Source organism: Paraburkholderia flava (genome assembly GCF_004359985.1).
Classification (GTDB): Bacteria; Pseudomonadota; Gammaproteobacteria; order Burkholderiales; family Burkholderiaceae; genus Paraburkholderia; species Paraburkholderia flava.
Genome location: NZ_SMRO01000003.1, coordinates 1080581 through 1138251 on the forward strand (window position 1 = coordinate 1080581; position 57671 = coordinate 1138251).

The following is a 57671-nucleotide window of genomic DNA, read 5'->3' on the forward strand; positions in this document are numbered from 1 at the left end:
TCGAAGCCGTGCTCGCCGACGCAGAGTGGCACGAAGCCACCGCGCAGGCCGCGATGCTCGCGCTCGCGAAAGACTACGCGCCGCTGTCCGACATGCGCGCGACGAGCGACTACCGCCTCGAAGCAGCGAAGAACACGCTGTACCGCTTCTGGCTCGAAACGCGGCCGCACGATCCGCTGCCGAAGCAGGCGCTCGACGTGCGCGCAGTCGAAGCCACGAGCGCGTGACGCAGCCAAGAGATACGGAGAACCATTCGAATGAACCAGCAAGCTGAACCGTTTCTGAAGGACGCGCAGAGCCTCGAGGGCTTCACGCAGGTCCACGTGTCGCGTCCGCATGAATCCGCGCATCTGCATGTGAGCGGCCGCGCGACCTATACCGACGACATCCCGGTCCTCGCGGGCACGCTGCACGCCGCGCTCGGGCTGTCGGCGAAAGCGCATGCGCGGATCGTGTCGATGTCGCTCGACGCGGTGCGCGCGACGCCCGGCGTGATCGCCGTGCTGACTGCCGGCGATATCCCCGGCGTGAACGACGTCGCGCCGATCGTGCATGGCGACGATCCGATTCTCGCCGACGGCGAAGTGCAGTACGTCGGTCAACCGATGTTCATCGTCGTCGCGACGTCGCACGATATCGCGCGGCTTGCGGCGCGACGCGGTGAGGTCGTCTACGAGGAACTGCCCGCGATCCTCACCGCGCAGCAGGCACGTGCCGCCGATGCGCGCGTGATCCCGCCGATGAAACTCGCGCGTGGCGATGCCGGCACGAAGATCGCGCGTGCCTCACATCGCGAAGCCGGTGAAATGCTGCTCGGCGGGCAGGAGCAGTTCTATCTGGAAGGGCAGATTTCGTATGCGGTGCCGAAGGACGACGACGGCATGCACATCTGGTGCTCGACGCAGCATCCGACCGAAATGCAGCACCTCGTCGCGCACACGCTCGGCATCGCGTCGCATAACGTGCTGGTCGAATGCCGACGGATGGGCGGCGGCTTCGGCGGCAAGGAATCGCAGTCGGCGCTGTTCGCGTGCTGCGCGGCGCTCGCCGCGTGGAAGCTGCTGTGTCCGGTGAAGCTGCGGCCGGACCGCGACGACGACATGATGGTCACCGGCAAGCGCCACGATTTCCACTACACGTACGAAGTGGGCTACGACGACGCGGGCACGATCGAAGGCGTGTCGGTCGACATGACGTCGCGCTGCGGTTTCTCCGCCGATCTGTCCGGTCCGGTGATGACGCGCGCCGTCTGCCATTTCGATAACGCGTACTGGTTGCCCGACGTGTCGATCGCGGGCTTCTGCGGCAAGACGAACACGCAGTCGAACACGGCGTTTCGCGGCTTCGGCGGTCCGCAGGGCGCGTTCGCAATCGAATACATCTTCGACGACGTCGCGCGTTCGCTCGATCTCGATCCGCTCGACGTGCGGCGCCGCAACCTGTACGGCAAGACTGAGCGCAACCGGACGCCGTACGGTCAGGAGATCGAAGACAACGTGATTCACGAGCTGCTCGACGAACTCGAATCGACCAGCGACTATCGCGCGCGCCGCGCAGCCATCCGCGAATTCAATGCGAACAATGTGGTGCTGAAGAAAGGCATCGCGATCACGCCGGTCAAGTTCGGCATCGCGTTCAACGTCACGCACTTCAACCAGGCGGGCGCGCTCGTCCATATCTACACCGACGGCTCGGTGCTCGTGAATCACGGCGGCACGGAGATGGGTCAGGGCTTGAACACGAAGGTCGCGCAGGTCGTCGCGCACGAACTCGGCATTCCGTTCGCACGTGTGCGCGTCACGGCGACCGATACGAGCAAGGTCGCGAATACATCGGCGACAGCGGCATCGACGGGTTCGGATCTGAACGGCAAGGCCGCGCAGGATGCGGCGCGCCAACTGCGCGAACGGCTCGCTGCATTTGCTGCCGAGCGCTACGGCGCAGGCCAGGTCGCAGCCGGCGATGTGAGGTTCGCGAACGGTGCGGTCGGTGTCGGCGGCGCGATCCTGCCATTCGACGAAATCGTCGCGAAGGCGTATCTCGCGCGCGTGCAACTGTGGTCTGATGGTTTCTACGCGACGCCGAAACTGTACTGGGATCAGGCGACGCTGCAGGGTCGGCCGTTCTACTACTTCTCTTACGGCGCGGCGGTGTCGGAAGTCGTGATCGATACGTTGACCGGCGAGATGCGCGTGCTGCGCGCCGATGTATTGCACGACGTCGGCTCGTCGCTGAATCCGGCGCTCGACATCGGTCAGGTCGAAGGCGGTTTCATTCAGGGGATGGGCTGGCTCACCACCGAGGAACTGTGGTGGAACGCGGGCGGCAAGCTGATGACGCACGCTCCGTCCACGTACAAGATTCCGACCGTCAACGACACGCCGCCCGATTTCCGCGTGAACCTGTTCAAGAACCGCAATGCGGAGGACAGCATCCATCGGTCGAAGGCTGTAGGAGAGCCGCCGCTGCTGCTGCCGTTCTCGGTGTTCTTCGCGATCCGCGACGCGGTCGCGAGTGTCGCCGACTACAAGGTTAATCCGCCGCTGAACGCACCGGCGACGGCCGAGGAAATTCTCAAGGCGGTCGGCGCGGTGCGCCGTGCTGCTTCTTCTGCGAGCGCATCGTGATCGGGGGGCTCGACGGATGGCGTGCGCGCGCCGACACGAATGCCGTGCGCCGCATCGGCCGCCGCAACGACCCGCCGTCGCAACCGCGTGCACCGATGCACATCGTGCTGTTCGGCGCGGGGCACGTCGGTCATGCGCTGGTGACGCTGCTCGGCACGTTGCCGTGCGTCGTCCAGTGGGTCGACGAACGCGACGAGTTGTTCCCCGACGAGGTGCCGGCGAACGTGCAGGTCGAAGCGACCGACACGCCCGACGCGATCGTCGACAGCGTGCCGGCCGGCGCGTACTTCCTCGTGATGACGCACAATCACGCGCTCGATTTCGCGCTCGCTGCGCGGATCATGCGACGACGCGACTTCACGTACTTCGGGATGATCGGGTCGAAGACGAAGCGCGTGAAGTTCGAGCGCCGGTTGATCGATCGCGGTGTCGAGCCCGAACGGCTCGCGGAAATGATCTGTCCGATCGGCGTGTCCGGCATTGTCGACAAGGCGCCGCCTTCGATTGCGCTGGCTGTGTGCGCCGAGTTGCTGCAGATCCGCTCGCAGCAGGGGCAGGGCATGGCCACGACACTGCGCGGTCTCACCGCAAACGTCTGACGCACATTGCGTTGTTGTTCAGTCTCGCGCCGCCTGGCGCGTACGCCGCGTCCCTTTCGCGACGAGCTTCGCCGACACCTGCGCCATCAACCCACGCAGCCAGCCGATGTCGCTCGGCCGGTCCGGCTGCGGATGCCACAGCTGATAACACTTGATCCGTGGAAACGGAATCGGCGCATCGACGACTGCGAGCGGCAGCAGATGCGCGTAGTGCATCGCGAAGCGCCGCGTCGTCGTGAAGATCAGATCCGATTGCAGCAGCACCTGCGGCACGAGTCCGAAGTACGGCAGCGTCGTGACGACGCGGCGTTCGGCGCGTGCCTTCGCGAGACCGCTGTCGATCGCGCCGCCGCGTCCGCCGCTGTACGGCGTCGGCGCGAGGTGCGGTGCCGCGAGATAGGCCTCGCGCGTGAGCGGCGCCTGCGCGAGCGGATGATCCGCGCGCATCATGCACACGACCGTATCGGAGAACAGATCGCTGCGCGCAAAGCGCGGGTCGGGCTTCGGCCAGTTGCCGATCACGAGATCGAGTTCGCCGGCATCGAGCGCGGCGAGGTGATCGAGCGTCGGGTTCAGCGAATCGATTTCCAGATGCGCATGCGGCGCGGCCTCGCGAAACTGCGCGATCACGGTCGGCATGAAGAAGTCGTTCAGATAATCCGGCGCGGCGACGCGGAACGTGCGCCGCGAACGCAGCGGATCGAAATCGCCGTGGGGTGTCGCGACGAAATCGACTTCGCGCAGCACGCGCTGCGCGGACGGCAGCAGCGATGCGCCGTACTCGGTCGGCACCATGCCGGATTTGCCGCGCACGAGGATCGGGTCGTTCAGCGTTTCGCGCAGCTTGCGCAACGCGGTGCTGATCGCTGGCTGCGTCTGGTTCAGGCGCAGCGCCGTCTGCGTCACGCTGCGCTCGACCAGCAGCGTGCGCAATACGCGCACGAGCCAGATGTCGAGAGAGGCGGCGGTGTCGTCGTCCATGTTCAGGCGGGGCCAGGCGGGCTCATCGAAAGCGGTGCGCCGGACCGCCGGACGGACGGTGCGCGCGCGAGGTCGCGAAGTCCATAACCTTAGGCCCTTTGACGCCTGCCGGCATAGCGCGCACGGTATGGCCGGCATCAGAGGCCAGGCGAGCAGCGGTCCTGCTCAGGGCTTCGCCAGCCCCGACGGCAGCGCGCTGATCCGCTTCACTTCCTTCGATTCGAGCCAGTTCGGCGTGCGCGCGCAATAGAGCACCATCGGCAGCGCGTCTTCACCCCAGAACAGCTGGTTGTTCAGACGGAAGGTCGGCGTGCCGAATACGCCAAGCGCGATCGCATCGGCGGTATTGCGTTGCAGTTGCGCGGTCGCTTCCTCGCGTTCGATCAGTGCCGCGCCATCGGACACGCCGATGCGCTCGCACAGCAGCGCGAAGCCTTCGTCCGTCGACGGATCGCGGCCCTCGCGCCAGATGAAGCGGTAGATCTCGCGCACGCACGCGAGGTCGGCTTTCGCGGCGACCGCGAGCAGCATCGGCTTCAGCGAATCGAACGGATGCGCGGGCGGCATCTTGAACTGAATGCCCAGTTGCTCCGCGCGAAACAGCGCATGGCGATACGTGAACACGCGTTTCGCGGGGATTTCGTACGCACTACGCGTCCCCCAGTGCTCATACAGACCGTGCAGCGACACGGGCACCATGACGAACCCCAGGTTCGGCCACTTGTCCTGCTGTTCGAGCAGCAGGTAGGAGAACGGCGAGACAAAGTCGAAAAACCACAGCGGCTGTCTGGCGTCGATGCCAACGGTCATGAATGTCTCCCGGATTGCTCATGCCGGCGGTCCGGGGACCGTCGACTCTTTTTCGATCTTACGCGGTGCGCGCTGTCCGCGCAGCGATTTCGGCGCGCGGGCGTCGTCATGCCGATTGCGGAGGGACGGTGCTGCCGGCAGCGTCTCTGTCGTCGTCGCCTTCGTCAGGCGCCGACGTCTCGCGCGGCGTGCGCGACAACCGGTCGCGCACGAAGCCGATATGCTCGCGCAGCACGTAGAACTGGTCGGCGTACGCGAGCGGCATCTTCAGGCCGTTCACCGATTCCTCGATCGAGTCGAGCTTGTCGAGCAGCGTCTCGCGCTCGGTGGCCGAGGTTTCGCTGAGCGCGCCGCGCTCGATCGCGATCAACGCGCCGTACCAGCGATAGATGCGTGACTTCACCCGCCACGCGTACAGCGACGGCACGAGCCGCAGCCCCGGAATCAGCACGACGATCAGCGGCACCAGCACGACCAGCAAACGGTCTGCGAGACTCGCGAGCCAGAACGGCAGGATCCGGTACAGGAAGCTCTTGCCCGACTTGTAGTAGCGCGCGGCGTCGTCGCTGATCGGGAAGTCGTGCGCGAGCGGTGCGGGGAATTCGCCCGCGCGCTGCATCACGCCAGCTTTGCCGTGCACTTCGCGAGCGGCTTCGATCAGCAGATCGGACAGGGCGGGGTGTAGCGAATCGCGTGCGACCAGTTCGGCGGTCGGCGCGACCATGTGGATCGTCGTCGACGGCAGGTTCTTGCCGAGATCGAATGCGCCCGGCGGCAGATCGACCGACGTCAGATACGGGAAGCGCCGCGTGTACGCATCGGCCTGCGTGAAGTTGTAGAACTGGATGCCCGGTGTGCGGTACAGCTTGCCCATCACCGGCGGCTGCGCTGAGTCGCCGGTCAGGAACGCGGCGTCGATCTTGCCGGTGACGAGCGCCTGCGCAGCATCGTCGCCGGAGAGCGGCAGCAGTTTCGTCGGGCCGTCGTCGGGCACGATGCCGTTGGCCTTCAGCAACGCGAGCGCGAGTTCGCGGGTGCCGCTGCCTTCCGCGCCGATCGCGAGGCGCTTGTCCTTGAACTCGGAGAGCCGCGCGATCGTCGGACCGCGATAGAAAATCGCGAGCGGCACGTACGACACGCTGCCGAGCGACACGAGACCATTGCGCGACGCGGTCGGCGCGATGCCGTCCTGCACGAAGCCGACGTCGACATCGGCGTTCGGATCGGTGAGGCGCTTCAGGTTGTCGAGTGCGCCTTCCGACGTGAGCACGACGAGCTTCACGCGATTGCGCGCGAGGATCGTCTTGTACTTCTGCGCGGCGTTCCAGAACGTGCTGCCCTTCGGGCCGGCACTGATCGTCAGCGTGTCGGGCGGGGCCGGCTGGATCAGCCGCACGGCGAGCCAGATCGCGGCGGCACTGATCAGCACGATCGGCCCGAACGACACGGCCAGGTCGCGCCACGAGATCGCCACGAAGCGGGCGACGAGGCGCGGCCTTTTACGGGGAGAGGAGTCGGAACCCTTCGAAGGTCTCATTCGGTCGAGTGGCGAAACGCGCGCCGCCGCACAGCAGCGGACGCTTAAAAAAGCCTGCAGCGTGGGCCTGCCGCCCAATGCCGGGTGTGCTTAGGCCTGCCGCGTATGTTCGCGCCGATGGTACATGAGATGCCGGGGCCACGGCACGGCCCGATGCCGGCAGGTGGGACAAACGCGTAACAAATCGTGAGTGCGGCTGGTTGGCGGGCGCGGGCGATGCGTCGCGTCCACGTATCGGGACGGTGTCTCATCGCGCGAAGCCGCACCGGCTGTTGCTCGCGGGCCGCCGGGCCCCTGCTGCTAAACCCTTTGCGCTTCTCGCGCGGCTAGATTAAATTGTGCATCGCTGCCGCTTTCAACGTTTGCGTGGCGCGACCCGGCGAGGAGGGAGTAGAACCGGGCCCGTCGCGAAACGATGCGGCATGCCGGCCGGCGCATCGTCACGAGGAGAGGATGGGGCGGCCGCGACTTCATGCCACTCGCAACCGTGTCGCAGACCAGGTCGGCTCGCTGCCGCGCCCCACAGGCGCCGCGCGAACCCGCCTCCGGTAGTCGTAACGAAACCGCCTGTAGATGCGGTCCAAACCGAAGTACAAAAGGAGAAATCATGAAATCGGTCGATTTTCTGAAAGCGTTGGGTGGTGTCGTAGCAGTGGTCGTCGCGTGCAACACGTACGCGCAATCGAGCGATGCGGGCACGACGATGGCGCCCGCCGCAACGACGAACACGAAGGCCGTCAAGAAGGCGGATCGTCAACTGGGTCGCAAGGTGCGTGCTGCGATCAGCAAGGCGCAAGGCGTCGACGTGTCGAACATCGCTGTGCGTTCGCGCGGCGGTGCTGTCACGCTGACGGGCTCGGTGCCCGATCAAGGCCAGATCGACAAGGCCGGCGATGCAGCGAAGGGCGTCGCGGGCGTGACGTCCGTGGCGAACAAGCTGTCGGTTCAGCAGCAATAAGCCACACGTCGTAGCGTTTGTGTCGTCCGGCTGCGTGCCGGCGATGCAGCGCATACGAAGTGCATGAGAACGGGCCCCGGCATATCGCCGGGGCCCGTTCTGTTTTAGCGGCTGGCGACGCCCGTAGTGCAAGCCTGTGCGAATGCATCGCGCACGTGGCCGATGACACACAAATTTCCTGGCTTCAGGCGTACTGTGTAGACGTGCAACGGGAGCAGACGCCATGGAACGGACGCTGGAGCGCTATACCGATTTGCCGATCGGCTCACGGGCCGCCTTCGAACTGGTGTGCGCACGGCATGGTTTCGCGCCCGCGCATTTCGACGTGACCGCCGGCGCCGATCCGGACGATGCCGCGCATCGTCCGCTGGTCACGATCCGGCGCGGCCGCTGGGCGCAGTCGTATATCGCCGACGAGGCGGGTCACTGGGTGCGGGAGTTCGAGACCGATCTGAACTGCCGGTTTTTCAAGTAGACGTTATTTCAGCGCTTATTGCTGCATTCACGCGAGCACCAGCCGCACGCCGACGAGCGTCAGCGTCGCAGCGAGGATATTGCGCAACAGCGCGTCCGGTGCACGCGACGACAGCATGCTGCCCACCGCAATACCCGGCAGTGAACCGGTCAGCAGCGACAGCAGCATCGACCAGTCGATCGAACCCAGCAGCCAGTGCCCCGCGCCTGCGAGCAGCGTGAGCGGCACCGCGTGCGCGACGTCGGAGCCGACGATGCGCGTCGTGCGTAGCGTCGGGTAAAGCAGCAACAGCACCGTCACGCCGATCGCGCCCGCTCCCACCGACGTGAGCGAGACCAGCACGCCGAGCACCGCACCGGTGAGCATTGTCAGCGCGAGCGTGCGTCCCTGGTTCGGTGCGCGTTCGCGCCGCGCGGCCAGCCGTGCGAGCTGCGGCCGGAAGATCAGCGCGATCGAGGTGACGAGCAACGCCGCGCCGAGCACGACCTGGATCAGGCGACTCGCGCCCGGCGTATCCATCCCGTAGCGATGCAGCATCAGCAGCGTGATCGTCGCGGCGGGCACGCTGCCGGCCGCGAGCCGAGCCGTGACCTGCCAGTCGACTGAACCCTTCAGCCCATGCACGAGCGTGCCGGTCGCTTTCGTCGCGGCCGCGTACAACAGGTCCGTGCCGACCGCGGTGGCCGGATGCACGTGGAACAGCAGCACGAGGATCGGTGTCATCAGCGAGCCGCCGCCGACACCCGTCAGTCCGACCAGGAAGCCGACAGCGAGGCCGGAGAGCGAGTACAGCGGATCGATGTGGGGAAGAACCATTGCGCGGACCGCGGACGGTCGTAGGGAAACGGGTTGCAAGGCGCGGCGGGAAGGTCGGTGCGATAAGGCGCTCGACGGGTCCGGCCTGGCGGCGAAAGAGCGCTATTGTCGCAAAACCGGGGCCATCGTGTATGCCGGTGTTCTGGACTCGCCGGACGACGGCTTACAATCGGGCTTCGCCTCTCCGTTCGAAGACCCCTCCGCCCAACCGGTAAAACAATGAATCCCGGCGTCGTCTACGCGTTTCTCGCTTTTACCCTGTGGGGCCTCTTCCCGATCTACTTCAAGGCGCTGCACCAGATCTCCCCGCTCGAGATGCTGTCGCACCGGATGATCTGGTCGATGCTGTTCCTGTTCGTCGTGCTCACCGTGCGGCTGCAGTGGCGCTGGCTCGGACCGGTGCTGCGCGACCGTCGGCTCCTCGCGCGCTTCGCCGCAAGCGCGGTGCTGCTGTCGACCAACTGGGGTATCTATATCTGGGCGGTGAATGCTGGCCATATCGTCGAGGCGAGTCTCGGCTACTTCATCAATCCGTTGATCAACGTGCTGTTCGGGCTCGCGTTTCTCGGCGAGCGGTTGCGTCGTCTGCAGTGGGTGTCGGTGGCGATCGCGACCGGCGGTGTCGTGTGGCTCTCGTGGCAGGGCGGCCATCTGCCGTGGATCAGTTTGGCGCTCGCGCTGTCGTTCGGCGGTTATGGGCTGCTGCGCAAGACCGCGCAGCTGGGCGCGCTCGAAGGGCTCACGCTCGAAACGGTGATGCTGTTTCCGCTCGCGCTGCTATACCTCGGCTGGCTGGCGGCGCACGGCGATAGCGGCTTTGTCGCGGCGTCGCCGGGCGTGCGGTTTCTGCTTGCGCTTGCGGGACCGATTACCGCCGTGCCGCTGCTGCTGTTCGCCGCAGGCGCGCGACGCATTCCGCTGTCGATGCTAGGCGTGCTCTTGTACGTGACGCCGACGCTGCAATTGCTGATCGGCGTGCTGATCTACTCGGAGCCGTTCGGCACGGGGCGGATGATCGGTTACGGCGCGATCTGGATCGCGCTCGCGGTGTATTCGCTCGAAGGGATCTGGCGGGCGAAGAAAACCGCGCGCGCGTGAACGTCAGATCGCGCGACGGATCTCGACGACGCCAAACGCCGCAAGCGCGACACCGGCCGCACGGTCGATCAGCGTCCGCACGCGGCTACCGACCGCATGCCGCGCGAGCGACACCACCGTCACGAGAAAACACCACCACGCGATCGATCCGCAGAACACGCCCGCGACCGTCGTCAACGCGACGCTCGATGAAAACGGTCCGCGCGGTGCCAGCGTCGCAAACAGCGCGGCGAACATGATGACCGTCTGCGGGTTGGTGAGCGTCAGCAGAAACGCGCCGCCGTACGCGCGCAACGCGCCCGCGCGGCCGATCTTCGCGAGCGCGGCACCTTCGGTTTCGCTATCGGCGGCGGGTGCCTTCTGCAGCAATGCGCGCACGCCGAGGTACAGCAGGAACAGACCAGCAGCGAGATGCAGCGGCCGGTCGAACGCCAGCATGAAGTGCGACACGCCGACGAGTCCGAGCGCCGCGACGAGTCCATAGAACGCGTCGCCGCTCGCGATCCCGAAGCCGATCGCGAGACCCGCGCGCGGGCCGGCCGTCAGCGTGCGACGGATGCACAGCATCCCCATTGCACCGATCGGTGCGGCTACCGCGAGACCCACGCCCGCTGCCGTGAGAAAAAGACCTGTGCTGGACATCGGTTCGGGCTCCCTGCTGGATTTGTTTTCGACTGACTGGATGGACGCGACGCGGCTCGATGCAACGCGACGCATCAGCATAGCGGCGTCGAATTCCGGCGGCAATGCGTTCGACAGATTGCACGTACGTCGCGACGACACCTCAATCGCGACCATCGCTCGGCGCCCAAAAAAACACTTCGTCGCGCCGCTCGCTCCGCAATCCTCACACCAATCGACGCTCCCCCAGCGTCCCTGGCGGCAAACCAGTTGAAGCGGAATCGCAAGGGACGCGTCAAGGTAGACCCGGGGTTAGATAATTGGGTCACCTTAATCATCATTGTTCCAGTTGGTTTAATAGTGGAGTGACGCGGTAATGGACCGGTTTCAGGAAATGCAGGTGTTCGTGCGGATCGCCGAGCGGCAAAGTTTTACGCAGGCCGCCGAGGATCTGCAGATCCCGCGTGCGACGGTAACGAACCTGCTGAAGCGAATGGAACGACGTCTTGGCACGCGACTGCTCGAACGCACGACGCGCACCGTGCGGCTCACGTCCGACGGCGATGCGTACTACCGACGCTGCGTCCGCCTGATCGCCGATCTCGAGGAAGCCGAGGGCGCGTTTCGTCACGCGGCACCGAAGGGTCTGCTGCGCGTGAATCTGCAGGGGACGCTCGCGCGACACTTCGTGATGCCGGCACTGCCCGAGTTTCTCGATCTCTATCCGGACATCGAACTGCACGTCGGTGAGGACGATCGTCTGGTCGACCTCGTGCGCGAAGGGATCGATTGCGTGTTGCGCGCGGGACATCTGCCGGACTCGTCGCTGGTCGCGGTGCGGGTCGCGCTGATGGAACAGGTGACGGTCGCGAGCCCTGTGTACCTGAAACGCTTCGGCGTGCCGGACAGTCTCGATACGTTGTCCGAACATCGTGCGGTGAACTACGTATCGAGCGCGACGGGCAAGCCCATGCCGCTCGAATTCGTCGTCGAAGGACGCGTGACCGAGATCGCGATGCACGGCACGATCTCGGTCACCGGCGCCGATCTGCACACCGGCGGCTCGGTCGCGGGGATCGGTCTCGTGCAGGTGCCGCGTTACCGGATCGCAAGCGAACTCGGCGACGGTCGACTCGTCGTCGTGCTTCCCGAGTTTCCTCCGCCGCCGATGCCGGTGTCCGTGTTGTATCCGCACAGCCGGCAACTGTCGTTAAGGGTTCGTGCGTTCGTGCAATGGATGCGCGACGCGTTTACGACGGCGACATCCGCTGGATGGACGATGCAGGATACGTCGTCGATGCCGCCCGCGAAACGTGCACCGCGCAGATAGTGCATTGATCGGTTAGCAGGTTTTAATGCTATACGCATGACAGTGCGCGACGTAATAGCTTCGTAATAAAAAATAATGCGGTAAGGATCTAAAGTCATCGACGGGCGCGTCGATAATTGGGCGTAAGAATTGTTCGTAACATTAGGCGACCGGGCTGGAGTGGGGACGGGACGAACACGAGAACAGGCAGGACAGCAAACGGGCAGTACACCGCAGTAAAAAAAACGTCGAACGACGTGCGGAAACGAGACCGCGCACGGAGCGACGAACAACAACACCGGATCGGACGGACGTCGCTTGAGCCAGGCGACGCAACAGCGGATGTCGAAATCGAGGAAAGCGCGGCGCGACGGCCAGCGCTTCGTTTTTCATGTGAGCATCGACGATCGCGCGGCGACATGCCGTGCGGTTGCGCGCATGGATGCGGTGCATCGCGCCGCCTCGTTCTGCACCACGACCATCGCGGCCATCGACTGTTACCTCCTCTCTTCATCCCGCCTGCGACGCAAACCGCAGCACACCTCATCGCAGTACCCGCTCCATCGCTGGTTCATCGGCGGAGCGCGGCATTCGACAATCCAGCAGCGACTTTCCTTGGGGACTACATGAAGCTTCGCATCCTTTGCAACGCGGCGGCGCTGGCGGCAGCGATCGCCGCCATCACGGCGACGCCCGCGCATGCCGCGCTCGGCGGCGCACCCACGTGGCCGGCGTCGGCAGTATCGAACGCGTCGAGCGCATCGAACGCATCCAGCAACGCAGGCACCATCGCCGTGCGACGCATGAGCGCGGTTGCCGTCGCGTACACGGTCAACTCGACGACGCTCGCGACCGGCACCGTCGTGCGCGAGTACGTCGGCCAGAACGGCAGCGTGTTCGCGATCGCGTGGCAAGGACCGCGGATGCCGCAACTCGGTACGTTGCTCGGCACGTACTTCCCCAGCTATGTGCAGTCGCTCGACGAAAATCGTTCTGCGCAGGGCAGCGGCATCAGTTCGGCGGTCGTGCAGCGCACCGATCTCGTCGTGCAGAGCGGCGGTCACATGGGCAACTTCTCGGGCCGCGCATGGTTGCCGGCCGTGTTGCCGAATGGCGTGACGACAGACGATATCCAATGATCGGGGGAAACATGAAACGCAAGTTTGTCTGGATGGCCGCGGCAGCGGGATTGTGTGCGGCGCTCGTCGCGTGCGGCGGCGGGGGCGGCAGTTCGTCGACGAGCACGACGAACAATGGTGGGACGAATACGGCGGGCACGAATACGCCGGCTACAACGACGACCACGACCAGCACGCTGGCTCCGCCGTTCGCGGATGCGACTGCGGTGCCGGTGTCGAGCAACGCAACGAACGCAGTGCCGATTCTTGTTTCGGCTGCGTTCGGGAGTAACAGCGTTCGCAATTTTCCGATGGTGAGCGTGACGGTTTGCACGGCGAATACGAATGCAGCGACGAACTGCTCGACGATTCCCAATGTGCTGCTTGATACGGGTTCATTCGGTCTGCGTTTGTTCGCGTCGGCGTTTCCTTCGGCGGCAGCGGTCACTGCGCTTGGCACTATCAACGTCGGCGGCGGTACGGCAGCGGAATGTGCCGGCTTCGGCTCCGGCGATACGTGGGGCACCGTGCGTGCTGCTGACGTGAAGATGTCGGGCGAGATCGCGCAGAACGTATCGATCCAGGTGATCAACGACACCGCGAACCTCAGTGCGACCATGCCAATCCTCTGCACGACCGGCAAGAGCATCACCGCCGTGTCGCAGCTCGGCGCAAACGGCATTCTGGGCATCGGTAACGCGCTGAACGACTGCGGCTCCGCGTGTGCGACGCAGGCTCTCTCCGGTGCGTACTACTCGTGCACGGGTGCGACGTGTACGTCGGTGGCAGTGCAGACCGCGCAGCAGGTCGCAAACCCGGTTGCCCGGTTCCCGACCGACAACAACGGCGTGATCGTCGAGATGGCGCAGGTCGCGGACACCGGAGCATCGACCGGAACCGGCACGCTCGTGTTCGGCATCGACACGCAGTCGAACAACGCACTGGCCGGCACGTCCGCGACGATCTTGCCGACCAACGACGCCGGCAACGTGACTGCAGTGTTCAACGGACGCACGTACACGAATCAGGCATTCATGGACACGGGATCGAACGGCCTGTTCTTCGCCGACTCGTCGCTACCGACGAACTCGAGCAGCTTTTTCATTCCGGCGAGCGCGACCGGTTTGACCGCGACGCTGGTCGGGGCCAACTCGGCCACCGCGCTCGTGGAGTTCAACGTGGGCAATGCGAACACGCTGTTCGCTTCGGGCAACTTCGCGTTCAACAACCTCGCGGCGACGGGTGCCGGCAGCGTCGATCTCGGCATTCCGTTTTACTACGGACGGCACGTGTATCACGGGATCGTCGGCAAATTGTCGACGGGCGGCGGTACCGGTCCGTACGTCGCCTATACGTCGAGCTGATGTGTCGTGACTGCCGCCGCGTCGCTTGATGACGCGGCGGCAGTGCTCTCTTTTTTCCAGCGCGCCGCTCTCTTGCGGCGCGTTTGCGTTTACGGCCCTCTGCGCTAGCGACCCGCGCACCGCGTTCTGAAACATCGACGTCGACCACGCTCCTCGATCGACTGGCCCCAAGCCGTCGACGCATGACGCGTGCAATAACGACGATAAAAAATCCCATCCTTTTTATCGATTAATGCGATACGGATTTAACAATTCGAATCGCATTTAATTGCCTGATCAATTCGCACAAATCATCCCATTTAGATGAATTTCTTGACCTCCGCAAATTCACGCGACTAAACTAAATAACGAATCGCTAATGCATTGATTTTCAAGATAATGTTTAGCGAATCAACGAAACATTCGTGTGTTATTCGTTTAGCGTAATTACTAAAACGACTAAACAGCATAAGAGCGGAGACGATAGTGAAGATAATCAGGGAGATTATCGTCGCGATATCTGCTGCCAGCATTCTTGCTGGTTGCGGAGGCGACGTGCATAACAGCGGCAATGCAAATGCGGTGATGACGCCGTCGCCCGGCGGCAGCATGACGAACACGCCTTCACCCATTACGGGCGGCAATGCGGGCGCATCCACCACGCCTACCTCGCCCACTATTACGCCGACGCAAACGCCCGTCGTGATGCAGTTGACGAAGTACGTCGACGAGCGCATCGGCACCAGCAACGGCGGCGCGACGTCGCTGCTCGCCGGACTGCCGTCTGGCATGGTTCAGTGGGGACCGGACACAGCGAAGGTCGGACCCAACAGCACATGGACCACGACCGGTTACTTCGACGGCGCGACGTCCATCAACGATTTCAGTCTGACCCACCTGAGCGGCACGGGCTGCGGCGACGGCGGCGGCGGACTGCCGGTCATGCCCGGCACAACGAGCGCGAGTTCCGGCGCATTCAGCAAGACGAACGAAACGACGAGGCCCGGCTACTACAGCGTGAAGCTGGACAACGGCATCCTGACGGAGCTGACGGCGACGCTGCGCAGCGGCCTCGGTCGCTTCACGTGGCCTGCGGGTCAAGCGCCGCAACTGACGCTGAACGCGCAATCGCATAACTACTCGTACGGCGGCAAGGTGGCGTGGGACAAGACGAACGCACCGACAGTCGTGTCGGGATCGTTCATGGGCGGCGGTTTCTGCAACGACGGCCAGCAGTACACAGTCTATTTCTACGCGACGTTCGATCAGCCGTTCACCGCTAGCGTCAAGAGCTCAAAAGCTACGCTGACGTTCAAGCCGGTCGCCAACAAGCCGCTGGTCGTCAACATGCGGGTCGGTCTTTCGTATGTGAGCATCCCGAACGCACAGGCCAACCTGGAGAAGGAGCAGGCCGACGCAAAAACCGGCAACCTCGTCACGTTCGACGCAGCCGCGGCGAACGCCGATGCCGCATGGAACACCCGCCTGAACACGATCCAGGTGAGCGGCGGCAGCGCCGACGACACGACCAAGTTCTACACCGCGCTGTATCACGCATCGCTTGCGCCGTCGGTGATCAGCGACGCGAACGGCGACTACCCCGTGTTCGGCAGCACGACCGGTCTCGACCAGAACGGCAAGCCCGCGCACGTCGGCAAGAACAGCGCGGGCCAGGATCAGGTGCAGTACTCGACGTTCTCGAGCTGGGACACCTATCGATCATTGATGCCGCTGCTTGCCATCATCGATCCGCGCGGCACGAGCGACATGATGCAGTCGCTGGTGAATGACGGCGTCGGGTGCGGGAACGCGTTTCCGCAGTGGATCGAAGGCACGAACTTCAGCAATGTGATGCCCGCCGATACCGTGTCGACCATCATCGCGCAGAGCTATCTGTACGGTGCGACCGATTTCGATAAGGCCAGCGCGCTGAAAATCATGCTCAACGACGAGACCAATCCGTCGGCGCAATGCGTGGGCATCGCGGTGCTGCCGGGACTCGACGACTACATGAGACTCGGCTATCTGCCGGACGACACGGGAATCGTCGTCGATTCGAGCCACAACAACGGCACCTCGTCGACCACGCTCGAATACGCAACCACCGACTTCGCCGTCTCACGCTTCGCGCAGGCGCTGGGCGATTCGACCAACGCAGCGATGCTGCTCGTGCGCTCGGCGAACTGGACCAGGCTGATGAAGGCGAATGCGACCCAGGTGAACGGCGTGTCGGCTACGCAGTTGCAGCCGCGCAATCAGGACGGCAGTTGGCCCGCGTACACGTCGAGCGATCCCGTCGAAGGCACCGCCGAGGAATACACATGGATGGTGCCGTTCAACATCGCCGGCCTGTTCAGCACGCTGGGCGGCGATCAGGCGGTGATCAGCCGGCTCACCGCATTCGAGCCGCAACTCGTGATGACCAACGAGCCGATGTTCGCGACGCCGTGGCTCTACAACTGGACGAGTCGTCCGGACAAGACGCAGGCGATCGTCGCGAATATCGCCGCGACGCAGTACCTGAACAGCCCGTCCGGCATTCCGGGTAACGACGACGAAGGCGCGACGTCCGGCTGGTTCGTGTGGGCCGCGCTCGGGCTCTATCCGATGATCCCGGGCACACCGGGCTTCACGGTCGCGAGTCCGCATTTCACGAGCGAGGTCATCTACTTCGGCAACGGCAAGACGCTGACGATCACCGCGAACACGCCGCAAACCTACATTCAGTCGATGAAGGTCAACAACGCTGCGTACAACAGCACGTGGCTGCCGTTCGATACCGTGAAAAACGGCGCGACGATCGACTTCAATCTGGGCGCGACCGCTCCGGTTCCCGTGTGGGGTGCGTACCCGTCGGCGCAACCGGTGCCGCCTTCTCCGGGAGGGGCGTAGGGCTCGCGTATCGACAGCATTTGCCATGACGTGCAGTCCATCGCAGCAAGAACCGAAGGAGCGTGACATGCAATCCGAACAGCGTCGTAAATTTCTCTTGTATAGCGCCGCGTTAACCGGCAACAGTGTGCTGGCGGCGTGTGGCGATGGGGTCGGTAGTCGCGCGACGGATGTATCGTCGGCAGGTGAGGCTGGGCAGACGTCGGGAACACCTGGAACGCCAGGCACGTCGCCGGGCGGGACCAGCGTCCCTGCCACGTCGCCGACGAACCTTGCCGCATCGAACGAGATCGCCGGACCGTGGACCTTCATCGCCGCATCGGATAGCCCGGCGCTCACCGGCGCGCAACTCGCGAGCGCGAGCGGTGCGACCGGCATGTCGGCCGCGGTGGTGCCGGGCACCGCGCTCACCAGCATGATCGCGAACGGCAAGTACCCCGATCCGTTCTACGGCAAGATCGTCACCGACACGATCCCCGACACGCTGAAGGACACCGACTACTGGTATCGCACGACGTTCGCGACGCCGCCGCTGCGCGCGGGCCAACGTCTGTGGCTGCGCTTCGACGGCGTGAACTACCTGTCGACGATCTGGCTCAACGGCGCGCAGGTCGGCACGCTCGAAGGCGCGTTCAAGCACGGCTACTTCGACGTCACGAAACTCGTCGCAGCCGCGGGCGGCACCGCCTACCTGGCGGTGCGTGCGATCAAGCTCGATTACTCGGAAGGGCCGTTGAAGCCGAGCTATTCGAGCGGCGTCACGCGCGGCGGCCGCAACGGTGGTCCGACCGGCGTCACGCTGAAAAACGGCCCGACATTCTTCTGTACGTCGGGATGGGACTGGCTGCCGACGATCCCCGATCGCAATCTCGGCATCTGGCAGCCGGTGTCGTGGTTCACGACGGGCGCGGTGCGGATCGCGGATCTGCGCGTCGACAGCACGCTGTCCGACGATCTCGGCAGCGCTGCGCTGCAACTCGATCTGTCGCTCGACAACCGCTCCGGCACGGCGCTTACGGCGACCGTCACCGGCAAGATCGGCGGCGATATTTCGTTTAGCCACGACATCACGATTCCCGCTTCCGATCAACCGACAACAATCACACTGACCTCCGCCGACATCGCCGCGCTATCGATGTCGAATCCGAAGCTATGGTGGCCGAACGGCTATGGCGCGCCGAACCTGTACGCGGTGTCGGTATCGATCGCGCTGCAGGGTGTGGTGTCGGACACGCGCACTGTGAACATCGGATTGCGACGCATCGGCTACTCGCGCAGCATCGGCTTCGGCGCGCAGCTAAGCATTACGGTCAACAATCTGCCGATTCTCGTGATGGGCGGCAACTGGGGGCTCGACGACGCGCTCAAGCGCATTCCGCGCGAGCGGTTGTTCGATCAGGTGCGACTGCATCGCGATGCGAACCTGAACCTGATTCGCAACTGGAACGGGCAGAGCACGAGCCGCGATTTCTTCGATGCGTGCGACACGTACGGCATTCTCGTGTGGCAGGACTTCTTCTTTTCGACCGAAGGACCGGCGCCGGTCAACACGACGCGCGACCTCGACAACATTCGCGACGTGATCGTCCATTCGCGCAATCATCCGTCGATCCTGCTGTGGTGCGGCGGTAACGAGGGCTCGCCGCCGGCGGCGCTCGTCAGTGGGCTCGACTCGCTCGTGAAGGAACTCGATCCGAAGCGCCTGAGCCTGACGAGTTCCGCAGGCGATACCGGCAGCGGCGCAGTGAACGGCTATTCGTCCGGCGGACCGTACAACTGGGCGACACCGAAAGCGGCGTTCGGTCGTGGCTATGGTGCGTCGAGCACGGCGTTTCACAACGAGGTCGGCTCGCATTCGATCCCGACACTCGAATTCGTTCAGGCGATGTTGCCGTCGACGTCATGGGAATGCCCCGACGATTTCTGGGCGGACCGCGACATCAACGGCAACGGCGCGTTTCTCGCAGGGGATCAGGGCGGCGCGGGCTACATCGCGGCGACGGCTGCGCGCTACGGCGCGATCGTCAATCTCGCCGACTTCGTGCGCAAAGCGCAGATGATGAACTACGAGTGCATCAAGTCGATCTACGAAGCGAACGCCGCCGTGATGATCGGCCCGGCCAGCGGCAAGGTCACGTCGCCGGCGACCGGCGTGATCATGTGGATGACGAACCCCGCGCAACCGAGCTTCGTCTGGCAGATGTACAGCCACGATCTCGAACAGCATTCGTCGTTCTTCGCGGTTCAGCACGGCTGTCGCCGCGTCAACGCGATTCTCGACGCGAATACGTTCGACGTGAAAATCGCCAACCATACGGCGAAGTCCGTGTCGGGCAGCCTCGAGATGCGCGTGTACAACCTGGACAGCACGCTCGCCGGCAAGGCGGTCACGCAGAACGTCGTGAGCGTGGCGGCCTCGTCGTATCAGCTTGCGGCGAACTTGGGCACGCAGATCGCGGCCGCGACGTCCGACGTGTGCATCGTGACACTCGCGTTGCGTGATGCGAGCGGCGCGAGCGTTGCAGATAACTTCTACTGGTATCAGAAGAACGGTCAGGACGCGACCTACACGTCGCTCGACACGATGACGGCTGCGGCCGTTGCGATCAGCGCATCGAGCGCGGAGTTCGACGATTTCACCACGCGTATCACCGCAGTCGTGCAGAACACCGGCAGCACGATCGCGCTGATGACGCACCTGCAGCTGTTCAACCAGTCGAGCGGCCTGCGCATCCTGCCCGCGCTTTTCAGCGATAACTATCTCAATCTGCTGCCCGGCGCATCGACGCAGATCACGATCGATGTGCCGCACGCGAAGGGGCAGCCGGTTTCCGGTGCGGCGCTGCGTGTCGACGGATGGAAGCTCGATCGCGTGAAATCGAAGCTCGGGCTCGGTGGGGTGCCGGTGATTTTCAATGAGAACGCGCTTGCGGTGACGGGGCCGGTTGCGACGTTTGGCAAGTGCTAGGCCCACGAAGCGCGCTGCATTGAGTACGTGTCAACGCCCGTAGCGCAGCACGATGCTCGTCGCCGCGAGCACGTGATCCTTCAGCGCAGCGAGCAGCGCGTCGCGCGTGAGTCCGGCGGGCAGCGCATCGGGTGCGAGGTCGAGCGCGTAGGCCTGCACGACATAGTGATGCGCGATCTCGCCGACGGGCGGGCAGGGACCGTAGTAGCCGGGCTGTCCGGTGCGGTTCACGCCGCCGACGCTGCCTGCCGGCATCGGGCCGCCTTCCGCGAGCGAATCGACCGATGCAGGGATGCCGTACTGCACCCAGTGGACGATGCCGAGTCCCTTCGCGCCATCGGGATCGAAGATCGACACTGTGTAGCTGCGCGTGCCTGCGGGTGCATGCCGCCATTGCAGCGCAGGCGATACGTTGCCGCCGCCGCAATCGCGTGCGCTCGCGGCATGAGTCGCGGCGAGTGTCGCACCGTCGGTCAGGCCGGGTGAGGTGAGGACGAAGGCGTCGGCCGCGTGGGCGATCGGGGCGTGCAGCGCGAATGCGGTGGCGACGGCAGCGAAAGCCGCACGGCCGTGGGTACGGAACGCAATGGGTTGGGTCATCGTGGAGTCTCCGTCGATGGCGTGTCGAAACGTGGAAGAACGATGAGAACGAGGTGGCAGGCTGGATTATTCCGCCACGTACCGCCGCCTGATTCACGACAAAACTTTCGGCAGGTGGGTATCCTTTCGGCACGCCCCCTTTGCGACATCCGGAGAAATCATGACCGAGCCCGATTCCGTTCACCACGCCGCTGCACAAGGTTACACCGCGACGTCGGCGGCCGACCACTACGTGCGCGGCCGTCCGGACTATCCGCCGGCCGTCGCCGACTGGCTGCGCGACACGATCGGTCTTGTGTCGGGACGCACCGTCGTCGATCTCGGCGCGGGCACCGGCAAGTTCACCCCACGCCTCATCGAGACCGGCGCGACCGTGATCGCCGTCGAACCCGTCGACGCGATGCGCGCGAAGCTCGTCGAAGCGTTGCCGCAAGTCGACGCACGTGCGGGCACCGCGACATCGATCCCGCTCGCGGATGCATCGGTCGATGCGATCGTCTGCGCGCAAGCGTTCCACTGGTTCGCGACGCATGCCGCGCTTGCCGAAATCCATCGCGTGCTGAAGCCGGGTGGACGGCTCGGGCTCGTGTGGAATCTGCGCGATGCGCGCGTCGACTGGGTGGCGAAGCTGGACGCGATCGTGAATCGCGCGGAAGGCGACACGCCGCGTTACTACACCGGCGCATGGCGCAACGCGTTTCCGCATCCAGGCTTCGGGCCGCTGCAGGAAGCGCATTTCTCGATCGGCCACACGGGTTCGCCGGAGCAGGTGATCGTCGCGCGTGTGCGCTCGACGAGTTTCATCGCGGCATTGCCCGCAGACCAACGCGCACAGATCGACGAAGAAGTGCGCGCGCTGATCGCGGCCGAACCGTCACTCGCGGGTCAGGACACGGTGACGGTGCCGTACGAGACGGCCGCGTTCTGCGTAGTGAAGGAAGGGGCGTAACGAGGCGATTAGAGGCCGGGCCGGAACGCGGTGAAAATCAGCCGCAGACCGAGCGCGGCAACCGCCGTCGCGGCCACACGATCCACCCATGCTTTCGACGCGAGGTACAGTTCGCGCGGCCGGCGGCTCGAGAAGCACAGTGCGACGATCGTGTACCAGCCGGCCTCGATCGCGAACACGGCGGGCGGCAGCACGAAGTAGCACCACATCGGCGGATGATGCGGCAACAGCGCGGCGAAGATGCTGCCGTAGAAGATCGATGTCTTCGGGTTGCTCAACTGCGTGCTCAGACCGAGCCACAGCGACTTCCGCAGATTGCCGCTTCCGTCGCCGCCGATCCGGTCGACTGCGAGCGGCACGGTGGCGCCGCGCCACATCCGCACGGCGATGTAGACAAGATAGAGACCGCCGGCGATTTTCAGCCCCGCGTACAGCCAGCCCACCGCTTCCAGCAGCGTGTACAGGCCGATCAGCGCCACGCACGCAAAGCAGACTCCGCCGATTCCCATGCCGACCGCGCTCGCGAGTCCATCGCGTCGCGAGACGCCGATCGCATTGCGCGCGACGACGATGAAGCTGGGACCGGGACTCATGGCGCCGAGCATCAGCGCGGCGAGGATGGCGACGATGGCCGTGGAGGCATTCACAGGTGTTCTCCGTTTTGATGAAGCTCATGAAGAGCAGAAGACAGATGCCCGTGAACTTAACATGCTTGCGGGGGTAGGGGACGTGTTCCCCTACCCCCGCAATGTGTTACCAGTGTGAGGTTCGCGTCAGGCCCGCACGGTCCGTTCGTTGCGACCCGCTGCGGCCGGAATCGAGTGAGTGGGTCTCGCTTGAGCGACGGCCGGCAGCAACTCGCCGCGCACCAGCATCGCGAAGGTCTTCACCGCAAGCACGCCGATCACGATGTTCGCCGCGATGAAGAGCGCCGGTGCGATCCATTCGACCGGACCGGTCGCGCCGCGCTCGACCATCCGCATTGCGAGTGTCGGCAGCGCAGCGACGCCGAAGCTGAATGCCCAGTACGACGGTGCAAATGCCTGTTCACGGATCCACGGCAGCAGACGCAGCAGCACCAGCGCCTGATAGATCCCATAGCCGAGCAGCAGTTGAGCGAACAGATCCGGTGCGCCGCTCGTCAGTGCGAGGTAGGTGACACCACCGACGACCGGCGGTGCGAGCTGGATGCCGAGCGTCGGACGCAGTGCTGCGGGCAGCGGGTCGTGCACGGCGGCGCGGTGCATGATCATCGATTCGAGCGCGAGCCACGACAGCACGCCGGCACCGAAGAACAGTGCGCCGAGGTGCGGCCAGCCGAACGTGGCCGACGTGGTGCCCGCGACGAAGCCCGATGCGACAGCCGGCAGGTAGACCGCAGGCGTCACGGTTTCGGGCTGACGGCCGCCTTGCCACAGCCGGCCGTGCAGCAGCACGCCGACCGCGAGTTGCGCGACGCCGGCCACCGCGAACAGCGCGACGGCGGCAGGACGCGACCAGGGCAGCAGCACGCCCGCAGCCAGCATGCTGGACACCGGGCCGAGCGCCGCGAACGACGACTGCACCGGATGCCGCCATTCGGCCAGCGCGGCGGCCGGCGTGCGCAGCCACTTTTGCGCATAGGCGACGAGGATCACGACCCAGACTGCGAGCGCGGCGAGCGACAGAAAATCGGCGGCCACGCCGGGCAGATGCCAGATCCGGACGGCGACGCGCCACGCGTTGGCCAGCGCGAGCATACCGACTGCGATACCGAAGAAGGAGACCGGAACCGGTCCGCGTTGCGTGTTCATTTTGACGACCTCCGAAGGAGACGGCTTCGTTCTGCGGGAGTTGGAGCGAAGCGCGTTCGATGGAGGAATCGTAGAGGGCGGCGTCTGCGCGGAGAACGCTCGCTGGGATCAACTAATGGCGCGTGCGTCTCAAACGGCCGGAGCCTATTAAACGCGGCTCCGGACGGTACTTTTTCACATGGATGTAATCATTCTGCAGACGAAGCCGCGACCGCCGCCGACGGCGCTCCGCCGGCAAGCAGACACAGCCCGACGAGGTCGCGGAACGTCGCCGCGCCTTGCGCGACGCTGCCGACTGCTTCGCCGGACGGATTCTCCGTCGGTCCGCCGATGCCGAGGATCAGCGCCGCCGACGGCGCGCGTTCATGCACACGCCGCAACAGATTGCGCAGATACAGAGGCGCTTCGGCTGCGTCTAGCGTGAGCACGCAGACCACGGCCGCATCGCCGGGTGCGCTCGGGCTCGCATTTGCACTGCCTGCGCCGGTGGCACCGCCCGCGCTCTTGCGGAACTGCTCGTAGCTCGCGGTGACCGGTGCCATGCCGTAACGCGTGAGCAACTGCACGACGATCGCGACCGCGATTTCGTCGAATGCGCCGCGCCCCGCGACGCACAGCACCGTCTTGCCGCGCGCGGGTGCGATCAGCGTTGCGAGATCGACGACGCGTTCGGGTGATGCGCTCGATACAGTGCTCAACGACGTCGCGCCCGTATGCAGCGCGCCGACCATTTCTGCTCGCAGACGTTCGTCCGGCACGCCGTCGATGTCCTCCATGTTCTCGACGATATCGAGCAGATGATCGTTCATCCGCGCCAACTGCTCCGGCGAGAACACCCCGCGCAGCGTGTCGTTGCGCGCGAGACGCAGACCTTCGCGTGCGACGTCGTCGTAGTAGTCGATCAGCGGCAGATCGCGCAGCAGACGTTCGGCCTGATCGATCGCTTCGTGTGGATCGTCGGCGAGCAGGCGCTGGTAGAAGGTCTGCGCCGGCGTGAGCGCGGGCTGATCGCCGAGCAGCACCGCGATGAACTTCAGACGATCCGCGTAACGGCCGAGCGTGACGAGACACAGCGTGAGCGGCGTCGACAGCACGAGGCCGACCGGCCCCCACAGCCAGCTCCAGAAAATCGCCGCGACCACGACCGCGAGCGGCGACAGTCCCGAGCGATGCCCGTACAGCAGCGGCTCCACCACCTGACCGGCAACCACATCGACGACGACGAACAGGATCAGCGTGCAGACGCCCATCGTCCATTGCGGCTGGATCGCGGCGGCGAGAATCGTCGCGAGGATCGCGGCGATCCACGTGCCGATGTACGGCACGAAACGCAGCAGCGCCGTCAGCACGCCGAACAGCAGCGCACCCGGCACGCCGATGATCGCCAGGCCGATCGAAATCACCGCACCCGTGCCGAAATTCACGCCAAGCTGCGCGAGGAAATAGCGGCTCAGGCGGGTCGCGGCATCGTTGATCGCGGTGGTGGTGCGATGCAGATCGCTTGAACCGAAGAGCCGGATCAATCGATCGCGTAGATCCTCGCGCTGCAGCAGGATGAAGATCGTCACGACGAGCACGATGAACATCGTCTCGAGCGGCCCGACGACCGGCGAGAACACCCGCTGCGTCAGCTGCAGCGGCGACGGCATCGGCTCGTGCACCTCGACCGGCATCGGCGTGGCTGCGCTTGCGCGTTGCGAGCGACCGGCTTCGTGCGGCGGCCGTGTGGGCGCGACACGCTGCAGCGCGGAAGCCGCGCGGGTCAGCAGGGCGTCGGCGCGTCCGACGGTTTTTTCCTGCACCGTCTCCACCTTTTCTTCGATCGCCTCCTGGTATTGCGGCAGCGAGCTCGCGAGCTGCGCGATCTGCGCGCCGATCAGCGTGCTGATCGCGAGCAGCGCGACGAGCGCGGTCAGCACCGCGACGAAGATCGACGGCCACTGGCCGAAGCGCAACCGCCGCAACACGCCGACCAGCGGCGCGAGCAAAAAGCTGAGCAATACCGCAAGCGTGATCGGCATCAGCACCGCGCGGCCGAAGTACAACCCGCACACGACGACGACCGTCGTGATGACGGTCGTCAGTCCGTGGATGCCCGGTGTGCCTGCGGGAAAAACGCGGGTCGGGGTGGACGGTCTTTGTGGAGCCATGGGAACGACCTGATAAAAACAGCAACCTGGTGAGGCCTGGCCGGGCGTGGCGACTACCTAATGGCTTTCACGGCGTGATTCGGACGCCGTGATATCGCATCAAGCGTTGCGAAAGCAGTCGCAAAAAACGCGCCCGGCGGGGGCGTGCGCACGGATGCGGATCCGTGCGGATTTCGTGACGTTATCAAAAAACGCCGGACCTACGCAGATCCGTTCAGAAGGAAGCGTTAGACGCAGGCCTGGATTGCCGCTGCCGCGAGCGCAGCGGCGCGCGTCCGGGCGCTTCCCATCAATGCGGGCGAGTCGAGCCCATGACGCATCGTCGCGAGACCGATCACGTACGACGCGATCAACGCCGCGCGCATTTCCGCGTCGCGGCCGCGCAGCAGTTTCGCGAGCGGCTTGATGAACTCCGCATGAAAACGCTCGGACACGATCGCCGCGACCGACGGATTGCCCGCCGCGCGCAGCAGCACGCGCAACGCGTCGAAGCTGTCGTCATCGGGATCGGTGTCGTCGAAGATCTGCGCGACCAGATGCGCGCCGAGATCGTCGAGATGCGCGGACAGATGCTCCTCCACGCGAAAGCCACCGTGAACCGCAGCCGCGAAGAGTTTTTCCTTCGCGCCGAAGTAGCGGTTGACGAGCGCGGCATCCACGCCTGCATCGCCGGCGATGTCGCGGGTGCCGACGTTTTCGTAGCTGTGCTGCGAAAAGCGCGCACGCGCGGCCGCGAGAATCCGCTCGCGCGTCTGTTCGGCGTTACGCGTAGTGGGCGCGGCGTCGCGTCTGGAAGAGGTCACGATTCGTTTCCCGCACGGTGAGAAAGGCAGATTTTGTCATCAACCGTTGACATTGGCAAGTTGCGCGCGGTACGCTTTGTCATCAATTGATGACTTAAGGCCCGAAATGAACGCAAAACTGGAACAGCAGGACGAATCGCGCAGACTCGACGGCAAGGTCGCCGTCATCACCGGCGGCAGCAGCGGCATCGGCCTGGCGACCGCGCAGCTGTTTCGCCGGCACGGCGCACGAGTCGTGCTCGCGGGACGTAACGAAGGCGCCTTGCATGCTGCGCAGCGCGCGGTGGGCGGCGACACGCTTGCAGTGCGCGCGGACGTGTCGCGGGTAGCGGACCTTCGCATGCTGATGGAAACCACGGCGAACGCGTTCGGCAAGATCGACGTGCTGTTCGCCAACGCGGGCCTGTCCGAATGTCCCGATGTGCTCGACACCGATGAATCGTTCTTCGACCATCTGATGGCCGTCAACGTGAAGGGCGTGTTCTACGCATTCACGCAGGCATTCGAGCATCTTGCCGACGGTGCATCGGTGGTGTTCACGAGTTCGGTTGCGCAGCAGCGCGGCCGTCCCGGCGATGCGTTGTACGCGGCCAGCAAGGCGGCGGTGCGCAGTCTCGCGCGCACGCTCGCGGCCGATGAACGCGTGCTCGCGCGTCGCGTGCGCATCAACGCGGTGAGCCCCGGCGCGATCCGCACGCCGCTCACGCGCGCCGCGACCGACGACGCCGACGTCCGCGCATGGGTCGAAGCGCAGGTCCCGATGGGCCGGTGGGGCGAAGCCGACGAAGTCGCGCGCGCGGTGCTGTTCCTCGCATCGGACGACGCGTCGTACCTGACCGGCGGCGAGATTGCCGTCGACGGTGGTCTCGGCCAGATCTAGGAGCGCGCGATGAACGACGAACAGATGACGGGCCGCAATGCGTTGCTCGACGGTAAGGATGTAGCGATTGTCGGCGGCGGTCCCGGCGGACTGACGCTTGCGCGACTGTTGCAACGGCGCGGCGCACGGGTACGCGTGTACGAACGCGATGCGTCGCCGGTCGCGCGGCAGCAGGGCGGCTGCCTTGATCTGCACGAGCAGTCGGGACAACTCGCGTTACGCGAGGCCGGCTTGATGGAGCGCTTTCACGGTATCGCGCGGCGTGAAGGGCAGCACGCGAAAATTTTCGACCGCGACGGGATCGAGCGCTTCGAACTGCGCGCGGAAGACGAAGCGCAGTCGTGTCCCGAGATCGATCGAGGTGAACTGCGCACGCTGTTGCTCGACTCGCTGGAGGCGGGCACCGTGCAATGGGACTGTCACCTGACCGAGGTCGTCCGGTGCGACAGACCGGGCGAACATCGGCTCGTGTTCGCGAGCGGCGACAGTGTCCGCGCGGACCTCGTCGTCGGCTGCGACGGCACGGGATCGAAAGTGCGTCCGCTCGTCACGTCGGTGAAGCCGGCTTACGGTGGCGTGACGTTCATCGAAACCTGCGTGAGCGAACCCGACGTGCGCTATCCGGCGCTATCGGCACGCGTCGGGCCGGGCAGCATCATGGTGGTCGGCGACAATCGCGGGCTGCTTGCGCAGCGCAATGGCGATGGACGCATCCGCGTGTATGTCGCGCTGCGCGTGCCAGAAGCATGGCCAGCCGAAAGCGGCATCGATTTCGCGAAACCCGCCGCGACACGCGAACGACTACTCGATTGTTTTGCCGGATGGTCTCCGGATGCGCTGGACCTGCTGCGTCTGTCGGATGACGTGTTCATGCATCGGCCGCTGTACACGGTGCCCGCGAACGCATGGTGGAGCGAGTGGAACGACGCGCGCGCGGGCGTGACGCTGCTCGGTGACGCCGCGCACGTGATGCCGCCATTCACCGGTCAGGGCGCGAATCTCGCGATGCTCGATGCCGTCGAACTCGCACGTGCGCTGACCGCCGGAACCCATACATCGCTGACCGATGCGCTGCGCGCATACGAGCACGCGATGTTCGAGCGGATGACCCCGGCAATCGACGAAACGCTCGCATCGCAGGATCTGGTGATCTCCGCCGACGCGCCGCAAGGGCTGATCGCGGCAATCAAGGAGCGGATGCGTGGTTAGCGTCGGCTTCGTGTCTGCCGGTCTGGATTCCGGCTCGTCGCTACAGGTGAAAACACGGTACGTTGTGGTTCGGAAAAGGCGGGATGCGCGTTGCGTCAGGCGCTACATTTTTGACATACTTTATCGATACCGCTCGATATAAAATCCCCGCTGTGTCGCGCCGCTTCCTCACCTTTACGTCCATAACCGCGCGACCGGAGAGATGCATGGAACCTGCCGCATTGCGATTCTCGACCGATTCGGGCGAACTTGACCTCGATCTCGTCTACACGTTTCTGCGCGAGGAAACGCCGTGGGCGAAAGGTCTTCCGCGCGCGACGTTCGAGCGTTCAATCGAAAACTCGCTGTGCTTCGGCGCGTATATCGGCGAAGCGCAGATCGGCTTCGCACGCGTCGTTACCGATCGCGCGACGTTCGCGTATCTATGCGACGTGTTCGTGCTGCCGGCGCATCGTTCGCGCGGCTATGCGAAGGCGTTGATGAAGTATGTTGTCGAGTGCGATGCGTTGCAGGGGCTGCGGCGTTTCATGCTCGTCACCAGCGATGCGCATCACGTGTATCGTCCGTTCGGATTCGATGCTCCGGCGAATCCCGAGCGGATCATGGAGCGGCACAATCCTGTGGTCTACGCGAAGGCGTAAGCGCATACCGCCGCTCAATCGACGGTCGAAAGAACCCGCGCAGCCTCATCCCGAGCGCGCTCGCCCTTCCTCGCATTCGCGACATTGCTCCGATAGATCAACCCAAGCGCAACCGCGAGCAGCGCCATTGCCGCATACCGTCGCGTGCCGAGTTCGATCACGGCATTGCCAAGCCAGCCGAAGTTATCGATCAGCAGGCTCATCAGCAACTGCCCGCTGATCACGGCCACGGTGGCCGCAGCCACACCGACGCGCGGCATCGCGAACACGATCACGAGCATGTAGACCACGCCGAAGAACGCACCGGTGATCTGCCAGCGCGGCGCGGTGAACAGCGTCAACGCGTGCGGCGTTTCGAAAAAGAAAGCGATCACGAACGTAACCAGCGTGCCGAGCGTGAACGTAAGCCACGCGCTTTCGAGCACACCCACTTCGCTCCCCAGGCGGCCATTGATCGCGGACTGCGCACACAGCACCGCGCCGGCCGCGACCACGAGAATCAGCATTGCAATAAACACGACGACTCCTTCAGTGAATCAGCCACAGCGCCGCGAGGATCGCGACGAGTGCGCCCACGCGATAACGATCGACCGCTCGACGCGTACTGCCGAGCCACCCTTGATGATCGATGATGAGACTCGCCGCGACCTGACCGAACAGGATGCCGACCATCGTCAGACCGACGCCGATATGCGGCGTCGCGAGCGTGAGCGCGATCACGTAGATCGGGCCGAGCAGACCGCCTGTGAGCATCCAGCGCGGCTGAGAAAACAGCGCGCCGAGTTTCGCGCGATTGAAGACGAGCCCGAACGTCAGCAGCAACGAACCGACGCCGAAAATGCCAAGCGTTGCCCAGCCTTGACCGACTTCCTGTCCGAGCGGACCGAGCAACCCCGCCTCGACCGCCAGCCCCATGCCCGCCAGCACCACCAGCGGCAGCAGTAAAAGATTCATCGCCAGCTCCAGAAAACAAAATCGTAGATCGATGCTGGAAACGGATCAATCTGGCAGAATCGGAAATCACTAATGCTTTTTCGGCAAGATCATGCAGATCAAGGCATTGCGGCTGTTCGTCCACGTCGCCACGACGGGAAGTTTTATCGCGACCGCGCGTCACTTCGGCGTGCCGGGGTCGTCGGTGTCGCGGCACATCGCCGCGCTCGAAGCGGACATCGGGCAGCGGCTGCTGTTCCGGCACACGCGCGCGGTCCGTCTCACCGATGCAGGCGAGCGCTACTACGTGCAGGTCCGCGAAGCGCTGGAGCTACTCGATGCGGCAACCGAGGCCGCCGCCGACAAAGGCGCCGCGCCGCGTGGATTGCTGCGGGTCAACGCGCCGGTCGCGCTGGGCCGGCGGCACATCGCGCCGTTGCTCGCGGAGTTTCAACGCAAACATCGCGAGCTGTCCGTCGAACTGATGCTGACGGACGCGTTCGTCGATCCGGTGCAGGAAGGCGCGGACGTCACCGTGCGAATCGGTACGCTCGCCGATTCGAGTCTCGTCGCGCGAACGCTTGGGGCGCAGCGTTACATCGTGTGTGCGAGTCCGGGGTATCTGAAGCGGGCAAAGAAACTGTCGCAGCCCGATGATCTGCTGAAGCACAACTGCCTCGTCTACAAAGGGCATATGGGCGTGCAGCGCTGGTATTTTCGGCGCCCTGATGAAGCGCATTACCAGCCGTTCGAGATCAGCGGCGATCTTCGCAGCAACAACGCCGAGGTGCTGGTCGCGGCCGCGCTGGCGGGTCAGGGTGTCGTGCTGTTTCCGAGCTGGCTGTATGACGCCGATGCGTTCAAGGCCCGCAAACTCGTCGCGTTGCTGCCCGACTGGCTCGCATCCGTCGAACCCGAACCGGCGGAAATGCATCTGGTGTTTTCGGAGAGCCGCCTGCGTTCGCGCAAGGTGCAGTTGCTGTCGGACTTTCTCGTCGAGCGGATTGGCAGTCCGCCGTATTGGGAAATCTGAGGCCCGTGGCGAACGACCCTGCACGCGAGCGTGACGGATAGTCGATTCCGCGTGCGCGACTGTATCGATAACGTAGGGCCATTCGCTGACGCATCCCGATGCCCACGTATCGAAGCGCCGCAGCGGACAACCAACAGCGGGCTGCATGCGGCCCGCTGTTCACGTGTGTCGTCGCTCACGGAGAACACCATGCTCGAGAATCTGCTGGACGCTGCCCGAAAGCAGGACCCGCAACACAGTCTGGACCCGCTGCCCGCATTGATCGCTGCAGCGAGCCAGCTATACGACACGGCACAGCGGGCAGGGGATGCGCAGGCTGCGGATCTCAACGCGGTGAAAGCGCAGATTCTCGGCGTCGTCGATTCGATCGAAGCGGGGGCCGGCGGCTCCGCGCAGCAAGTGCGTAACGTCATCGACCCCTACCTCAAACTCGCGGCCGACGCGGGGTACAACCTCGCCAACGCGGACGTACGGTTGAAATTCGCTTACTTCGTGATCGAGATCGTCAAGGAAGGTTTTGCAGAGAAGAAAGCGGGTGGCCGATAAGCTTCGATGCAGGGCACTTGCTCAAACCTTCGGTGCATCGACCGTCGTCAGATGGAACTGACGACGCACGACGAAACCCATCCGCTGATAGATCGCAATCGCGCCTTCGTTCGACCCGATCACGTGCAGGAACGGTGTTTCGCCGCGCGCGCAGATCGATGCGATCAGCAGCCTCATCAAACCGACTGCGTGGCCCTGGCCGCGAAACGCCGGGTCCACGCAGACCGCGCTGATTTCCGTAAAGCCATCGAGCTTCATGCGTTCGCCGGCCATCGCCGCGAGCTTGCCTTGCTTGCGTACGCCGATGTAGTCGCCGAGTTCGATCGTGCGCGGGCCGAACGGACCGGGCTGCGTCGCAGCGGTCAGTGCGAGCATGTCGGGCACGTCGCGCTCGACGAGCTTCACGTGTTCCCATGCGATCTGTTCGGACTCGCGTTCCCAGACCATTTGCAGCAGCGACGCTTTTCGGGTGATCGAGAACCCGGAAGGCAGCGTGACTTCGTTCAGCGTGTTCAACGTGGCCGGACCCTGTTCGGCGATCAGTGGACGCAACGCGTCGAACGAGGCTTCGCTCAGATCGGCGAGCGCGGCAAACGGACCTACTGAAGCCAGCAATCGCACCGCGCGATCGTTGCGTACGGCGAAGCGTTGCTGCCGGCCGGTCAGTGCGTTCCAGACGGCCTTGTCGAGCGGATGCTCGTTGGCGACGTCTGTTTCTGCTGCGGGGGCTGATAGTGTGGACATGGCGTGCTCCTGTATCGAAGATGAGTTCATGCAACGTGGCCGAGGATCGTGGTCGCGAACATCACGATCGCGACGAAGCCGGCGAGAAACGCGAGCGTCCGCACCACCGGAATGCCGATGGCGTACACGCAGTAGTGAACGAGCCGCGCGAAGAAATAGAGCTTCACTGCGAAGATCGTGGAGGGTGTGCTGATGCCGATCATCGCGGCGACAAGCACCAGTGGCGCGAAGACGACGAGGTTCTCGATCGCGTTCGTGTGAGCGCGTTGTGCGCGCTGCGCCCACGCGGGATCGGCGGGAAGCGACGGATCGGGATTGCCCATCGTGCGCAGCATGCCGCGCGTCACGATTCTCGCGAGCATGTAGGGAATCCACATCGCGGCCGTCGCCAGCGTGACGAGCGTCAGCCAATAGAGTTCGGGTGTGAGTTTCATCGGTAGATGTCCGGTGGGTTGAAGGGCGGCTCGTGCATCGGCAGGGCCGTATTGCTTCGCAGTCTAGACTCGGTATGGGCGACGGGCTATAGTCGCAAATGACATTATTAGAGTCGTTTGCGACAGGTGTTTACCCATGAAGCTGGCTATTCTCGCGCTCGACGGCGTATTCGACACAGGCCTCACGGTACTACTGGACGCCCTTTCCACGGCCAACGAACTGGCCGCCGCGCAGGGCTTCGCGTCGCCGCCGTTCGACGTGACGCTCGTCGGCATGCGCAGACGCATTCGCACCGCGCTAGGTTTCACTACGGTCGCCGAACCGGTGACGAGCGTTCATCAGCCGGACTGGGTCGTGGTCCCGGCGATCAACACGAAGCAGGCGGAGCGTCTGATCCAGGCGTTGGAGGGGCGCGACGTACGCGACGCGATCGAACACCTGCGCACGTGGCATGCGAACGGCGCGGGTATCGCGGGCGCGTGTATCGGTAGTTTTATTGTCGCGGAGTCGGGGCTGCTCGACGGCGGCGAGGCGACGACGACGTGGTCGCTTGCGCCGCTGTTTCGTCAACGCTACCCGAGCATCAAGCTCGACGATTCGCGGATGCTCGTCGCGTCGGAGCGCATCGTGACGGCGGGCGCGATGATGGGCCATCTCGATCTCGCGCTGTGGCTGCTGCGCCAGGGCAGCCCGGAGCTCGCTTCGTTGGTTGCGCGCTTTATGCTGATCGACAAGCGTACGTCGCAGGCTGCTTACATCATTCCTGATCATCTTGCGCATGCGGATCCGTTGATCGCGCGATTCGAGAGATGGGCGCGTGACAATCTTTCTTTGGGGTTTTCGTTGCAGCAGGCGGCGAGTGCGCTGGCTGTCGGTACGCGGACGTTGCAGCGACGTACCGAGGCCGTGCTCGGTAAATCGCCGCTCGCGTTTTTTCAGGATCTGCGGATTGAGCGGGCGCAGCATCTTGTGTCGATGGGTTATGACCTTGAGAAAATTGCTGGCGAAGTGGGGTATGCCGATTCGGCTACGTTGCGGACATTGTTGCGGCGGAGGCTTGGGCGTGGGGTAAGGGAGTTGCGGGCGGAGATGCGGTGAGGGTGTGGCGGAAGGGTGGTGTTGTTTTGTCGAGAGGAGTAAGAAAGCTGGGCGCTTACTGCTGCCATAGCGCCGGAGTAAGTGCGGCTGGCGCCACGGTTGTGTGGCTACGCGACGAAGTTTGTACGACAGCTCTATGCGTGGCAGCCGTGTAGCGGCTCCCGGCCACTTTCGGTCGTTCGACTCGAGTGTGCAGATCGTCGACAATTCGGGGTGCGTCCGCGATAACTAATAGGAAAGTAAATTGAACAAAACGACTATAAGGACACGTGTTGCTCAGGGGGTGTTGGTACTCGTGTGTGGGCTGCACGGGATCAATTGCATCGCAGATAACACTGGAGAGAATGCACCTACCATTTCGAGGGGCGAAGACGGGGTGGACCGGGTGTCCCGAGTTAATCATTCCGTGAATAGGCTCACGGGCGATGAATCGATGTGGGGAGTGATCGGAAAGCCTTCCGAAGCAATCTTGAATCTCGTCAATGCAAGTCCGTTAATGGTCTCGGAATTAATCGACTATCAAGAAGCGGTTAATTCACATATGGCGTTGCCATTTGGAAATCTCAAGGAGTGGAGCGGCGCAACGATGCTAGCGTTCCCAAGGGACCTCAAGCAAATTGTGATTAGCTCAGACGTGGTCGCCGTGTCGCCAGCTGAAACTGTGGGCGACCTGAGCTATGGCCTTGGCTTCTTTCGAGACTATGACGATGATCGGCAGCTAATTGAAACGTCAATCAGCAAACTCTCACCCAGCGATCCGAAATATCGAATAGTGTCTGCTCTGGCTGGCGTTACGATAGTGTCTAGGGCAGAGGTCAACAACTATGTCATCCAGCAACAAATCATTGCCAAGACTGGTGCGACGACCAAGCAGCCGGTGACAATCAAACTGGAAAATGACCAAAATGCCAAAGGTATGCTGCAATTCGCGTTAGACAATGCTTACGCCGCTGACCGAGCGATAGGCATGCCGCCTGACACGATCAAACTGGAGCAAGCTGCATACGGTGTCACGAAGCTAATACCTATACCCAACTTCTCGGCTCGATAGCCTCAGGCAGCATTCTCGGCCCGGTGCCGAGGAGAGACGATGTGAATTGCGCGAGGCCTATGCACTATTCCGCAAAGACTGGGCGTCTCTTATGGCGCGTGTTAGATGCCTCATGTGACTCGGCTACGGGCGGACGCATCAAAAGGAATCTACAGCGTGGGTGCGAACCTCGGCCGGTCGTAACAATATTGATGTACCCCGCCTAGCCACTTGCGATGCAGCCCCACGGACTCACTCGACTTTCGATGCGCGCCGTTGCGACAACCATGGCGGCGCTGCAGCTGCGCGTAACGAACACGCGACCGCTCGTTTCTCAAAGGCTTATCTCAAAGACGTAGCTCACTGACAGCAACAGATACGCTTCACTAATCAGCGCCCGAAAAAGCTCGCACGACACCGCACAAACAAGCCCAGCCGGGCACCACGGCACATGCGCTTGCCGACCCAATTCCAAACCCCCACCCCCCATCCAGACAAACCCTGATTGCTGCGCCGATTTGGCCGCTGCTATCGTGGACCGTCTTTGTGGAAGCGCTTCCATTTTCGAGATCGCTTCGACGCTCAATCACGTCATCCAAAGCAGCACGCGATGACCTCCCCACGACTTCGCTCAGGAGCACCCGTGGCACACGACGCAACCGCTACGCCTGTCGGCACGCTCGCCGACCCCTTCACCCCGCCCGCCGACTCCACCCTCTGGCGCAAAGACTTCCTGCTCGGCGCAGCCACCGCGTCCTACCAGATCGAAGGCGCGATCCACGAAGACGGCCGCCTGCCTTCGATCTGGGACACGTTCTCCGCAACGCCCGGCAAGACGCTCGCCGGCGACACCGGCGCGGTCGCGTGCGATCACTACCACCGCTGGCAAGGCGACTTCGATCTGCTGACGCAACTCAACTTCGAGGCCTACCGTCTTTCGACTGCATGGCCGCGCGTAATGGACGAAGCAGGGAAGCCGAACGCGAAGGGCCTCGACTTCTACAAGCGTCTGCTTGATCGTCTGAAAGAGAAAGGGCTGAAGACGTACGTGACGCTGTATCACTGGGACCTGCCGCAGCATCTGGAAGATCGCGGCGGTTGGTTGAATCGCGACACCGCGTACCGCTTCGCCGATTACGCGGACCTGATGAGCCGCGAACTGTCGGGCCGAGTCGATGCATGGATGACGTTGAACGAGCCATGGTGCTCCGCGTATCTCGGCTATGCCGAAGGCCGTCACGCGCCGGGTCTCACGGACGGCCGCTATGCGACGCAGGCGATGCATCATCTGCTGCTCGCGCACGGCCTCGCGATGCCGGTGCTGCGCGCGAACGATCCGCAGTCGCAGAAGGGCATCGTCGCGAACGTCGGTCGCGGCACCGCGAATTCGTCGAGTGCGGCCGATCAACGCGCCGCTCATCTGTTCGAGGTGCAGCACAACGCGTGGATTCTCGATCCGTTGTTGAAGGGCGAGTATCCGGAAGACCTGTTCGAACTGTGGCCCGGCACCGAGCCGCTGGTACTGCCCGGCGATCTGCGCACGATCGCCGCGCCGCTCGATTTCCTCGGCATCAACTACTACTTCCGCACGAACGTCGCGAGCGACGGTGCGCATGGTTTCACCGAAGTGCCGCTCGAAGGCGTCGAGCGCACGCAGATGGGTTGGGAAGTGAACCCGGACGGTCTGCGCGATCTGCTGACCGGTTTCAATAAGACCTACGACAACCTGCCGCCGATCTACATCACCGAAAACGGCATGGCATCCGACGATGCGGTCGTCAACGGTCGAGTCGACGACACGCAGCGCATCGCGTTCCTGAAACGCCACCTCGCGGCCGTCGATGCAGCCGTGAAAGCCGGCGTCGACATTCGCGGCTATTTCGTGTGGTCGCTGCTGGACAACTTCGAGTGGTCATACGGCTATGAACGTCGCTTCGGTGTCGTCCATGTCGACTACGATACGCAGAAGCGTACGATCAAGCACAGCGCCGAGCTGATCGCGAAGTTCCTCGCGGAGCGCCGCGCGCGTTCCTGAGTTCCCGCATAAGCCACCCGCAGCCACCCGCAGTTGGCATATCGATCTGATAATCCGGCGTACACGCCTGGAGGAGACGGAATGAACGGTAGAAGAACAATCGTCCGCGCGATGGTCGCGGCACTCGCGTTGTACGGCGTCGTCGCGCATGCCGATCCGTTGAAGGCCACCGTGATCCATTGGTGGACCTCGGGCGGCGAATCGGCGGCGATCCGTCAGTTCGCCGATGCGTACAACAAGGCCGGTGGCCAGTGGGTCGACAACGCGATCGCGGGCGCCGACCAGGCGCGTGCGACGGCGATCAACCGCATCGTCGGTAACGATCCGCCTACCGCCGCGCAGTTCAACACATCGAAGCAGTTTCACGACCTGATCGATCAGGGCCTGCTGAACAACATCGATTCGGTCGCAGCGAAAGAGAACTGGAACGCGATCTTCCCGCAATCGATCCTCGACAGCATCAAGTCGAACGGCCACTTCTACGCGGCGCCGGTCGACATCCACATGCAGAGCTGGTTCTTCTATTCGAAGCCGGCGTTCCAGAAGGCGGGCATCACGCACGAACCGCAAAGCTTCGACGAACTGCTCGCCGATCTCGACAAGCTGAAAGCGGCGGGTTTGATTCCGCTCGCGCTCGGCGGTCAGGCGTGGCAAGAAAAGATCACATTCGACGCGGTGTTCGCGAATGTCGGCGGCACGGATCTGTACCTGAAGGTGTATCGCGATCGCGACGCGAACGCGGTGAAGTCGGCAGCGTTCAAGAACGTGCTGACGACCTTCAAGCGTCTGCATAACTACGTCGATCCGGGTTCGCCGGGCCGCAACTGGAACGACGCGACGGCGCTCGTCATCTCAGGCAAGGCCGGCGTGCAGATCATGGGCGACTGGGCGAAGGGCGAGTTCTCGGCGGCGCATCAGGTGGCGGGCAAGGACTTCGGCTGCTTCCCGGGCTTCGGTCCGCATTCGCCGTACATGGTCGCGGGCGATGTGTTCGTGTTCCCGAAGACCGACAACGCGAACGCAGTGAAGGCGCAGCAACTGCTCGCGACGGTGATGACGTCGCCGGCCGCGCAGGTCGCGTTCAGCGCACGCAAGGGTTCGATTCCGATCCGGCCCGACGTCGATGCGAGCAGCCTCGATATCTGCGCGAAGGAAGGCATGGAGATCATGAAGGACAAGTCGCGTCAGCTGCCTAATCCGGAGATGCTGATTCCGCCGGACCTGCAAGGCGCGTTGACCGATGTGATCACGAACTTCTGGAACAAGAACCAGTCGGTCGATGACGCGCAAAAGGCTTTCGCCAGCGCGTTGAAGAGCTGAGCGGCGCGATGTCGACTGCTTCGCTTCCGTTGTCGCGCCCACCTGGCCGACGCAAACCGCGTGGAAGGCGCGTGTCGTGGGCCGCGTGGGGCGCGTTGTTGCCGATGGTGGCGACCGTGTTGTTCGCGTACCTCGGCACGATGCTGTGGACCGCGCGCGTATCGATGAGCTTCTCGCGCACGTTTCCGTCCGGCGGTTTCGCGGGCGTCACGCAATACGTGCGGCTGTTCCAGAACGACCGCTGGATCGTGTCGCTGCAGAACATCGTCGTGTACGGCGCGTGCTTTATCGTCGCGTGCATCGTGATCGGGCTGCTGCTCGCGATCTTCATCGATCAGCGCGTCGTTGCCGAAGGCGCGCTGCGCACGGTGTTCCTGTATCCGTACGCGATGTCGTTCGTCGCGACGGGTCTCGTGTGGCAGTGGATTCTCAATCCCGAACTCGGCGTGCAGCAGGTGCTGCACCGGCTCGGCTTCGAGCATGCGCGCTTCGACTGGATCGTCAGTCAGGACTTCGCGATCTACACGCTTGTGATCGCGACCGTGTGGCAGGCGTCCGGTCTCGTGATGGCGCTGCTGCTCGCGGGTCTGCGCGGCGTCGACGACGAGCTGTGGAAAGCCGCGCGTATCGATGGCATTCCGCGTTGGCGCGTCTACGTGAGCATCGTCATCCCGATGCTCGGGCCGTCGATGTCCACCGCGTTCGTGCTGCTGTTCGTGATGGTCGTGAAGCTGTACGACGCGGTCGTCGCGATGACGCAGGGCGGTCCCGGCACCGCGAGCGAAGTGCCCGCGAAGTTCATCATGGATTACCTGTTCGGCCGCGCGAACATCGGCCTCGCGTCGGCGGCATCGATGGTGCTGCTGGCAACCGTACTCGCGATTCTCGCGCCGATTTTTTATGTCCGCAGCCGCGCGGCGTTGCGTAGGGAGGTTTGATGAGCGCCGCACCGCCTTCATCGGCGTCTTCTTCATCGTTGACACAGGACGCACCGCGCGAGCGTGCAGAGGGCCGGCGCCGTCCGCGCCGACGTTCGCATTTCACACCCGCACGTGCCGGTGTGTACGGCTTCCTGCTGATCGCCGCGCTGTTCTTCCTGCTGCCGCTTTACGTGATGCTCGTCACGTCGGTCAAACCGATGGCGGAGATCCGGCTCGGCAATCTGCTCGCGCTGCCCGTGCATTTCACGTTCGCACCATGGCGCGATGCGTGGGCGTCGGCGTGTACGGGGCTCGACTGCAACGGCATTCGCGTCGGCTTCTGGAACTCGGTGCGTATCGTCGTGCCGAGCACGATCGTGTCGATCATGATCGGCGCGGTGAACGGCTACGCACTGTCGTTCTGGCGACCGCGCGGCGCAGCGCTGCTGTTCGCCGTGCTGTTGATGGGCGCGTTCATTCCAGTGCAGGTGATGGTGTACCCGCTCGTCCGGCTGCTCGCGAGCGTGCATCTGTTCAGCTCGCTGCCGGGCATCGTGCTGATTCACACGATCTTCGGGATGCCGGTGATGACGCTGCTGTTCCGCAACTACTACGCGGCGATTCCGCTCGAACTGTTCAAGGCCGCGCGCATCGACGGCGGCGGCTTCTGGCGGATTTTTCTGCAACTGATGCTGCCGATGTCGACGCCGATCATCGTCGTCGCGCTGATCATGCAGGTCACCGGAATCTGGAACGACTTCATTCTCGGCCTCGTCTTCGCCGGCACGAACAACCTGCCGATGACCGTGCAGCTGAACAACATCATCAACACGACGACCGGCGAGCGTCTGTACAACGTCAACATGGCGGCGACCATTCTCACGTCGATGGTGCCGCTCGCGATCTACTTCATTTCGGGGCGCTGGTTCGTACGCGGCATCGCTTCGGGCGCAGTCAAGGGATAGGTATGAGCAACGTAGCGAACCAGGCGAACTCAGCGAATGTCGCGGTCCGCAATCTGAAAATCCAGCTCGGTGCGAATACCGTGATCGACGCGCTCGATCTCGACGTGCAGGCCGGCGAATTCGTCGTGCTGCTCGGGCCGTCGGGTTGCGGCAAGTCGACGCTGCTGCACAGCATCGCCGGGCTGATCGACGTGACGGACGGCAGCATCGAGATCGGTGGCGAGGACATGACGTGGGCCGATCCGAAGGACCGGGGCATCGCGCTGGTGTTCCAGTCGTATGCGCTGTACCCGACGATGAGCGTCGAGCGCAATCTGTCGTTCGCGCTACGCATCAACGGCACGCCGAAAGCGGAGATCGAGCGGCGCGTGAATCGCGCGTCGGAGATGCTGCAGCTTGGGCCGTTGCTGCGTCGCAAGCCGGCGCAGCTGTCGGGTGGTCAGCGGCAGCGTGTTGCGATCGGCCGCGCGATCGTGCGCGAGGCCGACGTGTTCCTGTTCGACGAGCCGCTGTCGAATCTCGACGCGAAGCTGCGCACCGAACTGCGCCGCGAACTGAAGCAACTGCATCAGCGGCTTGGCGCGACGATGATCTACGTGACGCACGACCAGGTCGAAGCGATGACGCTCGCGACACGCATGGCCGTGATGCGCGGCGGCGTGATCCAGCAGTTCGGCACGCCCGCCGAAGTCTATGCGCGGCCCGACAACCTGTTCGTCGCGACGTTCCTCGGCTCGCCGGCGATGAATCTGCTGCATGGCCGATTGCAACGCGACGGTGCGCGCGTGCGCTTCGTCACGCCGCAACTCGATCTCGACGTGTCCGCGTATCGCTTCGTGCGCGAGCCGACAGCGGCGGACGTGCCGTGCGTGCTCGGCGTGCGGGCGGAGGACGTGCGGATCGGTTCGCGTAGTGCGGAGAACAGCGCGGAGAACGGTGCGACGAACGGTCACGCGAACGGACAACCAGCAAGCCAAACGCAAGCCACCGTAACACTCGTCGAGCCCATGGGTAATCATCGGGTACTCTGGCTCGATTATCATGGCGTGCAGATTGCGTCGATCGATCAGGACAAGACGCCGGTCGCCGAAGGCGATACGGTCGCGTTCACGTTCGGCGACGCGCATATTTCGCTGTTCGACGAAGCGAGCGGCGCGCGCCTGTAGCGCGTCGTCCGGCGGCGGGCAGCCTACCGGGGGGAGACGGTGTGGCAACGCTGAAAGACGTGGCGCAGCGCGCGGGGGTCGGGCTTTCTACAGCCTCGCGCGCGATTTCCGGCAAGGGCCCGGTGTCGGCCGACGCCGCCGCACGTGTGCAGGCCGCGATCGCCGAACTGAACTTCCGGCCTTCATCAATCGGCCGCGCGATGGCGACGCGCTCGCTCGGCATCATCGGCATCTTCGTGCCGACCTTCTTCGGCTCGTACTACGGCACCATCCTCAAGCAGACCGATACCGAACTGCGCGACGTGAACAGGCATGTGGTCGTCGCGACCGGCTGCGGCGAGTCGTCGCCGCGCGAACAGGCGATCGAGGCGGTGCGTTTTCTGATCGACCGCGACTGCGACGGCGTCGTCGTGATCAGCCACGATCTGCACGACGAAGACCTGATCATGCTGCACGCGCTGCATCCGAAGATGGTGTTCCTGAATCGCGGCTTCGATCAGCTTCCGGAAGCGTCGTTCTGCGCGGACCACTGGCGCGGCGGCGAACTAGCCGCACGCACGCTGCTCGACGCAGGGCATCGCGAGATCGCGGTGATCGCCGGGCCGTTCACTTCATCGGACAACCTGATCCGTCTCGACGGTTTCTTCGCGGAACTCGAACGTGCAGGCATCGCGCGCGGCGACGTGACGACGATCGAATCGGACTTCTCGCAGGAAGGCGGCTATCGCGCGATGGAGTCGCTGCTCGTGCTGAACCGGCCGTTCACCGGCGTCTTCTGCGCGAACGATTCGATGGCGGTGAGCGCGCTGTCGTGTCTGCAGCGCGCGGGGCTGTCGGTGCCCGGCGATGTGTCGGTGATCGGCTACGACGACGATTACTCGACGCCATACACGGCGCCCGCACTGACGTCGGTCCACATTCCGACTGCCGAACTCACGAGCAACGCGGTGCGCTGGTTGTTGAACCAGTGCTACGGGACGAAGAGCGAGATCGTGAGGGAGTTTCCGGTGACGGTGACGATGCGGGATTCGGTGGGTGCGCCGCGTGCGGGTGGGGCGGCTACGGTTGGGGCGCGAGAGGGGAGGCGTCGCGAGACGTAGTGTTTTGCTTCGCGGCGCTTGAGGCGCGCCCGGAGAAACGTCGCAAGACCTCGCATTTTGCTTCGTGGTGCTTCGATTGCAACGGGCGTCGGATATGTGCGGACGCCATACGGCCCTCGCATGCCAGCGCGCCGCTGTCCGTTTTGTATCGACGAGAAAAACGCACGCTCCCGCGCGTGTCAATGCCCCGCCGCTGAATCCGCCACCTCAGTCGCCGTATCGACCCGCTTGCCGCGCGCGATGTCGTCGCCCGCATCGTGCGCGAGGCGACGCGTGACCAGCACCGACGCGAACGAACACAAGCCCACCACAAAGAACGCCGGCCAGAAATCCGACCACGTGAGTGTCGGGTGCCCATGCATTGAGCGTGTGATGTCCAGCACGATCCCCGCGATCGTCACGCCCAGGCCGAGCGAGATCTGCTGCACGACGCTGCCGAGGCTCGTCGCGCGGCCGACATCGCGGCTCTCGATCTGCGCGTAGGTCATCGAGTTGAGGCTCGTGAACTGCAGCGCCGGGAAGAACCCGCCGAGCAGCACGACCACCCAGATGATCCACACCGGCGTGCCCGGAAAGAACAGGCCACACGCAGCGATCGCGATGCCCGAGAACACCGCGTTATAGATCAGCACCGTGCGAAAACCGAAGCGGCGCAGCACCGTCGCCGCGAGCGTGCGCATGAAGATGCCGCCGAACGCCGACGCGCAGGTGATCAGCCCGGACTCGAACGCGCTCATCCCGTGGCCTTCCTGCAGCACGAGCGGCAACAGGAACGGCACGGCGCCGAGGCCGATCCGGAACAGCGAGCCGCCGAGCACGCTCGCCTGGAACGTCGGCACGCGGAAGAAGCGCAGGTCGAGCAGCGGCTGCCGCGCGCGCCGCGCGTACAGCACGTAGAGGCCGAGCATCACGAGACCGATGACGGTCATCGCGTACGCGTCGCCGACCGGCATCAGCTCGCCGTCGACGAGCGACAGCCCCAGCATGAACAGCGACGCGCCGCCCGCGGACAGCACGAAGCCGGTCCAGTCGAGCGGACCGGGAGAGGGCTCGCGCGTGTTCTGGATGTGCTTGTTGGTGAGCCAGATACCGAGGATGCCGATCGGGATGTTGATGAAGAAGATCAGCCGCCAGTGCAGGTACGTCGTGATGAAGCCGCCGAGCAGCGGGCCGGCCGCCGGGCCGAGCAGCGCGGGCAGGCTCAGGTAGTTCATCGCGCGGATGAAGTCGGCTTTCTCCACCGAGCGGAAGATGATGATCCGCCCGACCGGCACCATCATCGCGCCGCCGACGCCCTGGATGAAGCGCGCGACGGTGAACGTGGCAAGCGAGGTGGACGCCGCGCACAGCAGCGAGCCGGCGACGAAGATGCCAATGGCGGTACGGAATATGGTGCGTGCGCCGAAGCGGTCGGCGAACCAGCCGCACACGGGAATGAAGACGCCGAGCCCGAGCACGTAGCTCGTCACCGCAATCTTCAGCGTGACCGGATCGTGCGCGAAAGCACGCGCCATCGCGGGCAATGCCGTCACGATCACGTTGGCATCCACGCTCTCCATGAACATCGCGCACGCGACGATCAATGGGGCGATGAGTGCCTTCGGTGGAGGCTGCATGGACGACGGGAGGTCACGGATGACGCGAAAGGGGAGCCGTGATTATTACATCGATGACAACGTTTGAGCAGATTCTCTGCGGGTATTTAATTGGGAAATCGGGTGCGGGGCGCGCGGAAAGGCCTGCGCACAAGCCCTAAAAAAATCGCGGCGCCCACGCGAGGCGCCGCTTCGTACGCGGAAAGAGAAGCGCGGGATCAGGTCCCCGACACCTTCAGCAGTACCGGCTGATTGAGATACACATTCGGGAACATCTTCTTCAGCGAGCCGACCTTCGGCAGATCGTTGATCGCGATGTACGGATAATCCGGATGCAGCGCGAGGAAGTTCTGGTGATAGTTCTCGGCTGGATAAAAGCCCTTGTACGCCTCGACGCGCGTGACGACTGGCGATGCGTATACGTGCGCCGAGTTCAGCTGCGCGATGTAGGCCTCGGCCACGTGACGCTGGTCTGCATCCATCGGAAAGATCGCCGAGCGGTACTGCGTGCCGTGGTCCGGGCCCTGGTAGTCGAGTTCGGTCGGGTTGTGCGCAACCGAGAAAAAGATCTGCAGCAGCCGGCCGTACGTGATCTGCGTCGGGTCGTAGACGATCCGCACCGATTCCGCGTGGCCCGTGTCGCCTTCGCTGACGGTTTCATATTGCGCGGTGCCGGCCGCGCCGCCGGTGTAGCCCGACGCGACCTGCGTGACGCCGCGCACGTGCTGGAACACGCCCTGCACGCCCCAGAAGCAGCCGCCCGCGAACACGGCGGTTTCGCTGTGGTTCGTGGGCGTGGCGGCTTTTTCGTCGACGGTGGGGGCGGGGATTTTCGTGACGTCCTCGCCGGACTGCGCGACGCCGTGCCACGCCAGCGCGCCGAACGCGACGGCAACAGCCGCCGCGATGCGCGCCGCCGGGGAACGCAGCCCGCGCCGGGCTGTGGAGACAAAAGATGGGTTCATGATCGCCGCTCCTTGAAGGGCAGGTTGAGTCGTATGTGTGGTTTAAACGTATGTCTGTCGATCAGCCGAACGTGAACGCGTACGCCTGCACACCCGGATCGAGAAACTCGATCTCGAACGTGTGGTCGGCGACGTCGCCGGTTTGCCGGACCAGTTGATACAGCCGCTGTTCGTGGATCGTGCCGCTGCCGTCGGCGGCGACGTCGGTGCCGTGCGATGCGCCCGGCGCCGCACCGTCGATGCTCACGCGGAACCGCACCGGCTTACCGTCCGCACTGGGTCCGAGCACGAGGTGCAGATCGCGCGCATGAAACCGGTAGACGATGCGGCCGTTCGCGTGTTCGAGCGTCGCGTGTTCGGCGCCGACCTTCCACGTGCCGGCGAGGCCCCAGTCGTTGACGGCCGGCTGCGTCGGTGCCGTGTACGCGTGCGCCTTGTCTTCTTCGGCACCGCCCGGCGACGCGAAGTTCTCCGCGCGCTCGTAGCCGATGTAGGTTTCCGGCGACTGCATGTCGGCGTTATCGGCGGCGGCCTGCACGCCCTGTGCTGCGCTGCTGCCGAGTCCGGTCGCGATCGACTCCGCGCCCTTATGACCCGCTTCGGCGAGCAGTTGCTGCAGCACTTTCTCCGAGTGCGCGTAGTCGCCTTCGCCGAAGTGGTGATAGCGGATGCGCCCTTGTGCGTCGATGAAATAGTGCGCCGGCCAGTACTGGTTGCCGAACGCGCGCCAGATTGCGTAGCCGTTATCGATTGCGACCGGGTAGTCGATGCCGAGGTCGTGGGTTGCCTGCTTCACGTTGTCGATGTTGCGCTCGAACGCGAACTCCGGTGCATGCACGCCGATCACGACGAGCCCCTGATCGCGGTACTTGCTCGCCCACGCCTTCACGTACGGCAGCGAGCGCAGGCAGTTGATGCACGAGTACGTCCAGAAGTCGACCAGCACGACCTTGCCGCGCAGCGCCTGCGCCGTCAGCGGCGGCGAATTGAGCCACTGCACTGCGCCGTTCAGCGAGGGCAGTGCGCCTTCGACCGGCAACGGCGCCGGCGCGCCGGCCTGCGGAGGCACGGCGGCGCGCATCATTGCACCGGCGGGCGCGTCGTCGACGACGCTTTGCGACGCGCCTGCGGCGGCAGCGGGACTGGCCTGCATCGCGGGACCGTCGGCGGTCACGGCAGGCGTCGAGTCGTGCGTAGGGCCTGCGTTCGGCGAGAGCTTATCGACCAGACGCTGTTCGATACCGCCGGTCGCCACCGTCGACAGACGCGTGAGCACACCGGTATCGAGCCCGAGCGAAATCGCGACGACCCCGAGCAGCATCGCCGCGCCGATGCCGCGACGAATCCATTCGCCCGCGCCGAGCGAGCGCTTCATCGCGGTGAACACGCGTCCGCCGATCAGCAGCGCGACCGCCAGCGACGTCGCCGCACCGGCCGCATACGCGACCAGCAGCAGTGTCGTGCCGACGCTCGCGCCGCGCAGCGCAGCGCCGGTCAGCACGAGACCGAGGATCGGGCCCGCGCACGGCGCCCACAGCAGCCCCGTCGCGATCCCGAGCAGGAACGACGACTTCGCGCTCACCTGACCGTCCGCCTGCGCAAACTCAGTGAGACGCCCACCGACGCGAACCAGCGGACCCATCAACCGATCGGCGAAGCGCGGCAGCAGCAGCGTGAGGCCGAACACCGCGAGCAGCACGATCGCGATCCAGCGGCCGTACTGGTTCGCCTGAGTGACCCAGCCGCCGCCGACCGCCGCGAGCGTCGCGACGAGCGCGAACGTCAGCGCCATCCCCGCGAGCAGAGGCAGACTGCTGCGCATGAACGGCTGATCCGCGCGCGAAAAGACGAACGGCAGGACCGGCAGGATGCACGGGCTCAGGATCGTGAGAATGCCGCCGAGGTAGGCGAGGACGATGAGTAACATGATCGTTTGGATCGAAGGTGGGCTGGGTAAGTGTTCAGGTCGCGGCCGGCGTGAAGTTCATCGCGTAGCCGTTCATGCAGTAGCGCAGGCCAGTCGGGCGCGGGCCGTCGTCGAACACGTGGCCGAGGTGGCCGCCGCAACGGCTGCAGTGCACCTCCGTCCGCACGACGCCGAACGAACGGTCTTCGCGGGTCGCGACCGCGTGATCGAGCGGCGTCCAGAAGCTCGGCCAGCCGGTGTGGCTGTCGAACTTCGTGTGCGACGAGAACACGTCGAGGCGGCAACCTGCACACGCGAACGTGCCCGCGCGATGTTCGTCGTTCAGCGGGCTCGTGTACGGGCGCTCGGTGCCTTCGCGGCGCAGGATTTCATATTGCACGGGCGTCAGCAGGTGGCGCCATTCGTCGTCGGTGTGGACGACGGTGAAATGGTCGACGGCTTTCATCGCGCCTGCGGCGTCCGGTTCGGCGGCCGATGCCGTGTCCGTCCACGGCAAGCCAGGCACACGCCCGCGAAAGAGGGTCAACACCGCGGCAGCGGCTGTGCCGCCTGCCAGCAGAAACAGTCTCCGGCCTTGCATGATGCGCTCCTGATGAAACCCAAAAGGTGATGGAGGCATCCTAAGCCCGCTCCCGTGTCGAAGTCCTCACGGAAAGTTAAATTAAATGTGATACTCCGGCGCGCCGGAATTCTGCACAATGACAGCCTGTTCCGCCCCTGCCACTCTTCGCCACCCGCCCTCTGCTCATGGATCAACCGAAGCGAGTACTGATCGTCGAAGACGACGTCGATATCGCCGACGTCCTGAGTCTCCATCTGCGCGACGAACGCTATGAAGTCGTCCATTGCGCGGACGGCAACGAAGGCCTGCGGCTGCTCGAACAGGGCGGCTGGGATGCGCTGATCCTCGATCTGATGCTGCCGGGCGTCGATGGCCTCGAAATCTGCCGACGGGCCCGCGCGATGGCGCGCTACACGCCGATCATCATCACCAGCGCGCGATCGAGCGAAGTCCACCGTATTCTCGGTCTCGAAGTCGGCGCCGACGATTACCTCGCGAAGCCGTTTTCCGTACTCGAACTGGTCGCGCGCGTGAAGGCACTGCTGCGGCGCGTCGATGCGCTCGCGAAAGACGTGCGGATCGACGCCGGCACGCTGCAGGTCGGCAAGCTCGGCATCGATCCACTCACACGCGAAGCAACCGTCGACGGACGCAGCATCGAACTCACGCCGCGCGAATTCGACCTGCTGTACTACTTCGCGCGTCATCCGGGCAAGGTGTTCTCGCGGATGGATCTGCTGAATGCCGTGTGGGGCTACAGCCACGAAGGCTACGAGCACACCGTCAATACGCACATCAACCGGCTGCGCGCGAAGATCGAGGCCGACCCCGCGCAACCCGCGTGCATCCTCACTGTCTGGGGCCACGGCTACAAGCTCGCCGCGCCGAAGGATGCGCCGTGAAACTCACGCTGACCCAGCGGCTGTCGATCGTGTTCGCGGTGCTATTGCTCGCGTGCTGCGGCGCGTCCGCGTGGTTGCAGATTCGCGCGAGCGATCTGCACGAGAAAGAGGTCGTGCAGGAACTGTCGCGTGGACTCGCGCAACACATCGCGCAGTCGTCGCCGCTGATGGGCGCCGATGGTCTGCGGCCCGACGCGGTGCGGCATCTGTTCAGTCAACTGATGGTGGTGAATCCGAGCGTCGAGGTGTATCTGCTCGACAGCGATGGCCGCGTGAAGGGCGACGATGCGCCGCCCGGACATCTGAAGCGCGACCGCGTCGATCTCGACCCGCTGCGTCGTTTTATCGCGGGCGAGCCGCTGCCGATTCTCGGCGACGACCCGCGCAGCGTCGACGCGCGCAAGGTGTTCAGCGCGGCGCCGCTGCGGATGGATGGCGACACGCCCGCTGGCTACATCTACGTCGTGCTGCTCGGCGAAGCACACGATGCGCTCGCGGCGCATGTCGCGGCGAGTTCGGTATTGCGGACGACGTTGTGGTCGATGGCGCTCGTTGCGTTGCTTGGGTTGGTCGCGGGGCTGGTGGCGTTCCGGTTGATCACGCGGCCGTTGCGCAAGCTTACCGATGCGATGCGCGATTTCGATGCGCATGGTGAGCCGCGTGTGCCGGAGGTGGTTACGGCTGTCACCCCTGGTAGTGAGCGTGAACGTAGCGACCGCGACGAAATCGCGGTGCTCGAAGCGGCGTTTGCGCAGATGGCGGAGCGGATCGGCGAACAGTGGCGTGCGCTGACGCGGCAGGATCAGCAGCGACGCGAACTCGTCGCGAATATTTCTCACGATCTGCGTACGCCGCTGACTTCGCTGCATGGGTATCTGGAGACGCTGTCGCTGAAATCGGATTCGCTCGGCGAAGCCGAACGCAAACGCTATCTGGCGATTGCGCTCGCACAGAGCGTGAAGGTCGGCGCGCTCGCGCAGGCGTTGTTCGAACTCGCGCGGCTCGAGCATGGGTTCGTGCAGCCAGCGCTCGAAGATTTCTCGCTCGTCGATGTCGTGCAGGACGTGCTGCAAAAGTTTGAGCTGACTGCGGAGGCGCGGCGCGTGCATCTGCGTGCCGATGTGCCGCAGCGCGTGCCTAACGTGACCGCCGATCTTGGGATGATCGAGCGCGTGCTGACCAATCTGCTCGACAACGCGATTCGTCATACGCCCGAAGAGGGTGTCGTCGAGGTCGAGCTTGTGGGGCGTGACGGCAAGGTGTCGGTGACGGTCAGCGACACGGGACCTGGGATTCCGGAAGCGATGCGTGAGGGGCTGTTTCAGCGGCCATTCACTGCGGCGGGTTCGCATCGGGGTGGCGGGCTTGGGTTGCTGGTCGTGCAGCGGATGCTGCAGTTGAATCGTAGTGAGGTTCGGCTGGTTGAAGAGGCGGGGAAGGGGACGGTGTTCAGGTTTGAACTGGCGGCGGCTGTCGCGCCTTCTTCGCCTGCGCTACCGAACGGTTCATCCAACGGCCGCTGAATTGCGCCATTGCGCGCCTCCCACTATCGATAGCAATTTTTATTGTTTCCCTGCGTCCATCGCGATCGATACGGTATACGCGACCCATATCGATTCACCCGCGAACCCGCAAGGAACACGTCATGACGACCGGACACGCCGGCGCCGATCAACTGCAATTTGCCTACTGGGTGCCGAACGTCAGCGGCGGCCTGGTGGTCAGCAAGATCGAGCAGCGCACCAGCTGGGACATCGACTACAACCGCCGGCTCGCGCAGACCGCCGAGCGCAACGGTTTCTCGTACGCACTGTCGCAGATTCGTTTCACCGCAGGTTATGGCGCCGAATATCAGCATGAGTCGGTGGCGATCAGTCACGCGCTGCTCGCCGCGACCGAGCGTCTGAAGGTAATTGCCGCGATCTTGCCGGGACCGTGGCACCCGGCGGTGGTCGCGAAGCAGCTCGCGACGATCGATCAGTTGACCGGTGGACGCGTCGCGATCAACGTCGTCAGCGGCTGGTTCAAGGGCGAGTTCACCGCGCTCGGCGAGCCGTGGCTCGAACATGATGAGCGCTATCGACGGTCGGAGGAATTCATCCGCGTGGTGAGAGGCATCTGGACTGAGGATGATTTCACGTTCAAGGGCGACTTCTACCGCATCAACCACTACACGCTGAAACCGAAGCCGCTACAGCAACCGCATCCGGAGATATTCCAGGGCGGCAATTCGGCGGCCGCGCGACGGATGGCCGCCGCCGTGTCGGACTGGTATTTCATGAACGGCAATTCGCTCGACAACCATCGCGCGCAGATCGACGAGATCCGCGCGGCTGCAGCGGCGCAGGGACGCACGGTGCGCTTCGGCGTCAACGCGTTCATCATCGCGCGCGATACTGAAGAGGAAGCGCAGCAGGTGCTGCGCGACATCATCCGGCATGCGGATACCGAGGCCGTGAACGCATTCGGCGATGCGGTGAAGCAGGCGGGCCGCGCGTCGCCGGAAGCGAAGGGCATGTGGGCGGAATCGAAGTTCGAAGACCTCGTGCAGTACAACGACGGGTTCAAGACCGGGCTGATCGGTACGCCCGAACAGATCGCGCGCAAGATCGTCGCGTTGAAGGCGATCGGCGTGGATCTGGTGCTGGGTGGTTTTCTGCACTTCATCGAAGAGGTCGAATACTTCGGGCAGCGCGTGCTGCCGCTTGTGCGTGAGCTTGAAGAGGCGGGAGTGGCCGCGACGGTTTGAGGCGGCGCGGTTGGGGGCTCGATTCACTGGACCGGGACAGGGCTTGCACGAAGTCGGCGTCCCGGTCTTTGATCTGCTGCGGATCGAAGAGCGGCGGTTGCTCCTGAGTTCACAGCGAAGTCGGCGATCGCATCGGTGACGCGGTTAGCGGTCAGGGAGCGACAGTGGTCGCTCCTGCGTCTATAGCGAAGTCGATAACCGCGTCTATGAACGGGCTGCGGATCAAGATCAACCCTCACCGCTCCCGCGTCCACAACACCGCGTGCGACCCCGAGTACCCCACGACCTGCCCGCGATTGTCGATCCCGCGCGCGACGCTCTGCGTATCGCCGGCGAGTGCACCCAGGTCGGTGATCCGCCCGTCTGCGAACATAACCGCGTGCACGTCCCCGCTCGCGGTCGACGAGTAGCCGATCACCTCGCCGCGCTCATTGATCCCATAGGCAGCGCTCGTCGTGCCGCCGCGCAGCGTCCCCAGGTCGATCACCTTGCCTTTTTCGAACAGCACTGCATGCGTGTTCCCGTTCGCGGCCGTCGACGAACCGACGATCTGACCGCGCTCGTTGATCGCATAGGCCGCGCTTGCGTTGCCGCCGGGCAGCGTGCCCAGGTCGTGCATCACGCCGCGTTCGTACAGAAACGCGTGCTCGTTGTTGTTACTCACCGTCGACCAGCCGACCACCTCGCCACGATCGTTGACCGCATTCGCCGCGCTGTAGGCTCCGCCGGGGAGGGTGCCGAGATCGGTCATCACGCCGTTGTCGAAGAGGAACGCACGCGACGCGCGGCTGGCGTTGAACGACCAGCCGACGATCTGTCCGCGATCATTGATCCAGTTGGCCGCGCTGTTGTCGCCGCCGGGCAGCAGGCCGAGATCGGTGACCGTCCCGTTGTCGAACAGCGCGGCGTGCGGATAGCCGGTCGAGATGAACGAGTAGCCGACCGCCTGACCGCGATTGTTGATCGAGTACGCGGCCGCGCTTTTGTCGCCGCCGGGGAGCGTGCCGAGGTCGGTCACCTTGCCGTCCTCGAATAGGGCGGCGTGCTGCGATCCGTTCGCGACGGTTGAAATACCGACCACCTGACCGCGTCCGTTGATAGCAGCCCCCTGACTGGCACCGCCACCCGGCAGCGTACCGAGAGTCGTGATGGTGAAATGCTGCGCGAAGCTTTGCGCCGCGACCGGCTGCGATGCTGCGATCGCGAGCAGCGTGACGACGATCGATGCGCAGCGAGCGCGATGCACACGGTGCGTTGATGTAGAGATGGATTGCATGGTGATCCCCTTTCCTGGGACAGGATGTCTGGGACATGCACTGGGTCGCAACCGGCAACCTCGCCGCAAGCGAGTCGAGTGCGTTTTGATGAGGGCGTGGCCGACAAAAGAGGCGGTGCAGCCTTACCTCACGTGCTGCGATGAGCCGGGCGACGGCGAGAAGCGAGGCGTGAGCGCACGGCGGCACGTCTCGCGTTTCGATGCAGGTGTCGAAACTCACTCAGCTTTGAACTGACCACGTCGGAAGTATCCCGCTTTCCGGTGACGCTGCCGAGTCAACTTTAAACGCCTGATTCACCCGGGTTCGAACTGTCTTCGTCCACCCATCCCTGGGATTGCCGGCGTTTCGGCATCCTCCACAACGCGTTCCCGTGCCTGTGCGCGGCGCCTCCCGCACGCTCACCATTCGTATTTTTGCAAGGAACAATTGCTCTCGGCCCGATTGTTGCGTGCCAGGTGCCCTCGCATAATTCACCTGCCCCAACAATCTTGTTATAAATAAGGATGCCGAAATGAAATTCCACGCAAACAAGCTCACCAAACCTTTACTGTCGCTGCTTACGGTGGCCCTGCTGTCCGTGGTCGCGCCACTTGCGCAAGCCGGCGGCGATATCGCTTTTAGCGGCGATCAGATCTATCCGGAAAGCGTGGCATGGTCGAACAGCCAGCATGCGTTCCTGGTTAGCTCTATCGTTCACGGTCAGATCGGCAAGGTGACCATGAACGGTACCTACACCCCCTTTATCACCGACCCGAAACTGATCTCCAGCCTGGGTGTACTCGCGGATGAAAAGCGAAACACGTTGTGGGTGGCTGTCGCCGATCCGGGCAAGTCTGTTCGCAGCACGCCCGAAACAGCAGGCAAACTGGCGGCAGTCGCCGCCTACAACCTGACCACCGGCGAGCCGCGCGGCTATTACGACCTCGGTCACCTGAGCCCCGGTGCTCATCTGGCCAACGATCTGACGCTGGACGCCGAGGGCAACCTCTACGTCACCGACAGCTTCTCGCCGATCATCTATCGCGTCGACACGGCGGGCAACGCGTCAATCTTTGCGAGGAACGACGCATTCGAAGGGAAGGACTTCAACCTCAACGGCATCGTCTATCTCCCGGATGGTCACCTGCTGGTCGACAAAGACAATAGCGGCGAACTGTTTCGCATCGACGTAAAAGACCCGGGCAAGATCGAGCGCGTGCAACTGCCGGCGCCGTTCAAGGGCGCGGACGGACTGCGTCTGGTGGACTCGAAGCATCTGATGCTGGTGCAAAACCTGGGCACCGATCAGACGATCGAACTGGTTTCTCAAGACGGCTGGAAGTCGGCCACTATCGAGCGTAAGGAGCACGCTCACCAGTCGATGCCGACTGCGGCGGTCAAGGTCGGCAAGGATGTGTACGTGTTGAACTCGCGCATCGACAACCTGTTCGACAAGGACGCCGCGAGGGTGAACGACTTCAGTCTGCAGAAGTTCTGATATCGGCCGATGAACGCACGCGGACCCAGGCCCGGAAACAGAGGGACGCGTGCGTCAAAATTTTTCCGGTGGGAACAGGCTCGCGACCCAGTCGATAAACACTCTGACCTTCTGCGCGAGATGTCGATTGACCGGATAGGCAATGTGCACCGGGATGCGGTCGCCGCGCCATTCGGGAAAGAGACCCTGCAGCGCCCCGGACTCGATATACGGCTGGATCATGAACGCGTATGTCGTCAGCACACCCAGGCCGGCTAAACCTGCGACGAGCGCAGCGCTCGAGTCGTTGACCGAAAGTTGATATTTGCCCTTCAATTCAAACTGTTCTTCACCTTGTCTGAGCGAAAAAACAAAATCGCGCCCCGAATGCGTCGACGTCATCTTGATGAGCCGATGATTCGCCGCGAGCTCGGAAGGATGCAGCGGCGTGCCGTGCGTCTGCAGGTATTGGGGCGATGCACAGGTTGCAAGGGAAAGCGTTCCCAATGATCTGGCGATCAACGAGTCGCTTAGCAGCGGCCCGATCCGCACGACGCAATCGACGCTTTCGGCAAGCAGATCCGCTGTCCGGTTTCCAACGGTCATATCGATCTGGATGTCGGGGTAGAGCGCATAAAACTCAGGAAGCCGCGGAATGACTCGGTTAAACGCAACCGAACCTGCGAGCTCCACCCGGATTCTTCCCTCCGGCGCCTTCGATGCACTCATCACACTCGACTCAAGCGCACCGACTTCGTCCAGCACGCGGACCGCGCCTTCGTAATACGCGATACCTTCCTGCGTCAACGTGAGACGCCGGGTCGTGCGATGGAGCAGCTTGACCTTGAGATCTTTCTCCAGCGTCTGCACCAGCCGTGTGACGGTCGACGCCGGCACGTTCATCAGATCTGCCGCTCGCGCGAACGTGCCGGCATTAACGACGTTGACCAGCGTATGCATCGCGGTGAATTTATCCATTTCCTGCCTGTAGACGGGGTAATCGATTCCGGCAACGCAAGACGAAATCCTGGTGCGTATTCAGCCTCGGAGCACTCGAGCAGCGCCATCATAAGCAACAAGCGCTGAGACGGGCAACAAGGACTAAAGGCGCAAAGGCCAATACTCAGGAGCCTTTGACCTTGCCGGGCTTTGCTTTCCCCAGGTTAGGCGTTACCCAGCCGCCCTGCATTGCATCCACGATCTGCCGCCAAAGAAAATCCGCGGCAGGAGAGAGCCGCCGGCCGATCCGTCGCATTACCTGAGCGCTGAAATCCCGCGCGATGGGATGATCGATCTCGACGGCGACGAGTTCGCCCGCGTTGAGATATTGCTTGGCGGCATCGGTGGACATGAACGCGATGCCCAAGCCAGCCGCTGCGATCGACTGCGCTGCTGAAAAGAGGTCGCACCGGTAGAACGGCGTGACATTCAATCCTTCCGCGCGAATGATGGCGTTCAGATACTGCTGCACACCGAAGTGCTCCGGCATAAAAATGAGCCGCTGGTCGCACAGCTGCGCGAAGCGGACCTTTCCCATTCGAGCGAGGGCATGACCCGGACTGACCATCGCGCAGAATTTTCCCGCACGGAAGGTCCTCGTCTGAATCATCGGGTCGTGCCCGCCGGCTATGGTCAGGCCTAGATCGACCTCGTCGTTGCGCACCATGGAAAACGCCTGCGACGTCCCGCCATTGTGGAGTTCGACCACGATGTCCGGAAACCGAAGGCTAAACGGTTTCAGCACAGCGGAGACAAGCAGATCGACGCGGCCTTCGCTCACGCAGATCCTGACACGTCCGCGTCGCAGGCTTTTGAAATCCTGCAGCTGAGCCAGCATATCCGCGTCGCGTCGCGAGCCTTCGCGAAAGTGTTCGACCAGGATGGCCCCGATTTCGCTGAGTACCACACGACGTCCATTGCGCTCGAGCATCGCGACGCCGTGGGTTCGTTCGAGCTGGGCAATCTGCCGGCTGATTACCGAAGGATTGATGCCGAGCGCTTCTGCCGCTACGCGTACCCCGCCATGTCTGTCTACTTCGTGAAGGTAACGCAGGCTCTTGCCGTTGAGCAGGGTATTTTCGGTCTCCGGGCCTTGCTTCATGGTGGGCGGTCTGTTGACATTGAAGTCAACATAATAGACCAATGTACGTCATTGATTGCCAGACCTCGGAGCGGAATACTTCGTCTCACTGAATTGCTTGAGGTCGCCATGATCTATGAAATGAGAACCTATACGTTCAAGCCGGTTAGCGTTCCGGAATGGCTGGCGCTCTATCGTGCCGAGGCGCTTGAGGTTCAGAACGAATACCTGGGCGACCTGGTCGGTTTCTTTACGACGGAGTTCGGCAACGTCAACCAGGTCGTCCATATCTGGCGCTTTGCGGGCCTTGACGATCGCGCCCGGCGACGCGATCAGATGGCAACCGATCCGCGCTGGCAGGCATTCGTGACCAAGGTGAAAAACCTGGGCCTGCTGGTTTCGATGGAATCGAAGATTCTGAAGCCGACGGATTTTTCCCCGCTGCGCTAGCAAGCCGTTGGCTCGGCACGTGCGGTCGGATCATCCTGCGATCGCGCTCTGCCGTTTGCATCAGATAGCTTTTTTTTCACCGCACGGTGTGCCTTTGCGTGCATTCGATGCCCTCGAGCTTTGCGGTGCCAACGCAGCGTTACACGTCACTCGAACAGCTCGAGCGTATAACTCTCCGAATCGACGAACACGCGCGCATGTGGCTTGCGCGCGACGATCTCACTCTGCACGATTGCGGTCGGATCGTACGTCCCAACACCGCGCGTAACGAGCCACACGCGACGATGACTGTCGCAGGCCGCGCGTATCGTCGGACGGTCGGCGTCGATCGGGCTCGGCACGCCGAGATTGCCCGCGCGATACGGCCGCGCGAGGCCCGGTGCAGGGAAATCGGCGGGAATCACCTGCATCGGCGGGAACGACGGCTGATTGCGTGCGTAGAACTGCAGCGGCGGCTGCGCCTCGCCGGCATCGACGATCACCAGATCGCCGGGCTGCGCCTGCGTAGCGATCGCGGCAGTCAGCGCACGCCAGTCCTCGCTCGGATGGCGATAGAACTTGACGATCTGCATCCCGCTCAACGCGACGATCGCGCCCACGACCGCAAGCGTCGCCATGCGCCGCCCAGGCCGCGCGTGCAGATCACGTGCGTGGTGCAACGCCACCACGATGCCGAGTGCGGCGAGCGCGACGAACTCCGGTCCCATCCACGCGAACAGCCGGTCCATGAAAATCGGCCGCACGAGACAACTGATCAGCACGACGATTGCGAACGGCAACACGAGCACGCACGCCAGATGCACCGCAAGCGAACGCTGCGCGCGCCACACCGCACGCAAACCCAGCGCGGCAAACGCGGCCAGCGGCACGAACGCCCATTTGCCGCCGGCGGCCAGCGTCCACGCAGCGGGGAAATCGAGCCAGTTCAGCCGGATCCAGAAGTTCGACGCGACGTTACGGCTCTGGAACAGCAGGAACGGCAGATACGGCGACCACAGCGCGACCGCGACCGCACCGGTGACGCCGAACAGCAGCAGACGCGGTACGACGCGACCACGGTCGATCAACAGCGTCGTCGCAAGCCCGACCCACACTGCGAACACGATGAACATCGCGGTGTTGTGCAGCCACAGCGTGAGCGCGGCGCTCAACGTCAGGCCGATCGCGGCAGGCGCAATGCGTGGCGTCTTCTGAAAATCGAGCGGA

General features: G+C 63.9%; 54 protein-coding genes (2 of these 54 running past the window's edge). 32 read left to right on the plus strand and 22 right to left on the minus strand.

The window, feature by feature from the left end; genetic code table 11:
- The 3 genes in view from xdhA to xdhC are tightly spaced (at most 44 nt apart) and all read left to right on the plus strand, a layout consistent with a single transcriptional unit that may run on beyond the window.
- Positions 1–227: the final stretch of a xanthine dehydrogenase small subunit gene (gene xdhA, locus E1748_RS27375; protein WP_133650372.1), read on the plus strand. 1285 nt of this gene lie to the left of the window's left edge; 227 of the gene's 1512 nt are visible here — the last part of the coding sequence; its start codon lies off the left edge, out of view; the stop codon is at positions 225–227.
- Positions 228–257: 30 nt separating this feature from the next.
- Entirely contained in the window at positions 258–2627 is a 2370-nt protein-coding gene (gene xdhB, locus E1748_RS27380; RefSeq protein ID WP_133650373.1) for a xanthine dehydrogenase molybdopterin binding subunit, read from the plus strand.
- Between the two features lie 44 nt (positions 2628–2671).
- Positions 2672–3226, plus strand: a complete 555-nt coding sequence (gene xdhC, locus E1748_RS27385; RefSeq protein WP_240766841.1) for a xanthine dehydrogenase accessory protein XdhC — start codon at positions 2672–2674, stop codon at positions 3224–3226.
- 18 nt (positions 3227–3244) lie between these two features.
- Here xdhC and E1748_RS27390 read toward each other — a convergent pair whose 3' ends face one another.
- The 3 genes from E1748_RS27390 to E1748_RS27400 form a co-directional block, all read right to left on the minus strand.
- Complete coding sequence (locus E1748_RS27390) at positions 3245–4207, minus strand: LysR substrate-binding domain-containing protein (RefSeq protein WP_133650374.1); 963 nt, start codon at positions 4205–4207, stop codon at positions 3245–3247.
- Between the two features lie 165 nt (positions 4208–4372).
- Entirely contained in the window at positions 4373–5017 is a 645-nt protein-coding gene (locus E1748_RS27395) for a 2-hydroxychromene-2-carboxylate isomerase (protein ID WP_133650375.1), read from the minus strand.
- A 106-nt stretch (positions 5018–5123) separates the two neighbouring features.
- Positions 5124–6554 (minus strand): TAXI family TRAP transporter solute-binding subunit, encoded by a 1431-nt coding sequence (locus E1748_RS27400; RefSeq protein WP_133650376.1) that lies wholly within the window; start codon positions 6552–6554, stop codon positions 5124–5126.
- A gap of 607 nt (positions 6555–7161) precedes the next feature.
- On the opposite strand from E1748_RS27400, the gene E1748_RS27405 reads away from it, so the two are divergent.
- Together E1748_RS27405 and E1748_RS27410 are read left to right on the plus strand one after the other, a co-directional pair.
- Positions 7162–7512, plus strand: a complete 351-nt coding sequence (locus E1748_RS27405; RefSeq protein WP_133650377.1) for a BON domain-containing protein — start codon at positions 7162–7164, stop codon at positions 7510–7512.
- Positions 7513–7735: 223 nt separating this feature from the next.
- Complete coding sequence (locus E1748_RS27410; protein ID WP_133650378.1) at positions 7736–7987, plus strand: hypothetical protein; 252 nt, start codon at positions 7736–7738, stop codon at positions 7985–7987.
- A gap of 27 nt (positions 7988–8014) precedes the next feature.
- On the opposite strand, the gene E1748_RS27415 is transcribed toward E1748_RS27410, so the two are convergent.
- Positions 8015–8803, minus strand: a complete 789-nt coding sequence (locus E1748_RS27415; protein WP_133650379.1) for a sulfite exporter TauE/SafE family protein — start codon at positions 8801–8803, stop codon at positions 8015–8017.
- 219 nt (positions 8804–9022) lie between these two features.
- Between E1748_RS27415 and rarD the strand changes: the two genes are divergently transcribed.
- Entirely contained in the window at positions 9023–9901 is an 879-nt protein-coding gene (gene rarD / locus E1748_RS27420; RefSeq protein WP_133650380.1) for an EamA family transporter RarD, read from the plus strand.
- Between the two features lie 3 nt (positions 9902–9904).
- On the opposite strand, the gene E1748_RS27425 is transcribed toward rarD, so the two are convergent.
- Positions 9905–10543 carry a LysE family translocator gene (locus tag E1748_RS27425; protein ID WP_133650381.1) on the minus strand — a complete coding sequence of 213 codons (639 nt, stop codon included), beginning with the start codon at positions 10541–10543 and terminating at the stop codon, positions 9905–9907.
- On the opposite strand from E1748_RS27425, the gene E1748_RS27430 reads away from it, so the two are divergent.
- The 7 genes from E1748_RS27430 to E1748_RS27460 all read left to right on the plus strand — a co-directional run bounded on the left by E1748_RS27430 (position 10533) and on the right by E1748_RS27460 (position 20152).
- Complete coding sequence (locus tag E1748_RS27430) at positions 10533–10796, plus strand: hypothetical protein (RefSeq protein WP_133650382.1); 264 nt, start codon at positions 10533–10535, stop codon at positions 10794–10796. The genes E1748_RS27425 and E1748_RS27430 overlap by 11 nt on opposite strands.
- A 102-nt stretch (positions 10797–10898) precedes the next feature.
- Positions 10899–11852 (plus strand): LysR family transcriptional regulator, encoded by a 954-nt coding sequence (locus tag E1748_RS27435; protein WP_133650383.1) that lies wholly within the window; start codon positions 10899–10901, stop codon positions 11850–11852.
- A 297-nt stretch (positions 11853–12149) separates the two neighbouring features.
- On the plus strand, positions 12150–12461 hold the full coding sequence (locus E1748_RS27440) for a hypothetical protein (protein ID WP_133650384.1): 312 nt from the start codon (positions 12150–12152) through the stop codon (positions 12459–12461).
- Positions 12458–12970 (plus strand): DUF2844 domain-containing protein, encoded by a 513-nt coding sequence (locus E1748_RS27445; RefSeq protein ID WP_133650385.1) that lies wholly within the window; start codon positions 12458–12460, stop codon positions 12968–12970. The genes E1748_RS27440 and E1748_RS27445 overlap by 4 nt, the downstream gene beginning before the upstream one ends.
- Before the next feature lie 11 nt (positions 12971–12981).
- Entirely contained in the window at positions 12982–14313 is a 1332-nt protein-coding gene (locus E1748_RS27450) for a DUF3443 domain-containing protein (RefSeq protein ID WP_133650386.1), read from the plus strand.
- Positions 14314–14778: 465 nt separating this feature from the next.
- The gene (locus E1748_RS27455; protein ID WP_133650387.1) at positions 14779–17184 is read left to right on the plus strand and encodes a GH92 family glycosyl hydrolase; all 2406 of its coding nucleotides are present in this window, start codon (positions 14779–14781) and stop codon (positions 17182–17184) included.
- Positions 17185–17251: 67 nt separating this feature from the next.
- Entirely contained in the window at positions 17252–20152 is a 2901-nt protein-coding gene (locus tag E1748_RS27460) for a glycoside hydrolase family 2 protein (protein ID WP_133650388.1), read from the plus strand.
- Positions 20153–20182: 30 nt separating this feature from the next.
- On the opposite strand, the gene E1748_RS27465 is transcribed toward E1748_RS27460, so the two are convergent.
- Entirely contained in the window at positions 20183–20752 is a 570-nt protein-coding gene (locus E1748_RS27465) for a YbhB/YbcL family Raf kinase inhibitor-like protein (protein ID WP_133650389.1), read from the minus strand.
- A gap of 160 nt (positions 20753–20912) precedes the next feature.
- Here E1748_RS27465 and E1748_RS27470 point away from each other — a divergent pair, with 160 nt between their 5' ends.
- On the plus strand, positions 20913–21701 hold the full coding sequence (locus tag E1748_RS27470) for a class I SAM-dependent methyltransferase (protein ID WP_133650390.1): 789 nt from the start codon (positions 20913–20915) through the stop codon (positions 21699–21701).
- Positions 21702–21709: 8 nt separating this feature from the next.
- On the opposite strand, the gene E1748_RS27475 is transcribed toward E1748_RS27470, so the two are convergent.
- The 4 genes from E1748_RS27475 to E1748_RS27490 form a co-directional block, all read right to left on the minus strand.
- Positions 21710–22348 (minus strand): LysE family translocator, encoded by a 639-nt coding sequence (locus tag E1748_RS27475; RefSeq protein WP_133650391.1) that lies wholly within the window; start codon positions 22346–22348, stop codon positions 21710–21712.
- Positions 22349–22474: 126 nt separating this feature from the next.
- Positions 22475–23494, minus strand: coding sequence for a dicarboxylate transporter/tellurite-resistance protein TehA (tehA, locus tag E1748_RS27480; protein ID WP_133650392.1), 1020 nt, complete (start codon positions 23492–23494; stop codon positions 22475–22477).
- A gap of 188 nt (positions 23495–23682) precedes the next feature.
- Complete coding sequence (locus tag E1748_RS27485) at positions 23683–25644, minus strand: AI-2E family transporter (RefSeq protein WP_133650393.1); 1962 nt, start codon at positions 25642–25644, stop codon at positions 23683–23685.
- 227 nt (positions 25645–25871) lie between these two features.
- Positions 25872–26447 carry a TetR/AcrR family transcriptional regulator gene (locus E1748_RS27490; protein WP_166653640.1) on the minus strand — a complete coding sequence of 192 codons (576 nt, stop codon included), beginning with the start codon at positions 26445–26447 and terminating at the stop codon, positions 25872–25874.
- Between the two features lie 106 nt (positions 26448–26553).
- On the opposite strand from E1748_RS27490, the gene E1748_RS27495 reads away from it, so the two are divergent.
- From E1748_RS27495 to E1748_RS27505, 3 genes are all read left to right on the plus strand, one after another.
- Positions 26554–27327, plus strand: a complete 774-nt coding sequence (locus E1748_RS27495) for an SDR family NAD(P)-dependent oxidoreductase (protein WP_133650395.1) — start codon at positions 26554–26556, stop codon at positions 27325–27327.
- 9 nt (positions 27328–27336) lie between these two features.
- Complete coding sequence (locus E1748_RS27500; protein WP_205965302.1) at positions 27337–28536, plus strand: FAD-dependent oxidoreductase; 1200 nt, start codon at positions 27337–27339, stop codon at positions 28534–28536.
- A gap of 206 nt (positions 28537–28742) precedes the next feature.
- The gene (locus E1748_RS27505) at positions 28743–29177 is read left to right on the plus strand and encodes a GNAT family N-acetyltransferase (RefSeq protein ID WP_133650396.1); all 435 of its coding nucleotides are present in this window, start codon (positions 28743–28745) and stop codon (positions 29175–29177) included.
- A gap of 14 nt (positions 29178–29191) precedes the next feature.
- On the opposite strand, the gene E1748_RS27510 is transcribed toward E1748_RS27505, so the two are convergent.
- Together E1748_RS27510 and E1748_RS27515 are read right to left on the minus strand one after the other, a co-directional pair.
- Positions 29192–29695: a DMT family transporter gene (locus E1748_RS27510; RefSeq protein WP_205965303.1), complete on the minus strand. Its 504-nt coding sequence runs from the start codon at positions 29693–29695 to the stop codon at positions 29192–29194.
- Between the two features lie 10 nt (positions 29696–29705).
- Positions 29706–30131 carry a DMT family transporter gene (locus E1748_RS27515; RefSeq protein ID WP_133650397.1) on the minus strand — a complete coding sequence of 142 codons (426 nt, stop codon included), beginning with the start codon at positions 30129–30131 and terminating at the stop codon, positions 29706–29708.
- 91 nt (positions 30132–30222) lie between these two features.
- Between E1748_RS27515 and E1748_RS27520 the strand changes: the two genes are divergently transcribed.
- Positions 30223–31143, plus strand: a complete 921-nt coding sequence (locus tag E1748_RS27520; RefSeq protein ID WP_133650398.1) for a LysR family transcriptional regulator — start codon at positions 30223–30225, stop codon at positions 31141–31143.
- A gap of 189 nt (positions 31144–31332) precedes the next feature.
- Complete coding sequence (locus tag E1748_RS27525) at positions 31333–31689, plus strand: hypothetical protein (RefSeq protein ID WP_133650399.1); 357 nt, start codon at positions 31333–31335, stop codon at positions 31687–31689.
- 21 nt (positions 31690–31710) lie between these two features.
- Here the strand turns inward: E1748_RS27525 and E1748_RS27530 are convergent, their stop codons facing one another.
- Entirely contained in the window at positions 31711–32433 is a 723-nt protein-coding gene (locus E1748_RS27530) for a GNAT family N-acetyltransferase (protein ID WP_133650400.1), read from the minus strand.
- 26 nt (positions 32434–32459) lie between these two features.
- Complete coding sequence (locus tag E1748_RS27535) at positions 32460–32867, minus strand: MAPEG family protein (protein ID WP_133650401.1); 408 nt, start codon at positions 32865–32867, stop codon at positions 32460–32462.
- Between the two features lie 136 nt (positions 32868–33003).
- Between E1748_RS27535 and E1748_RS27540 the strand changes: the two genes are divergently transcribed.
- The 8 genes from E1748_RS27540 to E1748_RS27575 all read left to right on the plus strand — a co-directional run bounded on the left by E1748_RS27540 (position 33004) and on the right by E1748_RS27575 (position 42502).
- A complete protein-coding gene (locus E1748_RS27540) occupies positions 33004–33966 on the plus strand; it encodes a GlxA family transcriptional regulator (RefSeq protein ID WP_133650402.1) in 963 nt (320 codons plus the stop codon).
- Between the two features lie 406 nt (positions 33967–34372).
- Positions 34373–35017 (plus strand): hypothetical protein, encoded by a 645-nt coding sequence (locus E1748_RS27545; protein WP_133650403.1) that lies wholly within the window; start codon positions 34373–34375, stop codon positions 35015–35017.
- A gap of 622 nt (positions 35018–35639) precedes the next feature.
- Positions 35640–37031 (plus strand): GH1 family beta-glucosidase, encoded by a 1392-nt coding sequence (locus E1748_RS27550; RefSeq protein ID WP_240766816.1) that lies wholly within the window; start codon positions 35640–35642, stop codon positions 37029–37031.
- 81 nt (positions 37032–37112) lie between these two features.
- Positions 37113–38351, plus strand: coding sequence for an ABC transporter substrate-binding protein (locus tag E1748_RS27555; protein WP_133650405.1), 1239 nt, complete (start codon positions 37113–37115; stop codon positions 38349–38351).
- An 8-nt stretch (positions 38352–38359) separates the two neighbouring features.
- Complete coding sequence (locus E1748_RS27560) at positions 38360–39289, plus strand: carbohydrate ABC transporter permease (RefSeq protein ID WP_133650406.1); 930 nt, start codon at positions 38360–38362, stop codon at positions 39287–39289.
- The gene (locus E1748_RS27565) at positions 39289–40236 is read left to right on the plus strand and encodes a carbohydrate ABC transporter permease (protein ID WP_133650407.1); all 948 of its coding nucleotides are present in this window, start codon (positions 39289–39291) and stop codon (positions 40234–40236) included. The genes E1748_RS27560 and E1748_RS27565 overlap by 1 nt, the downstream gene beginning before the upstream one ends.
- Positions 40237–40238: 2 nt before the next feature.
- Positions 40239–41402 carry an ABC transporter ATP-binding protein gene (locus tag E1748_RS27570; RefSeq protein WP_133650408.1) on the plus strand — a complete coding sequence of 388 codons (1164 nt, stop codon included), beginning with the start codon at positions 40239–40241 and terminating at the stop codon, positions 41400–41402.
- Positions 41403–41443: 41 nt separating this feature from the next.
- Positions 41444–42502, plus strand: a complete 1059-nt coding sequence (locus E1748_RS27575; protein ID WP_133650409.1) for a LacI family DNA-binding transcriptional regulator — start codon at positions 41444–41446, stop codon at positions 42500–42502.
- Between the two features lie 179 nt (positions 42503–42681).
- Here the strand turns inward: E1748_RS27575 and E1748_RS27580 are convergent, their stop codons facing one another.
- The 4 genes from E1748_RS27580 to msrB form a co-directional block, all read right to left on the minus strand.
- Positions 42682–44118 (minus strand): MFS transporter, encoded by a 1437-nt coding sequence (locus tag E1748_RS27580; protein ID WP_240766817.1) that lies wholly within the window; start codon positions 44116–44118, stop codon positions 42682–42684.
- A gap of 197 nt (positions 44119–44315) precedes the next feature.
- Positions 44316–45062, minus strand: a complete 747-nt coding sequence (gene msrA / locus E1748_RS27585) for a peptide-methionine (S)-S-oxide reductase MsrA (RefSeq protein WP_133650410.1) — start codon at positions 45060–45062, stop codon at positions 44316–44318.
- A gap of 61 nt (positions 45063–45123) precedes the next feature.
- Positions 45124–46989, minus strand: coding sequence for a cytochrome c biogenesis protein DipZ (locus E1748_RS27590; protein WP_133650411.1), 1866 nt, complete (start codon positions 46987–46989; stop codon positions 45124–45126).
- Positions 46990–47023: 34 nt separating this feature from the next.
- Positions 47024–47569, minus strand: coding sequence for a peptide-methionine (R)-S-oxide reductase MsrB (gene msrB, locus E1748_RS27595; RefSeq protein WP_133650412.1), 546 nt, complete (start codon positions 47567–47569; stop codon positions 47024–47026).
- Positions 47570–47736: 167 nt separating this feature from the next.
- Here msrB and E1748_RS27600 point away from each other — a divergent pair, with 167 nt between their 5' ends.
- The 3 genes from E1748_RS27600 to sfnG all read left to right on the plus strand — a co-directional run bounded on the left by E1748_RS27600 (position 47737) and on the right by sfnG (position 51202).
- The gene (locus tag E1748_RS27600; RefSeq protein ID WP_133650413.1) at positions 47737–48453 is read left to right on the plus strand and encodes a response regulator transcription factor; all 717 of its coding nucleotides are present in this window, start codon (positions 47737–47739) and stop codon (positions 48451–48453) included.
- Complete coding sequence (locus E1748_RS27605) at positions 48450–49976, plus strand: sensor histidine kinase (RefSeq protein ID WP_133650414.1); 1527 nt, start codon at positions 48450–48452, stop codon at positions 49974–49976. The genes E1748_RS27600 and E1748_RS27605 overlap by 4 nt, the downstream gene beginning before the upstream one ends.
- Positions 49977–50098: 122 nt before the next feature.
- Positions 50099–51202 carry a dimethylsulfone monooxygenase SfnG gene (sfnG, locus tag E1748_RS27610; RefSeq protein WP_133650415.1) on the plus strand — a complete coding sequence of 368 codons (1104 nt, stop codon included), beginning with the start codon at positions 50099–50101 and terminating at the stop codon, positions 51200–51202.
- A 235-nt stretch (positions 51203–51437) separates the two neighbouring features.
- Here sfnG and E1748_RS27615 read toward each other — a convergent pair whose 3' ends face one another.
- Positions 51438–52478 (minus strand): HAF repeat-containing protein, encoded by a 1041-nt coding sequence (locus tag E1748_RS27615; protein WP_133650416.1) that lies wholly within the window; start codon positions 52476–52478, stop codon positions 51438–51440.
- Positions 52479–52990: 512 nt separating this feature from the next.
- On the opposite strand from E1748_RS27615, the gene E1748_RS27620 reads away from it, so the two are divergent.
- Complete coding sequence (locus tag E1748_RS27620; protein WP_133650417.1) at positions 52991–53956, plus strand: gluconolaconase; 966 nt, start codon at positions 52991–52993, stop codon at positions 53954–53956.
- A gap of 54 nt (positions 53957–54010) precedes the next feature.
- Here E1748_RS27620 and E1748_RS27625 read toward each other — a convergent pair whose 3' ends face one another.
- Positions 54011–54913 carry a LysR family transcriptional regulator gene (locus tag E1748_RS27625; protein WP_133650418.1) on the minus strand — a complete coding sequence of 301 codons (903 nt, stop codon included), beginning with the start codon at positions 54911–54913 and terminating at the stop codon, positions 54011–54013.
- Positions 54914–55058: 145 nt separating this feature from the next.
- Positions 55059–56036 (minus strand): LysR family transcriptional regulator, encoded by a 978-nt coding sequence (locus E1748_RS27630; protein WP_133650419.1) that lies wholly within the window; start codon positions 56034–56036, stop codon positions 55059–55061.
- A gap of 120 nt (positions 56037–56156) precedes the next feature.
- Between E1748_RS27630 and E1748_RS27635 the strand changes: the two genes are divergently transcribed.
- Entirely contained in the window at positions 56157–56465 is a 309-nt protein-coding gene (locus E1748_RS27635; protein ID WP_240766818.1) for an NIPSNAP family protein, read from the plus strand.
- A gap of 146 nt (positions 56466–56611) precedes the next feature.
- Here the strand turns inward: E1748_RS27635 and E1748_RS27640 are convergent, their stop codons facing one another.
- Positions 56612–57671, minus strand: the 3' portion of a protein-coding gene (locus E1748_RS27640) for a glycosyltransferase family 39 protein (protein ID WP_166653641.1). The gene runs 587 nt beyond the window's last position; the window shows 1060 of its 1647 coding nt (coding positions 588–1647); the start codon falls outside the window, past its right edge; the stop codon is at positions 56612–56614.

Coding starts and splice junctions, on each gene's coding strand:
- xdhB (WP_133650373.1), top strand. CDS start 258: ATGAACCAGCAAGCTGAACCGTTTCTGAAGGACGCGCAGAGCCTCGAG.
- E1748_RS27390 (WP_133650374.1), bottom strand. CDS start 4,207: ATGGACGACGACACCGCCGCCTCTCTCGACATCTGGCTCGTGCGCGTA.
- E1748_RS27395 (WP_133650375.1), bottom strand. CDS start 5,017: ATGACCGTTGGCATCGACGCCAGACAGCCGCTGTGGTTTTTCGACTTT.
- E1748_RS27400 (WP_133650376.1), bottom strand. CDS start 6,554: ATGAGACCTTCGAAGGGTTCCGACTCCTCTCCCCGTAAAAGGCCGCGC.
- E1748_RS27405 (WP_133650377.1), top strand. CDS start 7,162: ATGAAATCGGTCGATTTTCTGAAAGCGTTGGGTGGTGTCGTAGCAGTG.
- E1748_RS27410 (WP_133650378.1), top strand. CDS start 7,736: ATGGAACGGACGCTGGAGCGCTATACCGATTTGCCGATCGGCTCACGG.
- E1748_RS27415 (WP_133650379.1), bottom strand. CDS start 8,803: ATGGTTCTTCCCCACATCGATCCGCTGTACTCGCTCTCCGGCCTCGCT.
- rarD (WP_133650380.1), top strand. CDS start 9,023: ATGAATCCCGGCGTCGTCTACGCGTTTCTCGCTTTTACCCTGTGGGGC.
- E1748_RS27425 (WP_133650381.1), bottom strand. CDS start 10,543: ATGTCCAGCACAGGTCTTTTTCTCACGGCAGCGGGCGTGGGTCTCGCG.
- E1748_RS27435 (WP_133650383.1), top strand. CDS start 10,899: ATGGACCGGTTTCAGGAAATGCAGGTGTTCGTGCGGATCGCCGAGCGG.
- E1748_RS27445 (WP_133650385.1), top strand. CDS start 12,458: ATGAAGCTTCGCATCCTTTGCAACGCGGCGGCGCTGGCGGCAGCGATC.
- E1748_RS27450 (WP_133650386.1), top strand. CDS start 12,982: ATGAAACGCAAGTTTGTCTGGATGGCCGCGGCAGCGGGATTGTGTGCG.
- E1748_RS27460 (WP_133650388.1), top strand. CDS start 17,252: ATGCAATCCGAACAGCGTCGTAAATTTCTCTTGTATAGCGCCGCGTTA.
- E1748_RS27465 (WP_133650389.1), bottom strand. CDS start 20,752: ATGACCCAACCCATTGCGTTCCGTACCCACGGCCGTGCGGCTTTCGCT.
- E1748_RS27470 (WP_133650390.1), top strand. CDS start 20,913: ATGACCGAGCCCGATTCCGTTCACCACGCCGCTGCACAAGGTTACACC.
- tehA (WP_133650392.1), bottom strand. CDS start 23,494: ATGAACACGCAACGCGGACCGGTTCCGGTCTCCTTCTTCGGTATCGCA.
- E1748_RS27485 (WP_133650393.1), bottom strand. CDS start 25,644: ATGGCTCCACAAAGACCGTCCACCCCGACCCGCGTTTTTCCCGCAGGC.
- E1748_RS27495 (WP_133650395.1), top strand. CDS start 26,554: ATGAACGCAAAACTGGAACAGCAGGACGAATCGCGCAGACTCGACGGC.
- E1748_RS27500 (WP_205965302.1), top strand. CDS start 27,337: ATGAACGACGAACAGATGACGGGCCGCAATGCGTTGCTCGACGGTAAG.
- E1748_RS27505 (WP_133650396.1), top strand. CDS start 28,743: ATGGAACCTGCCGCATTGCGATTCTCGACCGATTCGGGCGAACTTGAC.
- E1748_RS27515 (WP_133650397.1), bottom strand. CDS start 30,131: ATGAATCTTTTACTGCTGCCGCTGGTGGTGCTGGCGGGCATGGGGCTG.
- E1748_RS27520 (WP_133650398.1), top strand. CDS start 30,223: ATGCAGATCAAGGCATTGCGGCTGTTCGTCCACGTCGCCACGACGGGA.
- E1748_RS27525 (WP_133650399.1), top strand. CDS start 31,333: ATGCTCGAGAATCTGCTGGACGCTGCCCGAAAGCAGGACCCGCAACAC.
- E1748_RS27530 (WP_133650400.1), bottom strand. CDS start 32,433: ATGTCCACACTATCAGCCCCCGCAGCAGAAACAGACGTCGCCAACGAG.
- E1748_RS27535 (WP_133650401.1), bottom strand. CDS start 32,867: ATGAAACTCACACCCGAACTCTATTGGCTGACGCTCGTCACGCTGGCG.
- E1748_RS27540 (WP_133650402.1), top strand. CDS start 33,004: ATGAAGCTGGCTATTCTCGCGCTCGACGGCGTATTCGACACAGGCCTC.
- E1748_RS27555 (WP_133650405.1), top strand. CDS start 37,113: ATGAACGGTAGAAGAACAATCGTCCGCGCGATGGTCGCGGCACTCGCG.
- E1748_RS27560 (WP_133650406.1), top strand. CDS start 38,360: ATGTCGACTGCTTCGCTTCCGTTGTCGCGCCCACCTGGCCGACGCAAA.
- E1748_RS27565 (WP_133650407.1), top strand. CDS start 39,289: ATGAGCGCCGCACCGCCTTCATCGGCGTCTTCTTCATCGTTGACACAG.
- E1748_RS27570 (WP_133650408.1), top strand. CDS start 40,239: ATGAGCAACGTAGCGAACCAGGCGAACTCAGCGAATGTCGCGGTCCGC.
- E1748_RS27580 (WP_240766817.1), bottom strand. CDS start 44,118: ATGCAGCCTCCACCGAAGGCACTCATCGCCCCATTGATCGTCGCGTGC.
- msrA (WP_133650410.1), bottom strand. CDS start 45,062: ATGAACCCATCTTTTGTCTCCACAGCCCGGCGCGGGCTGCGTTCCCCG.
- E1748_RS27590 (WP_133650411.1), bottom strand. CDS start 46,989: ATGTTACTCATCGTCCTCGCCTACCTCGGCGGCATTCTCACGATCCTG.
- msrB (WP_133650412.1), bottom strand. CDS start 47,569: ATGCAAGGCCGGAGACTGTTTCTGCTGGCAGGCGGCACAGCCGCTGCC.
- E1748_RS27600 (WP_133650413.1), top strand. CDS start 47,737: ATGGATCAACCGAAGCGAGTACTGATCGTCGAAGACGACGTCGATATC.
- sfnG (WP_133650415.1), top strand. CDS start 50,099: ATGACGACCGGACACGCCGGCGCCGATCAACTGCAATTTGCCTACTGG.
- E1748_RS27615 (WP_133650416.1), bottom strand. CDS start 52,478: ATGCAATCCATCTCTACATCAACGCACCGTGTGCATCGCGCTCGCTGC.
- E1748_RS27620 (WP_133650417.1), top strand. CDS start 52,991: ATGAAATTCCACGCAAACAAGCTCACCAAACCTTTACTGTCGCTGCTT.
- E1748_RS27625 (WP_133650418.1), bottom strand. CDS start 54,913: ATGGATAAATTCACCGCGATGCATACGCTGGTCAACGTCGTTAATGCC.
- E1748_RS27630 (WP_133650419.1), bottom strand. CDS start 56,036: ATGAAGCAAGGCCCGGAGACCGAAAATACCCTGCTCAACGGCAAGAGC.
- E1748_RS27635 (WP_240766818.1), top strand. CDS start 56,157: ATGAGAACCTATACGTTCAAGCCGGTTAGCGTTCCGGAATGGCTGGCG.